Below are 55,733 nucleotides of genomic sequence, written 5' to 3'. Positions count from 1 at the left end.
TTGGCGGCCACTTCCCCGTCGGACGACGGAAGGTCGAGCAGCACGACCTGGGCGCCGCGCTCGTGCAGGGCCCTGGCGGTGGCGTTACCGAGTCCGGATGCTCCGCCGGTGACGACAGCGACGGCTCCATCGATCTTCACAAAGTTCTCCTCGAATAGGTTTGCGGCAGTATGGGGAAGGGGGTTGTCAGGGGACGCGCAGGATCAGGGCGTCGCCCTGTCCGCCGCCGCCGCAGAGGGCGACGGCGCCGATGCCGCCGCCGCGGCGCTGCAACTCGAGCGCGAGGTGCAGGGTGATGCGGGCGCCGGACATGCCGATCGGATGACCGAGGGCGATGGCACCGCCGTTGACGTTGACCCGGTCGGGGTCGACGCCGAGTTCGCGGGTGGAGGCGATCCCGACCGCGGCGAACGCCTCGTTGATCTCGATCAGATCCAACTCGGCAGGCGCGATACCGGCTGCATCACACGCTTTCGCGATGGCACCGGACGGCTGGAACTGCAGACCCGAATCCGGGCCGGCGACCATGCCGTGCTCGCCGATCTCCGCCAGCCAGGTCAGCCCTTCGGCCTCGGCGCGTTCCTTGCTCATCACCACCACCGCGCAGGCGCCGTCGTTGATCGTCGACGCGTTCCCCGCGGTGACCGTGCCACCGTCCCGGAACGCGCCACGCAACCGCGCCAGGGTTTCGGCGGTGGTGTCGGGGCGGATGCCCTCGTCGCGGCGCAGCCAGGTGCTCTCACCGCGGCGGGCGGGGATCTCGACGGGCACGACCTCGTCGTCGAAGATTCCGTTGTCCCAGGCCTTGGCCGCCAACTGGTGCGAGCGGGCCGCGAACGCGTCCTGGTCCTCGCGGGCGATGACGTCCCTGTCGTTGCCGGCCTCGGTGAGCAGCCCCATCGGCTGATCGGTGAACGCGTCGTGCAACCCGTCGAGGGCCATGTGGTCGACGAGGGTGACGTCGCCGTACTTGAAACCGCCGCGTGAACCGGGCAGCAGGTGCGGTGCCTGGCTCATCGACTCCATGCCGCCGGCGACGATCACGTCGAATGCGCCGGACCGGATGAACTGGTCGGCGAGGATGATCGACTCGACCCCCGACAGGCACACCTTGTTGATGTTCAGTGACGGGGTGCTCATCGGAATGCCGGCCTTCGCGGCGGCCTGCCGGGCGGGCATCTGCCCGGCGCCGGCGGTGAGGACCTGCCCCATGATGACGTACTGCACCCGGTCCGGGGCCACACCGGCCTTGCCGAGCGCCGCCTCGATGGCAATTCCGCCGAGGTCGGCGCCGGAGAACCTGGCGAGGGAACCCTGCAGGCGGCCGATCGGGGTGCGGGCGCCTGCGACGATCACAGAGGTGGGCATGAGTGGAGGAGCCTTTCTCGAAGGTGGGTACGTCAGTTCGCGGCGAGGGTGCGGCTGATGACCAGGCGCTGAATCTGGTTGGTGCCCTCGAAGATCTGCGTGATCTTCGCTTCCCGCATGTACCGCTCTACGCGGAAGTCGCGGGTGTAGCCGTAGCCGCCGAGCACCTGGACGGCGTCGGTGGTGACCTTCATGGCGGCGTCGGTCGCGACGAGCTTGGCGACGGACGCGTTGCGGGAGTACGGCAGGCCGGCGTCGCGGCGGCGGGCCGCGTCGATGTAGGTGGCGCGCGCGGAGTCGACGGCGGCGGCCATGTCGGCCAGCAGGAAACCGAGTCCCTGGTGGTCGATGATCTTCTTGCCGAACGCAGTCCGTTCCTGGGCGTAGGCGACGGCCTCGTCGAGGGCTGCCTGCGCGAGACCGACAGCGACCGCGGCGATGCCCAGCCGGCCGGAATCGAGTGCGCTGAACGCGATCTGCAGCCCCTGGCCCTCCGCGCCGATGCGTCGTTCCGCGGGCACGAAGGCGTCGTCGTAGTGCGCGGACGTCGTGGGCACGGCGTGCAGGCCCATCTTCTCCTCGGGCTTGCCGAACGTCAGACCTTCGGTGTCCTTGGGGACCAGGAAGCAGGAGATTCCCTTCGATCCCTCACCGGTGCGGGCGAAGAGGTTGTAGAAATCGGCGATGCCGCCGTGGGTGATCCACGCCTTCGCGCCGTTGACGACGTACCCGCCGTCGGTTGCGGAGGCCTTGCAGGTCAGTGCGGCGGCGTCGGATCCGGCCTGCGGCTCGGACAGGCTGTAGGCGCCGATGGTGTTGCCGCCGAGCATCTCCGGGAGCCATTGCTGCTTCTGCTCGTCCGTGCCGAACGCCATCAGCGGGTGGCAGGCGAGGCTGTGGACGCTGACCGCGACCGCGACCGATGCCCAGCGGGCGGCGATCTCCTCGAGCACCTGCAGGTACACCTCGTACGGCTGCGCGCCGCCGCCCCACTCCTCCGGGTACGGCAGGCTCAGCAGTCCGGCTTCGCCGAGGGTGGCGAACACGCCTTCGGGGTAGGTCTCCGCCTTCTCGTGCTCGTCGACGATCGGCGTCAGGACCTTGTCGGCGACGTCACGCGTGAGCTGGATCAGGTCACGGGCTTCGTCAGTAGGCAGCAAGCGATCGACGGCCACGGTTTCTCCTCGAGAAGGCTACGGAAAACAGTACTGGATTACGCCCCAGGGTACTGATTGCGAAATAGTACTGCAAGGCATCGCCCAGTACTATTTCTGTCATGGAGCAGCCCACCCGAACCGGTTTCGCCACCCGACGGCGCACCCAGCTCTTCGACGCCCTCGTCGACCTGATCCTGGTCGAGGGGTTCGCCCACCTCACGCTCGACGAGATCGCGAACCGGCTGCGCTGTTCGAAGTCGACGCTGTACACCCTCGCCGGCAGCAAAGAACAGCTGGTCCGGGCCGCCACCGTGCACTTCTTCCGCCGCGCGACCGACGACGTCGAGTCGCACATCGAGCCGATCACCGGGGCCCGCGAGCGGATCACCGCCTACCTGTCGGCCGTCGGCACCGCCCTCTCGGCCGCATCCGACCAGTTCATGGCCGACCTCGACGCCTTCCCGCCGGCACGCGAGGTGTACGAACGGAACACCCAGTTCGCGGCCGGTCGAGTCCAGGAGCTGATCACCGAAGGCGTCGCCGGCGGGGACTTCCGCGACGTGCATGCCGCCTTCGCCGCCGACCTCGCCGCCACCATGATGGTCCGCATCCAGCAGCGCGGGGTCCGCGACAGCACCGGACTCGACGACGCACACGCCTACGCCGAACTCGCCGCCATCCTCACGGGCGGCATCAGCGCCTGAACCGTGTCACCGAGTTCGTGCGCCGAGTAGTTCCGCCGTTCTCCGCAACCGCATCAGCACCTGCAGATCGAGAGCTTTGTCGGGGTCGCGCCAGTCCGGGCCGAGGAGGCGGTCGATCGCGTCGAGACGCTGGTAGAGGGTGTTGACGTGCACGCCGAGACTCGACGCGGTCGCCGAATGGTGACGGCCGTGAGCCAGATACTCCGACAGTGTTTCCAGCAGTGGCACTCCGCGTTTGGCCTGCTCCGCCATCAGCGGGCCCAGTTGAGCTTCGGTCAGTTCGTCGAGGTGCTCGCGCGCCATGTGGCTCAGCAGGATCCGGTAGATGCCCAGACCGCGCGCGGACGAGACCTCACCCGCGCGTCCCAATGTGTCGAGCACATCGACGGTCTGCTGGGCTTCGACGTAGGCACGCGCGAGTGCCTTCGCACCACGCGCGGGCTCCGCGATACCGATCGTCGCGTCGAGCCGTCCGGCGGTGAACACCGCCTGGACGGAGGCAGAATCCTTGGCGGGCACGACCGCCAGCGCGCGGGAGCCATGTTCCGCTGCAACGGTTCCCGAGGGGAAGGGTAATGTCCCGAGAGCGGTGCGGACCGTGTCCTGGCCCGTGGCGATCGCCACGGCGACGCAGTACGTCGTGTCGGGGTTGAGTCCGGCCAACCGCAATTGGCGGCGCTCGTCCTGTGCGGTGGCGGCGGGATGGGTCAGCAGATCGACGAGAAACGCATCCCGTGCGCGGCGCGTCGCCTCCCCCGCGGCACGTTCCTCGGCGAGAGACAGCGCGATCGCGGGTGCCGCGCGTTCGAGCAGGAGACGAGTGGTCGGCTGCCTGGCTCCCACGGACAGGAGCGCGCCGAGCATCTCGCCGGCAGCCGCGACACGCTGCGCGATCACCTCGCCGCGTTCGGCGTGGTCCTTCCCGCCCGCGCGCAGCTCACGGACCGCCGCCGACACATCATCGGCATGCGGCATCAGGTCCACGGGCAACTCGGTTTCATCCTGTACGAAATAGGCCGGTTGCCGGGAGAGCTGGGCGACCTCCTGCACCAGACGCTGCACCCCGGCGCCGAGCAGCACCACCTGAGTCAGCGTCCGATCCCATTGCAGTATCTGTTCGAGCTCGGTTGTGCGCTGCGATAATTCGGCGTTCACCGATTCGAGCCGTGCGACGGTGTCTCGTTCGCGTTCCAACGAGCGAACGTTCTCGATCGCGATCGCCGCATGGGCTGCCAGCGCCGACAGCAGCGCGATCTCGGATTCGGTGAAGGCCCGTTCCTGACGCTTGCACGCGAACAGTGCGCCGATGACGCGATCGGCGACGCGCAGGGGCACCCCGAGCAGGCCGCGCATGTTCTCCGACCGCGCTGCGCTGTCGGCTCCGGTGATGTGCCGGAACGCCGGTTCGCTCTGGTAGTCGGGCGTCCACTCCGGCGCGGACCTGCGGACGATCAGGCCCACGAGTCCTTCGTCCAGGGACAACCGGATTCCGACGAGGTTCGGGGTCAGGGCCCCGCTGGTGACCTCGATGACGAATTCCTCGTCGTACACCGATCCCATGTAGGCGAGATCCACTCCGAGCAGTTGCCTCGCCTGATCGACCACTTCCTGCAGCAACACCCGGTCGTAGCGAACCGTCGTCAATCGGGCGGCGATGTCGTTGAGCGCCGCCAACTCCCTACTGCGCTGTTGGCGCTGATCGAGCTGCGCCCGGAGCCGAAGTGCGGCGTTGGCTTCGCGTTCGACCGTGGCCCTGCCGGACGCGTCGGATTCCTCGATCAACGTGCGCCGGAGGGCATCGAGTTCGTCGATGGGTGCGTCGTCGAGCAGCAGTTCCATCCAGCCGCGATCGGCAGTACTCACTGGTGTCTCCATCCATGGATTCCTGGATTTGATAGATGGAATCTACATTGGCCGAGATCCAGATCACAGCTAGATTCGAGACATCACCTTCTCGCCCGCAAAGGACCGGTTTTCGCCATGTTGATCGATGCACTGTTGGCATCCCTTCCCGCGGATCGCGTCGTGCGCGACCCCGACGTCGTCGCGAAGTACCAGCACGACGAAGCCGAGTGGGCGCCGTACGCCGCTCCGCTCGCTGTCGTCAGGCCCCGAACGGCCCTCGAAGTCCAGGCTGTCGTGGGCGCGTGCCTCGACCACGACACCGCCGTCGTCACGCGGGGTGCCGGGACCGGTCTGTCCGGTGGCGCGAACGCGACCGACGGGTGTGTCGTCCTCGCGCTCGAGGGCATGAACGCGATCAAGGAGATCGATCCGCTCGAGCGGTATGCCGTCGTCGAGCCCGGCGTGGTGAACGATCATCTCCGCGCCGCGTGCGCCGAACACGGGCTCTGGTATCCGCCGGATCCGGCCAGCTCACCGTGGTCGACGATCGGAGGGAACGTCGCCACCAACGCGGGCGGACTGTGCTGCGTCAAGTACGGCGTCACCCGTGACTACGTGCTCGGCATGCAGATCGTCACCGGCACCGGCGACCTCGTGTGCCTCGGACGCAAGACCGCCAAGGGCGTGGCCGGTTACGATCTGGCGGGTCTGATGGTCGGGTCCGAGGGGACGCTCGGCGTCATCACCGAAATCACCGTCAAGTTGCGCCCACTCCAGGACCCGCAGCGCACGGTGGCCGGCTATTTCGACTCCATCGTCGACGCGGGCCGGGCCGTCAGCGCGGTGGCCGCGGTGGGACTGACCCCGTCGGCGCTCGAACTGGTGGACAAACAGTGCCTCATCGCCGTCGACGCCTGGAAGAAGATGGGCCTGTCGGTGGAGGCGAACGTCGTTCTGCTCGGCCGCATCGACACCGCGGGAGTCGTCGGCGACCAGGAAGCGGAGAAGATGCTGTCGTGCTTCGAGGAAGCCGGAGCCACCTGGTCTGCCGTCTCCACCGACCAGGAGGAAGCCGACGCGTTGTTCGCTGCGCGTCGTCTGGCCTACCCCGCGATGGAGCGACTCGGACCGGTCCTCACCGAAGACGTGTGCGTACCGAAACGGGCTGTCCCCGAGATGCTTGCGCGCATCGAACAGATCGGCATCGCCCACGAGACCACCATCGCCAACATCGCACACGCCGGCGACGGAAACCTGCACCCGCTCCTGATCACACCCCGCGACGACGAGGCGGCCCGCGTCCGCGCGCAGGCCGCGTTCACGGACATCATCGACGCGGCACTGGAACTCGGCGGCACGGTCACCGGCGAGCACGGTGTCGGTCTGCTGAAGATGGACGGCCTCGCCCAGGAACTCGATCCGGTCGTCCTGGGCATGCATCGATCGGTGAAGAACGCCCTCGACCCACACGGAATCCTGAATCCAGGAAAGATCTTCTCGTAACCTGCTTTTCGCGCGAACCCCCGACGCGCACGGCTTGCTGTCGAGCCGTGACGCGCGGCGGTCCGGAATGCTCACGGTAGCTGCGGCCGAGGCCGATTCTCTCCATTCATCCAGTCGCCGCATGGGTGATTTCTCCATAGTTTCGAAGCGATCCGGCTCATACAGTGGTCCACATCACGTCGCCCCCGTCGGGCGCCCAATCTTCAGGAAGCCGAGTCATTCATGTCGTCTGTACTGCAGCAACCCGAGATCGAGGCGAGGGTGGTCCGGAAGGTCGCCCGGCGGCTCATTCCGTTCCTCGGCCTGGCCTACTTCGTCAACTATCTCGACCGGACCAATATCGGGCTGGCGAAGCTGACGATGAGCGAGGAACTCGGACTCACCGAGACCATGTTCGGTCTGGCCTCCGGGCTCTTCTTCATCGGATACCTCCTGTTCGAAGTGCCGAGCAATCTCGCATTGCACAGGTTCGGGGCGCGCCGGTGGATCGCCCGGATCATGCTCACGTGGGGAATCATCGCGGCGGCGATGGCCTTCGTGCCCAATGCCGGCTCGCTGTACGCGCTGCGCATGCTGTTGGGTATCGCCGAGGCGGGATTCTTCCCGGGTGTTCTGCTCTACCTGACGCTGTGGTTTCCCCGGGCCTATCGGGTCCGGCTGATGGGCCTGTTCCTTCTCGCGCTCCCGGTGTCGTCGGCGCTCGGCGCCCCGCTGTCGAGCGCCATCATTCAATACTGGGACGGGCTGTTCGGACTGTCCGGGTGGCGGGTCATGTTCCTGCTCGAGGGGATCCCCGCCGTCGCGCTCGCGGTGGTCACCTGGTTCTACCTGACGGACCGGCCCTCGCAGGCCAAGTGGCTGGACGAGGACGAAAAGGCGTGGCTCACACACGAACTCGAATCCGAGGCATCCGAATCCGGCTCTCACATGTCGGTGCGCCGGGCGCTGACGGACTCCCGCGTGTGGATGCTGGGGCTCGTCTACTTCGGAATTACCTACGGGTTGTACTCGCTCAGCTTCTTCCTGCCCAGCATCGTCGCCGGTTTCAAGAAGACATTCGACACCGACTTCTCGCTGGTCACCACCGGGTTGATCGTCGCGGTCCCGTTCGCGGCCGGTGCTGTCGCAATGGTGTTGTGGAGCAGGCACTCCGACCGGACCGGGGAGCGGATCTGGCACGTCGCCATCCCCACCCTGATCGGAGCCGTCTCCATTCCGATCGCCCTGTACATGCAGTCGCCGCTCACGACGATGATCGCGGTGACCGTCAACGCGGTCGGTGTGTTCTGTGCCCTGCCGGTGTTCTGGTACCTGCCCAGCACGTTCCTCACCGGCGCGGGCGCCGCTGCAGGCATCGCCGTCGTCAACTCGGTGGGCAACACGAGCGGTTTCGGGGCTCCGTACGTCACGGGATGGCTGTTCGACGCCACCGGCAACTCACGCGCAGGCCTGTGGGTCGTCGGGGCGGTCATGCTCGTCGCCGTGGTGCTGGTTCTCGTGCTCAGATCGCGGGTAAGTCCCACTCGCAGTGCCGAAGACGTCGGCGGGGAGGTCGTCGCGGCACACCACTGATCGGAGAACAGGCGCTGCCGGGCGGTCGACGGCAGCGCCTTCGTCATTGCTCCTCGGCGATCCGCTCGAGCAGCGGCCGGGTGCGGTAGGGGATGGCATCGCGCATCGCGACGGACACGGTGGTGCGCTCGATCCCGGGCACGGCGAGGATGAGGCCGGCGACCCGATACAGATCGTCGGCATCGACGGCGACCACGCCGATGTGCAGGTCCGCCGCCCCGGAGATGCCGACGACCTCCACGACCTCGGCGATGTCCCGCAGGTGTTCGATGACGTCCTCGAGGCGATGCTGATCGACCACCGCGGTGACGAACGCCTGCAGGGGGTATCCCAGATCGCGGGGTGACACGCAGCGGTCGACCGGTGCGAGCACTCGTTGCTCCTCCCAGCGAGACATCCGTGCTTGCACGGTATTCCGTGCCATCCCCAGCAGCGAGGCCAGCTGCACCCCGGTGGCGCGTGGGGCGTCGCACAGGGCGAGCAGTAGCCGGGCGTCGGTCCGATCGAGTTTCGTCATGTAGCGCAGTATGCCAGAGATCGAAGCCCGAGCCTTGAGCATTCTGCTTATTTGGAGTGACAACACTTGCGCATGATGAATCCTGATGATTGTGTGAATGCAACATTCTGACCGACACGGTCACTCGCGGGTGGCGAGCTCTCCCGGTACATCACTTTCGGAGGTTTTCGTGTTCGACAATGACGATGTGGTGCAGCTGGTCACCGAAACCGGTGCGCGAGTGGAGCATCCGGACTACACCCGGTACGTAGACGATGTCGACATCACCGCGGTGCGTGCGCTGTACGAAGACCTGGTCGTGGTGCGGCGCATCGATGCGGAGGCGACCGCGCTGCAGCGTCAGGGCGAACTGGGGCTGTGGGCTCCGCTGCTGGGGCAGGAAGCCGCGCAGGTCGGGTCGGCGCGCGCCCTCCGTCCGGACGACTTCGTGTTCGCCAGCTACCGCGAACACGGTGTCGCGTACTGCCGCGACGTCGACCCCCCCACATGCTCAGATTCTGGCGGGGTTCGACGCACTCGGGCTGGAACCCGTTCGAATACAACATGACGACCCCCGCGATCATCGTCGGCGCGCAGGCGCTGCACGCCACCGGGTACGCGATGGGAATGCAGTTCGACGGCTCCGACGGCGCCGCGATCACCTACTTCGGCGACGGCGCCACCAGTCAGGGCGATATCTCCGAGGCCTTCGGGTTCGCCGCGAGCTTCAACGCGCCCGTGGTGTTCTTCTGCCAGAACAATCAGTGGGCGATCTCCGAACCGGTCAGTCTGCAATCGCGGGTGAGTATCGCCGCGCGGGGCCGGGGCTTCGGGGTTCCCAGCGTGCGCGTCGACGGCAACGACGTCCTCGCCGTGATCGCCGTGACCCGGGCCGCGCTCGAACGGGCACGGGAAGGCAGCGGACCCACCCTGATCGAGGCGGTCACCTACCGGATGGGCCCGCACACTACGTCCGACGACCCGTCCCGGTACCGGCCGGCCGCGCTCGACGAGGAATGGAAACGCAAGGATCCCCTCGACCGCATCCGCGCCCTGCTCGAGTCGGCGGGCGCGATCGACGACGACTACCTCGCCGCCGTGCAGCAGCGCGCCGACGACACGGCAGCGGCGTTGCGCCGCGGGTGCCTCGAGACCGTCGAACCCGAGCCGATGTCCCTGTTCGACAACGTGTACGCCGAGCCTCATCCCCTCGTCGACGAAGAGCGGCGCCAGTTCGCCGCCTACCTCGACAGTTTCGAAGGAACCGACGCATGAGCACAGCCATCTCCGCGGCCGCCCCGACCACGCTCCCGCTCGGCAAGGCCCTGAACGCCGGCCTGCGCCGCGCCCTCGAGAACGACCCGAAGGTCGTGCTCATGGGAGAGGACATCGGCAAACTCGGCGGCGTCTTCCGCATCACCGACGGACTGCAGAAGGACTTCGGTCCCAACCGTGTCATCGACACTCCGCTCGCCGAATCCGGGATCATCGGCACCGCAGTCGGTCTCGCGATGCGCGGATACCGCCCGGTGTGCGAGATCCAGTTCGACGGGTTCATCTACCCCGGCTTCGACCAGATCGTCTCGCAGGTCGCCAAACTGCACTACCGCACGAGCGGCAACGTGAAGATGCCGATCACCATCCGCGTCCCGTACGGCGGCGGCATCGGTGCGATCGAGCATCACTCCGAGTCGCCGGAGGGATATTTCGCCGCGACCGCGGGTCTTCGCGTCGTCACCTGCAGCACCGCCGCCGACGCGCAGACGATGATTCAGCAGGCGATCGCGTCGGACGATCCGGTGCTGTTCTTCGAACCCAAGCGCCGCTACTGGGAGAAGGGGCAGATCGACCCGGCCGCCGAGACGGGTCCCCTGCACAAGGCCCGGGTGGTCGCTCCGGGCACCGACGCCACCGTCGTCGCCTACGGGCCGCTCGTGACGACGGCACTCCAAGCCGCGAAAGTCGCTGCGGACGAAGGTAGGTCGATCGAAGTGATCGATCTGCGGTCCATCTCCCCGCTCGACGTCGACACCGTCGCCGAGTCCGTGCAGCGCACCGGACGCCTGGTCGTTACCCACGAGGCACCCGTGTTCCTCGGGATCGGTGCCGAAATCGCGGCCCGCATCAGCGAGCGCTGCTTCTATCACCTCGAAGCGCCGGTGGCCCGCGTCGGCGGCTTCACCGTCCCGTATCCGCCGGCGAAACTCGAGGAGCACTTCCTGCCGGACGTCGACCGCATCCTCGACGCCGTCGACCGCACCTTCACCGCGTAGGAACCAGGAGTTTTCCATGCCCACTGTCAAGACATTCCTGCTGCCCGACCTCGGCGAGGGCCTCACCGACGCCGAACTGCTGACCTGGCTGGTGAGGGTCGGCGACACCGTGACGCTCAACCAGATCATCGCCGAGGTCGAGACGGCGAAGGCCTCCGTGGAGTTGCCCTCGCCCTACGCCGGAACGGTGGTCGCGTTGCACGCCGAGGAGGGGACAACCGTCGACGTCGGCAGCCCGTTCATCGACGTCGCGGTCGCCGGCGAGGACCCGGCGGACGCGCCCGAGCCGACCACTCCCGCGGCCCCGGCCGAGCGGACCCCGGTCCTGGTCGGCTACGGCGTGGCCGAGGATTCGTCCAGCAGGCGCCGGCAGCGGCGTCCGGCGGGAACCCGGGTCGATGTCACCCCGGCGCCGCGCACGTCGCGGCCGTTGGCCTCTCCCCCGGTGCGGTTCGCCGCGAAGCAACACGGAGTCGACCTCACCGAAGTGGACGCAACCGGGGTGCACGGTGAAGTCACCAGGGACGACCTCGAGCGCCACCGCACCGCCGCCTCGGTGACGACGTCGGCGGCGACGGTCCCACCGGACGCCGACGAGGAACGCATCCCGATCAAGGGCGTCCGCAAGCACACCGCCGCAGCAATGGTCCGCAGCGCATTCACCGCCCCGCACGTCACCGAGTTCGTCACGGTGGACGTCACCCCGACGATCGACCTCTTGGCTGAGCTGCGCGAAACGAAGCACTTCACCGACGTGCGCCTGACACCACTGACGTTGGTGGCCAAGGCATTGCTCGTGGCGCTGCGCACCAACCCGACCCTGAATTCGTCCTGGGACGAGGACGCTCAGGAGATCGTCGTCAAACGCTCCGTGAATCTCGGCATCGCGGCCGCCACCCCGCGGGGGCTGATGGTGCCGAACATCAAGAGCGCCCACACCCTCGGTCTGCGCGACCTCGCGATCGCCCTGTCGGATCTGACGACCACGGCGAAGGAGGGCAAGACCGGGCCCGCCGATCTGGCCGACGGCACGATCACGATCACCAATGTCGGCGTCTTCGGAATCGACGCGGGCACGCCCATCCTCAACCCCGGCGAGGCGGCGATCCTGTGCTTCGGGGCGATCCGCAGGCAGCCGTGGGAATACCGGGGCGAGATCGCGTTGCGGTCGGTCACCACACTGAGCCTGTCGTTCGACCATCGACTGGTCGACGGCGAGCAGGGATCGAGATTCCTCGCGGCCATCGGTCAGATTCTGTCGGACCCGTTGACGTTGATCGCACTGAGCTGAAACCCAGACCACTTCGACCTTCTGCTGCACGTCCCATGGCGTGCCCGACCGAGGGAGTTTTCCCATGTCCGACCAACCGGACGTCCTGATTCTCGGCGGTGGATCCGGCGGGTACGCCTGCGCCTTCCGCGCCGCGCAACTGGGCAAGACCGTCACTTTGATCGAAGAGGACAAGGTCGGCGGCACCTGCCTGCACCGAGGGTGTATCCCCACGAAGGCGCTCGTGCACGCCGCCGAGGTCGCCGACACCGTCACGCACGCGTCGGCCCTCGGGATCGGTGCGACGCTGGACGGAATCGACCTCGGCGGTGTCCATGCGTACAAGAACGCGACGGTCGAACGCCTGTACAAGGGCCTGCAGGGGCTGGTTCGCAGCCACAAGATCGAGGTGGTGCACGGCACCGGTCGCTACGGCGGGGGCCGCACCGTCCACGTCGGCGATCGCACGATCACCGGCGCGTCCCTGGTCCTCGCGACCGGCTCCCAGGTCCGGGGCCTGCCCGGACTCGAGATCGGCGGCCGAATCCTCACGAGCGACGAAGCATTGACGTTTCCGGAGCTGCCGAAGCGCGTCGTCGTACTCGGTGGCGGTGTCATCGGGGTCGAATTCGCCAGTATCTGGGCATCGTTGGGTGCGGACGTCACGATCGTCGAAGCGCTGCCCCGGCTCGTCGCCGCAGAGGACAAGTGGTCGTCGAAGCAACTCACCCGGGCCCTCCGCAAACGCGGCATCACGATCATGACCGCCACCCGATTCGCGAAAGCGGTCCAGGACGAGAGCACGGTCAGCGTCACGGTGGAGTCGGGCGACACGATCGAGGCGGACCTGTTGCTCGTCGCGGTCGGCCGCGGACCCCGGACCCCCGACATCGGGCTCACCGAGAACGGCGTCGTACTCGACTCCCGCGGTTTCGTCACGGTCGACGACTCCCTGCGCACTTCGCAGCCGGACGTGTACGCGGTCGGTGACATCGTCGCCGGACCGCAACTCGCGCATCGCGGATTCCAGCAGGGCATCTTCGTCGCGGAAACGATCGCCGGCCTGACTCCGACACCGATCGAGGACAGTGGCATCCCCCGGGTGACGTACTCCAAACCGGAGGTCGCGTCGGTCGGGCTCACCGAAGACCAGGCCCGCGAGCGGCACGGTGACGTCGCCACCGTCGTCTACGACCTCGCCGGCAACGGCAAGAGTCAGATCCTCGGAACCAGCGGCGGCGTCAAACTGGTGCGCGCCGGAGCCACGGAGGGACCGGTCGTCGGGATCCACATGGTGGGGGAACGCGTGGGCGAACTGATCGGTGAGGCCCAACTGATCGTCAACTGGGGCGCTTACCCCGACGACGTCGCCACCCTCGTTCATGCGCACCCCACTCAGGCCGAAGCGCTCGGCGAGGCACACCTCGCTCTCGCGGGAACACCATTGCACAGTCACAGCTGAGAATGTCTTGACAAATAGGAGTACTAGAACGTACTAGTTGTACGGAGTGGATCACCATGGCGTGGCCGCTGGAGAACCTCGATGTCCTCGCCTATCAGTGGAACGAGGTCGCGATTCCTTACTGGAAGGAGCTCGCGGCCTTCGCCCGGGATCACGACGTCAAGCTCGCTGTCGAAGCGTGCGGAGGTCAACTCGTGCACAACGCTTCGGCGATGCTCCGGCTGATCGACAGCGCGGGTGCCGACGTGGTGGGCGCGAACCTGGACCCGTGCCACCTGATGTGGATGGGCGCCGACATCCCCACCGTCATTCGCGCGATCGGAACGTCGATCTTCCACGTGCATGCGAAGGACATCCGCATCAACTCCTGGACCGCGCAGCGTGATGGACTCCTCGACACCGGGCCGCTGACCGATCCGCTGGGTCGGGCCTGGAACTACGTCACCCTCGGTGTCGGCCACCCGGCCGGTGCCACGTTCTGGGCGGACTTCGTCTACAACCTCCGCGCGGTCGGATACGACGGCACCCTCAACATCGAGCACGAGGACGCACTCGTCAATTCCCTCGAAGGCGTCGGCCGGGCGGCGACACTCCTGAAGCAGGTCGCCCTCGTCGAGGCACCCGACTGGACTCCGGCGAAAATCTGACGGTCGCTCAACGCGCCCGTCGCCGACTGAAGCCGTTCACAATCCTGCAGTCCAGAACGTCGCGAGCTTCTCGGCCGTGATCACGGTGCCGAAGTTCTGTGCGACGACGGACACCGAAGCGTCGTGGGCTGTTCGACTGTAGGTGGCAGCGCAGTCTTCGACGAGCGAAACCCAGTATTCGTGAAACAGCGCGCTCCGCAGACTCGACTCGACACACACCTCGGTGGCGACGCCGGTGAAGAGCAGGGAATCGATGCCGAGGGAACGCAGAGTGAGGTCGAGGTTGGTGCCGACGAATGCGCTGAACCGGTTCTTCGTGATCACCACGTCGCCGTCGTGCGGAGCGACGGCATAGTAGCCTGCTCCGGGTGTTCCTGTGCGGCAGGTAATTCCGGTGCGTGCCGCGTCCGGTCCCTCGCCCACACGGCCGAGCCACTGGGGTGTATCGGTGGCTTCGTCGTGCAGGGTGCGTACGAAGATCACCCGGACCCCGGCCGTGCGCGCGGACGCGACGAGGTGCTCCAGTCGCGGAGCCATCGCCACCGGGGCGGTCACGTCGAAACCCCTCTGTGCCAGCGACCCGTCGGGAGAGCAGAAATCGTTCTGCATGTCGATGACGATCAGTGCGCACCGGGCGGGGTCGTAGCGGAACGGGACCGAGCTCATTTCGTAATGTCCTTCCATGTCAGGGGTTGAACGGAAACCTTGTTCGGCGATGAGCCGCTACCAGATGACGACGGCGGCTCCCGTGGCCAGCAGCAATCCGGCCATCACCGGGACGACGAGGTGGCGGACCAGTTCGGCCACCGGTATCCGGCAGAATCCGGCGACCACCACCAGCGACGACCAGATCACGAGAGTTCCCCCGCCCGTCCACGTGGCGCCGTTCTGGGCGATGGCCGCCAAGGTCGCGGTGTCCATCCCGGACTGCGGCGCCAGCGCGGCAGCCAATCCGCCGGTGAGGGGTAGGCCGGCCCACCCCGAACCGTCGAGACCGACCGCCATCCCGATGAAGAGCATGCTGAGCGCGACGAATACGCCGTTGTCGGGGATGTACGGCTGCACGCGTTCCACGGTGTCGAAGAGGAAGGCCGGACCGGTGGTGTCGTCGTCGAGTCCGAGAATGGCGCCCGAATAATCGGGAATGCCGACGTACACGAAACCTGCGACGGGAAGGATGATTCCCATCGCCTTGAAGGCGTACGACAGACCGTCGATGAAGTGGGTGGCACAGAATTCGAGAGCCTCGGATCGTCGTGACGTGACGGTCACGAGGGCCATCAGGATGATTGCCGTGCCTCCCACCAGGGACGCGCCGCCACCGTCCTCCCAGGGGACGAGGTCGGTGAAACGACCGACCAACATGTAGGCCAGGACGGCGAGGAACGCGGCGGGCACGCCGATCGCCCATGCGCGGGTCAGTGACGGGCGATCCGTGATTCTCGTTCCGTCGTCCTCGAAGCCGGGCAGTTCCTCGTCGAGCACGTCCGTGACGGTGGGTGAGACCGCGACGTCCGGGCTCGGTGAGAAACCGGCAGACGTGCCACCGGGCGTACCACCGACACCACCGGGGGGATGCACGGTTCCGCCGATCGGGTCGGTGCCCGGAACTGCGTCCGTGCGCATCCTGCGGCGGACGGTCAGGAAGTAGGCGAGCACCGCCGCGGTGACACCGACGATCAATGAGATCACCAGGGCACGGTCGGCGATGTCATCGGCGGGAACTCCTGCGCCGCTCGCGGAAATCGACGGCGCAAGACCGATCACGTAGTCGGAGGCGATCGACATCCCCTGCCCGGAGATCGCGAGAATCACCGCGGCTCCGAGCGGTGGCAGACCCACCTTGATCGCGGCAGGAAGTAGGACCGCACCGATCAGGGCCAGTGCCGGGGTCGGCCAGAAGAACAACGAGAGAAGATAGGTGAAGACGAACAACACGATGTATGCGACGCGGCCATTGACCATCCACCGACTGATGGGGCGCACCATCACCTCATCGGAACCGATCGCCCGCATCGCCGCGAGCATCGAAGTCACCGCGGCGATGACGATGAAGATCTCGAACAGCGCGGTGCCGGAAGTGATGGTGGCCCGGAACACCGACATGATGGCATTCGGGACGCTGCCGCTGTACGCAAGTGCCGTGGCAAATGTCGCGAGTATCGCGGGGATCATGACGTTCTTGCGTAGCGCCATGGCCACGATGAGAGAAGCAAGGCCGACTAAGAACACGATCTGCGCAGCGCCCACGTGCGACTCCTTGTATCGAACTACTTGCGGCGAATACCTCGGAAGTGTTGCGGGCGAGGACGGCCGAGTAGCGACCTTTGTCGGGTCACGACGCGGGGCCGCAGCCCGGTTGTCGCATGATCGTGGCCTACCTTTGATGCGTCGTCAACGTCAAAGTGACTATGCGAGCGCCCATTCGATGTGCAAGGTGCGCAGAAAATGACAACCGTGTTTCGGCTTCGGCGGGTCGTGTGAACGACTACAGTATTCTGCGGCTTCCGTTGGCCGGGAACGGCGCCGGAGGCCGGTCTTCAAGACTGACCGCACGTGCAGGCGCACGACGAGCCGCCCGCGACCGAGGAAGAGGGGGGCGTCCCCGGCCACGAGCGGCGGACGGCCTCCCAGCCGAGGGGGACCGGTCAGGGGGCCTGGCTGCCCGGGGCCGTCGAGCCCGGGTGCAGCGTGGAATCCGGGTACCCGCCGATGTGCAGGGCTACTCGGTTCTCGGGGGAAAAGTTGGGAATCTCGAGAAAACTCTGCCCGAGTGGGTCGTAAAGTCGGCCATCGGATGGGGGCCGTCGGCGATATCCTTGGGTATCTCCTCGAGAGGCCAGCGGTGGTGCACTTCGACAGTGGCTCGGACCGGAAGAATCGATCCGGTCGATGACCGACGACGATCCCTTCGCGACGCAACGCGACGCGTCGGGTTCGGTCACGGCCGATCTGGCGGCTGCCGGATTCGAGGACGCACAAGAGATCGGCCGCGGCGGTTTCGGCGTCGTATACCGCTGCACCCAGGCGGCCCTCGACCGCACTGTGGCGGTCAAGGTCCTCACCGCCGACGTCGACGAGCAGAACCGGGAGCGTTTCGTCCGCGAGCAGCGCGCCGCGGGCAGGCTGACCGGGCACCCCAATGTCGTCAATGTCCTCCATGTGGGCGTCACCGACAACGGTCGGCCGTACATCGTCATGCCGTACCACGCCCAGGACTCACTCGACACGCGGATCCGCCGCCACGGACCTCTCCCGCTCGACGAAGCGCTGCGACTCGGGGTGAAGATGGCCGGTGCCCTCGAGACTGCCCACCGCCTCGGGATCCTTCACCGCGACGTCAAGCCTGGAAACATCCTGCTCACCGACTACGGCGAGCCGGCACTGTCAGATTTCGGCATCGCCCGTATCGCCGGCGGGTTCGAGACCACCGCCGGCGTCGTGACGGGTTCGCCGGCGTTCACTGCCCCCGAGGTGGTGACCGGCGAACCCCCGAGTGCCGCTGCCGACGTGTACGGCCTCGGCGCCACGTTGTTCGCTGCGATGACCGGTCACGCTGCCTTCGAACGCCGTAGCGGGGAGCAGGTGGTGGCCCAGTTCCTGAGGATTGCCGCCGAGCCCGGTCCGGACCCACGGAAGCACGGCATTCCCGAGGACGTCAGCACGATCATCGAACGTGCCATGTCCGGCACCTCGGAGGGCCGACCCTCCGCCACGGAACTCGGTCAGCAACTCCGAGCATCTCAACGCCTCCATGGTTTTCCCGTCGACGAGATGGCACTGCACGCCGAAGCGGGAGCCGTGCAGCCAAAGGAGGACGTGAGGGTGCCGCCGCCTCACCAACTCGTCTCCCATGCACACGAATTCTTTCGCGAAGTGACAAGTTTCGTCGGACGCCGCAATGAAGTAGCCGCAGTCAAGGCGCGTCTGTCGGATTCCCGGATAGTGACCCTCACCGGATTTGGTGGGGTAGGGAAAACCCGGCTGGCGTGCCGCGTCGCCTCGGAAGTGCGCAGAACCTACACCGGCGGCGTCTGGTTTGTGGATCTCGCCGCGATCTCCACTCCAGACCTTGTCGTCAGCGCGATTGCCGAGGCGCTCGACATTCGAGACGGAATGAATGCGGACGGTAGTCACTACCTGTTCGAATTCCTCGGTGGAAGACATGCACTCATCGTTTTGGACAACTGCGAGCACTTGATCGAGGCGAGCGGAAGCGTCGCCGCCGAGATTGTTCGGCGGTCGGACCGTGTGGAGATCCTGGCAACCAGTCGGGAGCCTCTCGGTGTGCTGGGTGAGACCGTGTTCGAGGTACCCCCCATGCCGGTCCCCGACGAAGCTCAACTCGCCGACGGACAGAACGCCAAGAGCTTTCATTCCGAGGCGGTCGATCTTTTCGAGCAACGCGCTGCCTCCGTCGTCCCCGGATACACCCTCGACGACGTGAGCCGCCTGGAGGTTGCCCGCCTGTGCCAGCGGCTGGACGGCATCCCTCTGGCGATCGAACTCGCAGCGGTCCGGATCAGGTCCCTTCCCCTCGACCGCGTCCTGTCGCGCGAGGGCGCACTCTTCGAAATTCTGACGCGAGGAAACCGTGGCGGACCGGTACGGCATCAAACGCTGCGTGGCGCCATCGATTGGAGCTTCAATCTGTGCTCGCCGGAGGAACAAGCCCTGTGGGCGCGGCTGTCCGTCTTCGCGGGCGGGTTCGATTTCGATGCGGTCGAGAGCGTCTGCACCGATCCGGACATCGTTCCGGACGCGTTTGACCTGATCTCCAGTCTTGTCGAAAAGTCGGTCATTTCCACCGTTCAATCCGGATCCACCGTTCGATACAAACTGTTGGAAAGCATCAAGGACTACGCGGCCGAGAAACTTGCCGAGCACGGCGACGCGAATGCGTGGCGCAGGAATCATCGAGACTACTTCCTGCGTTTGGTCGAACGCAGCGAGAGCCAGTCACTGGGGTCAGGGCAGCTGGTATGGAACCGTCGTATGCGGCACGAGCGGGCGAATCTGCGGGCGGCGCTGGAGTACTGCCTGTCCACCCCCGGGGAGGCCCGAACCGGTCTTCGGATGGCGGGTGCGTTGTGGTTCTTCTGGAACGCGAGTGGCCTGCTGCGCGACGGGCGGTACTGGCTGACCCGGGCCTTGGAGGCCGACCGGGAGCCGAGCAGTGAGAGGGCGAAAGCGCTCTGGGTGATCGCGTGGAACGCCATGGTTCAGGGCGACAACCCGACCTCCAAGCAGTATTTGCTGGAATGCAGCGCAGTCGCGGAAGCGATCGGTGATCGAACCGCCCAGGCGTTTGCAGTTCAGTTCCGGGGTGCGGCGGAGATGCTCGGAAACGGAAATCTCGACGTCGCGCTGGAGTATCTGACTGCCGGCATGGCACTTCACGCAGAGTCAGGGGAAGTCAACTCCCTGACACTGCTGGGCGGCGCTCAGCTCGCTTTAGTGCACTGCCTGTCCGGAAACCTGGAACAATCCCTTGCCTGGGCGGACGACACCATCGCCTCAGGCAAGTCGCTGAAGGAGCACTTCTCGACGTCATGGGCGCTGTGGGCCCGCGGACTTGCCCTGTGGACCCAGCGCAAGTACCCGCAAGCTTCGGACTCGTTGAAAGAAGCGCTCGAACTGAAGCAGTCATTGAGCGACTGGTTGGGCGTGAGTACATGCACCGAGATTCTGGCGTGGATCGCGATCGAGGAAGCAAACCCCGTCCGATCCGCCCGCCTGCTCGGTATCGGGCGCACACTGTGCGGCGAGATGGGGAGCACTCCACTCTTCGGAAACGACACGTTGATCCGTACGCGGACTTCTTACGAACAACGCACCCGTCAGCTGCTGGGTGACTCTGCGTTCGAGAAAGAATCCCGGGCCGGTGAGCGTCTCGAACACCTCGCGTCGATCGAATTCGCGTTGCAAAAGCGCACGTCCAAGCCGGCGCCGGCCACTCCTGCAGCGAAGGTGAAACTCACACCTCGTGAAAAAGAAGTGGGAAAGCTGGTGGCCGAGGGACTGACGAACAAGGAGATCGCGGAAAGGTTGGTTATCTCGCCCCGTACCGCAGAAGGACATGTAGATCGCATCCTCACGAAGACCGGGCATCGATCCCGCGCGCAGCTTGCCGCCTGGATCGCCCGCGAGGAGAGCATCGAGTCCCGAAATCCGTAGTTCGGGCAGTGCCCCCGCTGCGTTGGGTGCGGACCCGGGCTGAACTCATCGAGGGCTTCGCTGGTCCCCGCGGGTACCTGCGTAGGAAATGCGGGTAGTGAAGCACGTAGATCTTCGCCGTCCCACTCGCCGCGCAATTGCGAGTCTTATCGGCATGAACAGCACACACCAACACCACATCAAGACACACACCACCAGCACCTCCTGGAAGCGGTTCGCCACCGTCGGAGTCGCCGCCGCCGCACTCGCCATCATCCCCGCCGGCGTCGCGGCCGCATCCACCAGCACGCCGACGCCCATCCCCCTCGCAGCCGTCGCCAGCCACGACATCCCCCGCGATCACGACAACACCATGCAGCAGCGCCGGCACGACCGTCAACGCCACCAGAGGCAGGACCGCCGCGCCGAAATCACCATCGGCAACGAGATCCTCGACGGCTGGGGCAGCAGCACCCCGAGGTAGACGGTCGCACCGTCGAACGCTCCCCTGAGGGCCGAACCAACGTCACCGCTCCCTGGTCCCGTCAGAAGCGGCGCCAATCCAACGAAAACCCTTCTCGACCAACAACCAACACAGCAAGGAAACCCTTCATGTCTTTCACAACCGACGTCACCATCCGGCCGTTCACAGTCCAGTTCCCCGACTCCGAACTCGAGGCACTGCGTGAGCGCATCGAGACCACCCGCTGGCCCGAAACGGAAACCGTCGCAGATCAGTCGCAGGGCACACCGCTCGCGACGAGCAAGGCACTGGCGCAGTACTGGGCCTCGGAATACGACTGGCGCAAGGTCGAGGCGAAGCTGAATGCTCTGCCGCAGTACATCACTGAGATCGACGGGTTGGACATTCATTTCATTCACGTCCGCTCGAAGCACGAGGATGCGTTGCCGCTCGTCGTCACACATGGGTGGCCCGGTTCGATCGTCGAGCAGCTGAAGATCATCGACCCCCTGACCAATCCCACCGCCCATGGTGGTGACGCGTCGGATGCTTTCCATCTGGTGATTCCGTCGATGCCCGGTTACGGATTTTCGGGCAAGCCCACGACGACCGGCTGGGGCCCCGACCGCATCGCACGTGCCTGGGTAGAGCTGATGAAGCGCCTCGGGTACAACCGGTACGTGGCACAGGGCGGGGACTGGGGTGCGATCGTGACAGAGGCGATGGCGGTGCAGGGGCCGCCGGAACTGCTCGGCATTCACACCAACATGGCCAAGGTGGTTCCACCCGAGATCGACCAGGCGCTCCTCACCGGGCATCCCGTGCCCGCCGATCTGTCCGACGACGAACAGGCTGCGTGCGACCAGCTCGCATTCTTCTATCAGCACATCGGCTACGCCGTGGAGATGGGGTCGCGGCCGGGGACACTGATCGGATTGGCGGATTCGCCCGTCGGTCTGGCCGCGTTCATGATCGACCACGACCCGGCGAGTTTGGCGCTGATCTCGCGGGTCTTCGCGGGACAGCCTGAAGGTCTGACGCGAGACGACATCCTCGACAACATCACCCTGTTCTGGCTGACGAACACGGCGTTGTCGGCGGCTCGTCTCTACTGGGAGAACAATGCCCCGTTCTTCGCCGCGGGTAGCGTCTCCATCCCGGTTGCCGTGAGCGTCTTTCCCGACGAGCTCTATCAGGCACCGCGCAGTTGGGCAGAGAAGGCCTACCCCAACCTCATCCACTTCAACAAGCTCGACAAGGGCGGGCACTTCGCCGCCTGGGAGCAGCCCCAGCATTTGGTAAACGAGCTCCGCGTGGGCTTGCGGTCGCTTCGATAACGACCAGGACGTGTGTGCCAGCGCACGAGCTGAGAGCGACCGGGTGGCTCATTCCGAGCCACTCGGTTCGCCTTCGGTTGTGCAGCCAACCCCGTGTTCACCATTCTCGTCGACTTCGCAGCGGTGCGGCGCGGCGATATCCTGGGGTACATCGTCGAGAGGTGAGCAGTGTGGCATTCGTTTGGCAGTGCCTCGAGCGGGATGAATCGATGTAGTCGATGACGGACGTCGATCCGTTCGCGACGCAACGCGACGTGTCCGGTTCGGTCACGGCGGAGTTGGCGGCGGCCGGATTCGAGGATGCCCAGGAGATCGGCCGCGGCGGTTTCGGCGTCGTGTACCGGTGCACGCAGGCTGCGCTCGACCGCACCGTGGCGGTCAAGGTCCTCACCGCCGACCTCGACGAGGAGAATCGGGCACGGTTCCTGCGTGAGCAGCGTGCGGCCGGCCGGCTGACCGGTCACCCCAATATCGTCAATGTTTTCCACGCCGGTGTCACCGATAACGGTCGGCCCTTCATCGTGATGCCGTACCACGCCGGGGGGTCGCTCGACGAGCGGATCCGGCGCCACGGGCCGCTCCCGCTCGACGAAGCGTTGCGACTCGGGGTGAAGATTGCCGGCACCCTCGAAACTGCCCACCGGCTCGGGATCCTGCATCGCGATGTCAAGCCCGGGAACATCCTGTTCACCGACTACGGCGAGCCTGCGCTGACGGATTTCGGCATCGCTCACATCGCCGGCGGGTTCGAAACCACGGCCGGCGTCGTGACGGGTTCGCCGGCGTTCACCGCCCCCGAGGTCGTGGCCGGGGAGCCTCCGAGTCCCGCCGCCGATGTGTACGGCCTCGGCGCCACCCTGTTCGCGGCGATCACTGGTCATGCGGCGTTCGAACGCCGCAGCGGTGAGCAGGTGGTGGCACAGTTCCTGAGGATCACGTCCGAGCCGGTGCCGAACCCGCGCGAACACGGCATTTCCGAGGGGGTCAGCGCTGTCATCGAACATGCCATGTCCGCAGAGGTAGGCGCTCGCCCCTCCGCAGTGGAACTGGGTCGGCAACTCCGCGAGTCCCAACTGCAGCACGGCTTCCCGGTCGACGAGATGGCAATGCATGCGGAACCGGGGGCAGCGCATGGCGTAGAGCCAGTCCGGCCGTCGTGGTCGCCGGCGGATTCGGGCCGAACGGGTGGACTTCCGCTGGAGCTGACCAGTTTCGTCGACCGCCGCACGGAACTCGCCGAGGCGACGAACTTGCTCTCGACGTCGCGGCTGGTGACGTTGACCGGAATCGGCGGGGTGGGAAAGACCCGGCTTGCTCTGCGTGCAGCCGCCAAAGCGAAACGAAACTTCTCAGACGGTGTGACACTGGTGGAACTGGCTGAGCTGCTGGACGATTCGCTGGTCGCGGGGGTCGTAGCGGCCGCACTGGGATTGCGTGACCAGTCTGCGCGACCTTCACACGAGGTGCTCGTCGAGTTCCTTGCCCCGCGTGAAGTGTTGCTCGTGCTGGACAACTGCGAGCAGGTGGTGGACGCGGCCGCGAAACTCGCCGAAATCCTGCTGCGCACGTGCCCTCGGCTGCGAATTCTCGCGACGAGTCGCGAACCGCTCGGAATCGGTGGGGAAACAGCCCTTCTTATTCCCCCGTTGCCCGTCCCGGATCCCGATCACCTGCCGAAAGGACTGCCCCGCAACGATGCGGTCACCCTCTTCGCGGAACGCGGCGCCGCCGTAGTCCCCGGATTCGAGCTCACCGAGGAGAACAAGGTCACCATCGCCCGAATCTGTCAGCGGCTGGACGGGCTGCCGCTACCGATCGAACTGGCGGCGGCCCGGCTACGCGCGATGACACCCGATCAGATCCTGCAGCGTCTCACCGATCGTTACCTACTCCTCACTCGCGGCAGCAGGGACGCGCCTTCCCGGCAGCAGACGTTGCGGATGTGCATCGACTGGAGTTACGACCTGTGCACACCTGCGGAACAACGGATGTGGGCGCAGCTCTCGGTTTTCGCGGGCAGTTTCGAACTCGAGGCCGCGGAACAGGTCTGCGATGGCGACGACGCAGACGACCTCCTCGACACCGTGACGTTTCTCGTCGACAAGTCGATCCTGACGAGAGAAGAGTCGGGTTCCGCGGTGCGGTTCCGAATGCTCGAGACCGTGCGCGCCTACGGGCGGGAAAAGATGCAGGAGAGGGGCGACTACACCGCGCTTCGCCGTCGACACCGCGACTGGTGTGAGCGGCTGGCGGTCGAGGCGGAAACCGAATGGATCAGTTCCCGGCAGCTCGCGTTGATCGCCAGACTGACTCGGGAACAACCGAATCTCCGTGAGGCGCTGGATTTTTGCATGTCCGACAGTCCCGCAACGGGACTGCGGATCGCTGCCGCACTGTACCCGTTCTGGCTGTCCCGGGGATTGTTCAGCGAGGGTCGGCGATGGCTCGGTCGCCTCCTCGCTCGATCGCCGGCAGAGCCTACCGGCGATCGCGTCAAGGCGCTCTACGCCGGCAGTATGCTGGCCGGAGTGCAGGGCGACATTTCCGTGTCGGACGCGCTGGCGGAGCAAGCGCAGGCGGTTGCCGCTCAGTCGAGCGACCCGCTGGTGCGTGCGCACGCCGACCACGCGGCCGGCTACGCGGCACTGTTCGCCGGGCGCCTTTCCGACGCCCGCGCACATCTCGAGAAGGCTGTCCGAGGGTTCACGGCACGCAACGACCTCTACGAGGTCGCCGCAGTCGTGGGTCTCGGCATGACGCACGACCTCGTGAACGACACGGAACGAGCCGTCGAATGCCATGAGCGCGTCCTCGCGATCACCGAGGCGCAGGGCGAATCGGTGTATCGGTCGTATTCGCTGTGGGCGCTGGCTGTCGCGGTGTGGCGGCTCGGGGAGAGCGCACGGGCGTCGCAGCTCCTCGGGCAGGCTCTCCAGATCGACCGTCGCGTGAACGACCGGCTCAGCGCCAGTGTGTGCCTGCAGGCGCTCGCGTGGCTCGCCGCGGAGGAACACAATATGGAACGAGCGGTCGTATTGATGGGCGCCGCAGACGAGTGCATCCGATCGGTGGGCAGTTCGACGGTGTTGGTGCCCGGCATGAGCGTGTACCAGGACGAGTGCGAACGCCGGACCCGAGAGGCGATGAGTGAGCAGGCCTTCGCCGCGGCCCGCAGAAAGGGTGCGGCGCTCGGCTTCGACGCAGCAGTCGCCTACGCGCTGGGCGAGCAGGTTTCGCCGTCTCCGACGTCCGCCGGTCCGTCGCCCACACCGACGAAGCGGGAGCGTGAGGTTGCCGCCCTCATCGCCGAGGGGCTGACCAACAAGGAGATCGCCGCGCGGCTGGTGATATCGCCCCGCACCGCACAGGGGCACGTGGAACATCTCCTGACGAAGCTGGGATTCAACTCACGCGCACAAATTGCGGCATGGGTAGTGGAATCGCAGGTGGAGGGGTGATCAGGGCGACCGGGCCACGCGGCAGGCGAGCGGCCCCGGTTGCCGTCAAAAGGACGGTACGCAGGAGACCGCGATCTGACCGGCGACTCGTACCGGTTCGCGTCTCAGGCGGGGACGAGTTCGGCGATCAGCGCTTCGACTCGCGCCTTGATCTCGTCGCGGATCGGACGAACCGCGTCGACGCCCTTGCCTGCCGGATCGTCGAGCGCCCAGTCCCGATAGCTGACCCCAGGGAAGACGGGGCAGGCGTCGCCGCAGCCCATCGTGATCACCACGTCGGAGGTTTCGACGGCCCCGGCGGTGAGGATCTTCGGGGATTGGCCGGAGATGTCGATCCCGATCTCGGCCATGGCCTCGACCGCTGCCGGGTTGACGGTCGCGGCCGGCGCGGACCCGGCTGAGCGGACCTCGATCCGATCACCGGCGAGGTGGGCCAGGAACCCGGCGGCCATCTGGGAGCGTCCGGCGTTGTGGACGCAGACGAACAACACACTGGGCCTGGTCATGACAGCGAACCTTCCGTAGCGGACGCGCGGAACCGGGAACGGAGCGCGAGCGACACGTAGACCAGCCCCACGAGGACGGGGACCTCGATCAGCGGTCCGACGACACCGGCCAGCGCCTGGCCCGACGCCGCACCATAGGTGGCGATGGCGACGGCGATGGCGAGTTCGAAGTTGTTGCCCGCGGCGGTGAACGCGAGAGTGGTGGTGCGCTGGTAACCCAGGCCCATGACGGCGCCGAGCGCGTAGCCGCCGCCCCACATGATCGCGAAGTACGCCAGCAGCGGGACCGCGATCCGGACGACGTCCCACGGCTGGGACGTGATCCGGTCACCCTGCAGCGCGAAGAGGATCACGATCGTGAACAGCAATCCGTACAGCGCCCACGGCCCGATCCGGGGAAGGAACGTGCTCTCGTACCAGGTGCGGCCTCTGGCCTTCTCGCCGAAGCGACGGGTGAGGTAGCCGGCGAGCAGCGGGATGCCCAGGAAGATGAGCACCGACTTCGCGATCTGCCACGGTGAGGTGTCGATGGTGGTCTGCTCGAGGCCGAGCCAGCCGGGTAGCACGGACAGGTAGAACCAGCCGAGCACGGCGAACATGATGACCTGGAACACCGAGTTGATCGCGACCAGGACGGCGGCCGCCTCGCGGTCACCGCACGCGAGGTCGTTCCAGATGATGACCATGGCGATGCAGCGGGCCAGGCCGACGATGATCAGACCGGTGCGGTACTCCGGCAGATCCGGCAGGAGCAACCAGGCGAGGGCGAACATCAGTGCCGGACCGAGCACCCAGTTCAGTACCAACGATCCGATGAGCAGTCTGCGGTCGCCGGTGACGGTGTCGAGTCGGTCGTAGCGGACCTTCGCGAGCACCGGGTACATCATGACCAGCAGGCCGAGGGCGATCGGCAACGAGATGCCGTCGATCTCGACGGCGCTCAAGGCGTCCCCGAGTCCGGGGATCATCCGGCCGAGGAGCAGTCCGGCGACCATGGCGACGCCGATCCACACCGGCAGGAACCGGTCCAGGGTGGAAAGCTTCCCGACGACGGCCGGGTGTTCGGTCGTGATTGGCCCGCTCATGCCTGCGCCTCGGCGCACGTCGGGGACGGTACGGCGGTGCCGCTCTCGGTCAGAAGCACAGCAGACAATTGCTGCAGCGCCGACGGGATCACCCAGTAGTACACCCAGGTGCCGCGACGCTCGCAGCCCAGCAGGCCGGCTGCGCGGAGCACCTTCAGGTGATGCGAGATCGTCGGCTGCGACAGGTCGAACGACTCGGAGATATCGCACACGCAGGCTTCGCCGCCGGCGTGGCTGGCGATCAGGCTCAGCAGGCGCAGGCGCACCGGATCGCCGAGGGCCTTGAACATCCGGGCCAGATCCCCGGCCCAGTCCTCGGTCAATGGTTCACGCGCGAGCGGCGAGCAACACGCACCACCGTCCGACAACTTCTGATTCGACATGCGTCGATATTGACAGATGTCGAATCACAGTGCAACGCACCGGACGGCCAGGGTGCGGATCAGGCCGAGCGCCGCGTACTACTCGGCACGTCCGGACGGGAAGTGCACCGACCCGTCATTCCCGATGCAACCACCCTGGACGGGGCCGCTGCCGAAGAAGACGCCGTTGAGTTGCCCGCTTTGTCCGGGAGCGTTCGATCCGACTCCGGCACCGCCGACGCCGATCGCCCCGCACTGGTAACTGTTGTTGTCGGCGGGGGTGTTGGGGTCGGCGTGGACGTGGAGCTGCGAGCCGGGTGTGTTCGGGTCCCCATGAAATGCCGGTGCCGCCGCTACGACGCCCGAACCGAGCGCAAAAAAGGCGGCGATCGCGGCCGAGGTAATCGCCGTACGCAATGCGAACGTGTTCATCTGATGTCACCTTTGATTCGATTGTCGCCCGGCGTCTCACCGGCCGATGATTCTCGGGTTACACATGATTTCGGATATCCGTTTTCCCGATGAAACAATTATGGTCCGAGCGGTTGGCGGAAATCACCCCTTCGCGCGCTTATCGATGTTTCACGCGCGATGCCCGCACCAGCCCTCGCCACGGCCGACGCAGCCCTGGTCGTGAAACGTGATCCTGTCGCCGCGCCGAAACTGCTTGACCCCGAATGGTTCACGTGTCAGTTCCGGACAACCGCTAGCGTTGGAGTGCCCGACACCCGCACGTCCGAAGGGGAGACTGCCACGAATGGCCGGTGACGAGATTTCGGAAGGCAACGATGCGCACCCGACCGCGACGCCACAGTTGCGCCGGCGGCTGGGGGTGTTCGACTCGGTGATGATCGGCCTCGGGTCGATGATCGGGGCCGGAATCTTCGCCGCGCTGGGGCCTGCCGCGGCCGCCGCCGGAGGCGCCCTGCTCGTCGGGTTGGCCGTGGCCGCGGTGATCGCGTACTGCAATGCGCATTCCTCGGCCCGGCTCGCCGCGCTGTACCCGCAATCCGGTGGCACCTATGTCTACGGCCGTGAAACGCCTGGGACCGTTCTTCGGGTATCTCGCGGGCTGGGGATTCGTGGTCGGCAAGACAGCCTCGTGTGCCGCGATGGCCCTGACCGTCGGCGCCTACGCCTGGCCCGGGCGTGAGCATCTCGTCGCGGTGATCGCCGTCGCCGTCATCACGGCGGTGAACTACCTGGGTGTGCAGAAGTCTGCCCTGGTCACCCGGGTCATCGTGTTCACGGTCCTCGCGGTCCTCGCTGTGGTCGTCGTCGTGTGCCTTACCGGTTCCGATACCGGCTTCGACGGGCTCGAGATCACCTCCGGCCACGGCGCGACCGGGGTTCTGCAGGCCGCCGGTCTCCTGTTCTTCGCGTTCGCCGGGTACGCCCGGATCGCCACGCTCGGCGAGGAGGTGAAGGACCCGGCCCGGACCATCTCCCGGGCGATCCCCATTGCTCTGGCGATCACGCTCGTCGTGTACCTGTGCGTCGCGATCGCCGTCCTGACGGCGCTCGGCGCCGACGCACTCGCTGCCGCGACGGATCCGCTCGCGCAGGCCGTTGCCGCTGCGGGGTTCGGGGGCCTCGAGCCGGTGGTCCGGGTGGCCGCGGTGATCGCCGCGCTCGGCTCGCTGCTCGCCCTGATCCTCGGGGTGTCACGGACCACGTTCGCGATGGCACGGGACGGCCACCTGCCACGTCTGCTCGACGCCGTCCACCCCCGGTTCGCGGTGCCCTACCGGGCCGAGTTGGCCGTCGGTGCGGTGGTGGCGCTCCTCGCCGCGACAGCGGATCTGCGCGGCGTCATCGGGTTCTCCTCGTTCGCGGTGCTGGTCTACTACCTGATCGCCAACGCATCGGCCTGCACCTTGTCCGCGAAACCGTGGTCGCGGCTGATTGCCGTCGTCGGCGCCGTCGGGTGCCTCGTTCTCGCCGCGTTCCTCCCCCTGGCCTCGGTGATCTCGGGTGTGATCGTCCTCGGGCTGGGGGCTGTGATCTACGGGATCCGCACTTCCCTCCGTACCTGACCGTCGAGGGTGTGTGCCGCTACCCCGCAGAGCATTTCGACCCTTTGTTCGCGGTGGCCAATTGACGTCCCGCGTGGGAGTCTTCAACGACAATCCCTGCGCCGGGAGAAGGTGAGAATGTTAGTCCTGGTCCGGCACTCCCATGCAGGCGAGAAGAAGCTGTGGCACGGCCCCGACGCCGAGCGACCGCTGAGCCCACTCGGGCACGAGCAGGCCCACGGTTTCGTCGCTGCGCTGGGCGGCATCGAGATCGCGAGTCTGTTCTCGAGTCCCACCACCCGCTGTCGCCAGACCCTGTTTCCACTCGCCGAGGCGCGCGGTCTGCCTGTCCACGATCACCCGCTGCTGGCACCGGACGCGTCCCCCGACGAACTGTTTTCCGCGCTCCACGAGCCCGACGCCGACCGGGCAATCTTCTGCACGCACGGGGAGATCCTCAACGCGCTGGCCGAGTTCGCGCGGTCGCGAGGGATACCGGACGTCCCGCCCTCGGGCGCGACCGCGAAAGGGGGCGCGTGGTTCGTCGACTGCGGTGCAGGTCCGTCCCCGACGCTGCGGTACCTCGCTCCGATTCCGGCGGGCTGACCTCGACTTCTAGGCCGACGCGAGCCGGGCGGCGTCCTCCCGGGCCTGCCGCGCCTTCTGCAGTTCCAGGCCGTACAGCAGGCCGAACGTGAAACCGTTCTCGCCGGGTGTCGCGCCGGCGCGGGCACCGAGAGTCCGGAGCGTCTCCGCGGCGACGACGCTGTCCTGGTGCTCGCCGAGGACCGTCTGCATCTTCTTGAACCGTGCCGCCTTCTTCTTCGCCGTCTTCTTTCCCAGAATCGGTGCGGCGAGTTCGGCGGCGTACCGGGCCCGTTTGGCGGCCTTCCGCGCGCGGTGCAGGGCCGCATCGTCGTCGTCGGCAGCTGCGGTGGCGACGCGTGTGAGCGCCTTGCGTTCGGCTTTCCGTACGCACTTGTCGATCACCCGGGGATCGTCGCCGGCCTCGGCGGTCAGCGGTGGAGTGGTGCGCCACTGCGCCAGGGTGGCCAGCAGCGCACGGTAGCGGTCACCGTCGAGCGCTGCCATCACCTCTGTTCTCTGACGGAGTTGCTCGGCGAGCAGATCGTTCTCGATGCGCGCGGCAACCGGCCCCATCACGAGTTCCGGAGGCAGGGCGGCGAGCGCATCCGCGAACCGTGCGCGTTGCACCTGCCGATCCCGCACCTCCCCGAGCAAACCGGCGTACCAGGACAGTTCCGCGTCGAGTTCTGCCCGCGCGACCGGTTCGAACAGGCGCGTGAATACCCGCAACGTGCTGCGGAAACGTCGGATCCCCACGCGGGTGGGGTGGACCGGGTCCAGCCCGCGCCGCAACCACACGTCGCCGGCGACGATCGCCTGAACCTGAGCATCCAGATAGTCGACGAGCGCCGCTTCCACGGTCGTTCGGGTCGTGTCCCCGCCGTCGACGGCGAGGTGCGCGACGGTGAGCACACGGCTGAGCTTCGACGGATACGGGGACGGCTGCGCACCGCGGCGGGTGAGGCGCTTACCGATCTTCCCGAGCAGTTTCTCGTCCCCGGCGTCGCCGAGTTCGACCTCCACCTCCCGCCACTCACTCAGGACAGCGCGATCGCCGGCGACGGCGCCGCGCACCCGGTCGTCCGCCACTTCCGCCAGCAGACGGTCGTCCCGGTCGAGGAGTCGCTGCGTGCGTCTCACGGTTTTCAGCGTCGCCACCGGATGCACAGGTTTACCCCGTGCGACACCCGCAATCATGGTCGCCAAATCGTCAGGAACCGCGTCACTCTCCCCTGGAGGCATCCGAATCTCGGTGCGTGCTTTGTCGGCGGGGACCTTCAACTGCCATCCCACATCGGCGTCCCCGGTCCGGCGGCGGAACGTGATCTTCTGACGGAGCAGATCGCGGTCATCCGTGTCGTAGTAGACGCTGTTCAGATTCACCGTGCCCTGCTCGATCCGTCCACCGGCAGGCAACACGTCCTCGAGATCCGGCAGAACGAACTCGAGCCCCACCTCGTACTTGTCTTCCCGCTCCCGCTGCGTCGACACCATGGATCCAGTCTGCACCCACGACGGCAGGGCCGACCTCCGACGCGCGCTCGGCACGGAGTGCAGTTAATCTGTCAGCGGTGCAATTGTCGATCGCACCTCGTCGCCGGAGCCGAGGCGTTGCGAAAATCTGTCCGCAACCGAACCTTTCACACGATCCATCGGGCCGTGCCCGCATTCCCAGTGCCCTGACTGTGCTCGGTCTTCGAGATGGGATGGCTCCACATGAGCAAACCGAACAGGCGTCACGACCTCGCACACCCCGCAGCAGACCTCGGCTGGATAACGCGGGCTCAGTGTCGAGAAGGAGACCCGGATCAGCTCTTCGTCACAGGCGCCGCGCAACGCAAAGCCGCCGCCCTCTGCAGGCACTGCCCGGTGCTGATGGAATGCGGTGCGTACGCACTCGACAATCGAGTCGAATTCGGCATCTGGGGTGGGATGACGGAACGGCAGCGCCGGGCACTGCTCGCGACGCACCCCGAGGTCCGCTGGTCCGAGCTCTTCACGAACCCTCCACCTGTCGGGTGGGGAATGATCGAACCATGACCGGACAACCCGTGATGTACGTGATCGACGGCGCGCGCATCCACACGCTCGACGACGTCTTCACGGTGGTCGGAGAAGCGGTACGCGGTGAAGGCGGGTACTTCGGCCGCAACCTGGATGCGTTCGCCGACTGCCTCACCGGTGGATACGGCACGCCTGATGACGGTGGTTTCCTCTTCGTATGGGAGAACAGCGACAGATCCCGCGAGGCCCTCGGGTACGAAGAGACTGCGCGTCAGCTCGAGCAGCGTCTCGCGCAGTGCCACCCGACGAACCGGGAGAGGGTGCGTGCCGATCTCGAGCGCGCGCTGAGGGAGGACGGGCCCACGGCCTTCGACTGGGTTGTCGGCATCTTCGAGTTCCGGGATGTGCGGATCGACCTTCGGTAGGCGTAGCTCTCACTCGGCCAGGTAGAGAGCCACCCGGAAGTATCGTGAATCGCGACGGAAGGTCGGTGTGGTGACGCCGTACCGCTCGATGAACTCGTGCTGTTCGACGAACCGAAGGTCACCGGACGTGCCGGGCACCGAGTACTGCCGATTCGGCATGCGCCACGTGCCCGTGTCGGGTACGTCCCACATGTGTACGTTGTCGGGCAACAGTTTCCAGCCCTGGTCGGTGTGCAGTTCGAGGTTCGCGACGACCTCGATGGTCGCGACCACTCCGCTCACGGACAGCACGGGCTGAGGGGAGAACCCCGGGTACCTGTCGACGTAGAAGACTCCTCGGCCGACACCGTTCTTCCGACTCTCGACCTCCTCTGCCAGTGATCGAAGCTCGGCGGGAAGCTGCTGCTCGTCGAGCCACGAGAGGGCGGTGGTCACGGTGTCACCCGGGTGCCAGACGGAGTCTGCGGCGACAGGCTCGTCGTCGACGAAGACCGTGAGCGTCCGGGGTGAGGCATGGTCAGGGGTGCGTCGTGGTCGTTCGTCGAGCATCGTCAGACCCCGCGCAGTAGGCGGACCGATGGGCGACGCCATCGGGTGCGGGGTTACCGTGCAGCAGACGATACGCGCCCTGCCGCATCGGTTCGACCGCCGCTGCCGCACTGAACGCGGCAGCGGCGCCGACGGAGGGCCGTCCGATCGATGCGAATCAGTACGGCAAAGACGAGCAGCTGGGTCGGTCGACGATGGCCTGACCTTCGCAGAGCATGGCCTGCTCGTCGTCGTCGAAACGGTCGCGCCGATCCCGGTCGCGGGCATCGCGGTCCGACTGTGAGGCCACCGCGACATCAGTGCCGGACGAGGCGGGCATGGCGTGCGCGATTCCGGCTGCGCCGGTGAGAGAGAACGCGACCGCGGCGAACATCAGGCCGGCGCGAATGGCAGTGTGGCGAAACATGCGGTGTCCTTGGTGGTGTGTGGTCGAGTATTCCTTGGCCACAACAACACTGCCTTCCGGGCAAGCGGTTCGACAGACACCCTAGGGTGCTCGTTGCCCACCCCTGTGCGCTCACGCGCCCGTGAGTACTTGTTAACCCCCCACGGTTAATAAGTACTCACAGGCGCGTCAGCGCATGACGAAGGGATTGCCGGATGGGGCTCCGGTGTTGATCCAGACGCTCTTGGTGTGCAGGTATTCGTCCAGTGCTCCGATAACCGTTCTCCCGGCCGAGACCGGAGTCTTTGACGCCGCCGAAGGGCGCCATGAAGCTCACTGCCCGGTAGGTGTTGACCCAGACCGTTCCGGATTGGATCGCCTCGGCCATGCGGAAGGCCCGGGCGATGTCACTCGTCCACACTCCGGCACCGAGGCCGAACCGGACGTCGTAGGCGATACGAACCGCGTCGTGCTCGTCGTCGAACGGGATGACCGCGAGTACCGGGCCGAACACTTCTTCCTGTGCGAGGCGGTGGCTGTTGTCGACGCCGGTGAAGATCGTGGGTTCGACGAACCAGCCGTTGCCGCACTCCGGTCGTTGCGCCGCCAAGCCGCCGAGCACTGCCCGGGCTCCGTCCTGCTTGGCGACGTCGAGGTATTCGAGAACCTTCGCGAACTGCGGCCGGGTGGTGATCGGCCCGACCTGCGTGTGCGGATCGAGGGGGTCACCCATCCGCGCGGTGCGAGCGAGGTCGACGACCTTGTCGACGAAGCTGTCGTGAATCGATCGCTGCACCAGGAGCCTGGATCCGGCGATGCAGGTTTGGCCGGTGGCGGCGAAGATTCCCGACACGACCCCGTTGACGGCAGAGTCCAGGTCTGCGTCGTCGAACACGATATTCGGTGACTTGCCGCCGAGTTCGAGACTGACGTGCTTGAAGCTTCGGGCGGCCTGCTCGTTGATCCGGCGCCCGGTGAGGTCGGACCCGGTGAAGCTGACCTTCGTGACCAGTGGATGGTCGACGAGGGGGCTGCCGACCTCGTCGCCGAATCCGGTGACCACGTTGACCACTCCCGGCGGCAGGCCCGCTTCTTCGAGAAGTTTCACCAGTTCGAGGGTGGATACGGAAGTGAACTCGGACGGTTTGATCACCACCGTGCATCCGGCCGCCAGGGCAGGCGCCAGTTTCCACGCCAGGAGCATCAGCGGCGAATTCCACGGGGTGATGACGGCGACGACCCCGATGGGCTCGCGCCTGGTGTAGGCGAAGTAGCCCTTCTTGTCGAGGGGAGCACGGTGCCCTCGATCTTGTCGGCCAGCCCCCCGTAGTAGTAGAACCACTGCGGGACGTAGTCGACCTGCCCACGCATCTCGGAAAGCAGTTTTCCGTTGTCCTGCACTTCGATTCGGGCGAGCCGATCGGCGTCCTCGGCGATGCGGTCACCGATGTCGCGCAATACCCGCCCGCGGTCGGTCGCGGTCGTGCTCGACCACGGGCCTTCGGTGAACGCGCGGTGGGCGGCCCGAACGGCCTCGTCGACATCGTTGTCGTTTCCCCGCGCGATCTCTGCCCACGGCTTACCGGTGTACGGGTTGTCGCTGGTGATCCAGCGATCGTCCCGGGGGTGCCGCTGTGTGCCGTCGATGTGGAGCGGATATCGCTGCATCGCTGCCTCGCTCTCGTCAGAAGGGGGAGAACCCGAATTCGGCCCGGAAGATGTTCTTGACGTGGATGCCGTCGCGCGGGGGTAGCACACGCGGGGCTTCTGCACTCGAGATGAGTACCTGCGCGAACGTCGTTCCGCGACGAGCGCGGACGTGGTCGCCGATCTGCGCGTACCCGTCGTGCGAGTCGATCCTCAATGTCGTCTCGATTCCGAATCCCTGTGCCACTGAGCAAAGGTCGGTTCCGAGACTGGAGTGACTCGGCTGCATCCCGGTCTCGCCGAAGTGGCCGTTGTCGAGTACCACGATGGTGAGATTGGGCGGAGCCTGGACGGCGATCGTCCCGAGTGCGCCGATTCCCATCAGTTGTTCGCCGTCGCCGGTGATCACTACGACGGATTCGTCGGGCTGCGCCAGCGCGAGACCGAGTCCGAGCGGTGTTGCGGCGCCCATGGCACCCCACAGATAGAAGTTGCGCGGCCTGGCGCCGGCGGCACACACGTCGTAGGAGGGCGACCCCAGCCCGGTGACCATGAGCGCGTCGGGTACCTCGGACAGCAGGTCTGCCACGAAGAGGCGTCGATCGATCCTGGATGTAGTATCGGCACTCATCACATGTTCTCCCACTTCTTGCGTCCGATCAGGCTCTGGCCCAGGAGGACTGCGACGCGCTCACCGGCCAGGAACGCGGAGTCGAAGGCCGCCGCGACCACATCTGCGACTTCGTCGGGATGATCTGCGCGGTGAACGGTGATCCCCATGATTTCCAGAGCCGCCTGAGTGGCTTGTCCCATCGGGCTTTGCCACGGGTTGAACTCGGCGTACTCCCCCCGCATGGTGACCAGCGTCAGAAACGGGAACTTGCACATCTCCAACAGCGAGAACATGTTGACGCAGTTACCCACTCCGCTGCTCTGCATGAGCAGAACCGACCGTTGGCCGCCGAGCCATGCTCCGCTGACGACCGCGACACCTTCTTCCTCGGTGGTCAGCACGACATCTCGGATGTCGGGGTCCTGTTGTGCCTCACGGATGGCGTGGGAATGTCCGGCATCGGGGACGTAGGCAATCTGTTTGACGTCTCCGGACTTCAGGATCTCGAAGATCTCCTTCTGCCATACCGGAGTCTCTTTCTCGACGGTCTGCATGGTGGCTCCTTCTTGGGGAAGTCGGTGTCGCCAATATTCTGATGTGTGATGGACGGCGTTGGAAAATGCTATTTCGTGATGGAACCATGCCGATCGGGCATGCGACCGTGGAACGTGAAGGCATGACAGGCGTCAACTCGGGTCGCGACGAGAAAAATGGCCTCGAGCTCGGCCGATGCCGATAAGGCTCACCCTCGGGTGGGCTCGGACCGACCCGCTGCGGTGCCGTCTAAAGCGAATGTAAGGAAAGCGGCCCATCCCTTCCCTCTCGCTGTGGTGGCGACCACATTGGTGTCAGTGGCTATGAATCATCACAGCAGTCGAGGAAGGAACATCATGCGACACACGACTTCGAACCCAACGTCGTCGACCGGCGAGAGGCGGGTTGTTGCGAACGTGGTTCGCGGCTGCATCGGCAACCTCGTGGAGTGGTACGACTGGTTCGTCTATGCAGCGTTCAGCGTGTTCTTCGCGGCGTCCTTCTTCCCGCAGAGCAGCACGACTGCCCAGCTTCTCTCCACGGCACTGGTTTTCGCCGTCGGATTCCTGATGCGCCCGATCGGTGGCTACATCTTGGGTCGATACGCGGACAGGTACGGGCGCAAGAACGCTCTGACGTTGTCGGTGCTGATGATGGCCGCAGGATCGTTGATCATCGCTGCGACACCGAGTTTCGAGGCGATCGGAATGCTCGCCCCGGCGTTGCTGGTGATGGCGCGGCTGATCCAGGGACTCTCCGTGGGAGGCGAATTCGCTTCCAGCGCGACGTACCTGTCCGAGGTCGCGACGCCCGGCCGACGCGGCTTCTACTCGAGCTTCCAGTACGTGTCGATCATTCTGGGTCAGCTCGCCGCGCTCGGCGTCCAGATCATTCTGCTGCAGCTTCTGACCATCGACCAGATGCAGGCCTGGGGTTGGCGTATTCCGTTCGTGATCGGCGCGATCGCCGCCGTGACCGTGATGCTCTTCCGTCGTGGGATGGACGAGTCGGACCAGTACAAGGAGGAAGCGGCCCAGATTGCTGCCGAGAAGGCATCCGGCACGAAGCCGTCGGCCAAGCGCGGCACCCTCCGCCTGCTGCTGCAGTACCCGAAGCAGCTCGCGATGGTGTTCGGCCTCGCTATCGGCGGCACCGTCGCGTTCTACACGTACACCACGTACCTGCAGAAGTACATGATCAACACCTCGGGGATCGCCCCGGAAACGGTGGCGTGGATCAACTTCGCCGCACTGTTCATCTACATGCTGCTGCAGCCCGTGGCCGGACTGATCTCCGACCGCATCGGTCGCCGCAAGGTCATGCTGTTCTTCGGTGTCGGCTCGACCGTGCTGACCGTCCCGATCCTGACCGTTCTCGGCAACACCACCAACGCGTTCGTCGCGTTCGGCCTGATGATGACCGGACTGGTCATCGTGACCGCCTACAGCGCGCTGAGCGCGATCGTCAAGGCGGAGCTGTTCCCGACGAAGGTCCGCGCGCTCGGTGTCGGGTTGCCGCACGCGATCACCGCCGCCCTGTTCAGTGGCACGGCCGAGCCTCTCGCGCTCGCTCTCAAGCAGGCCGGACATGAATCGGCGTTCTTCTACTACGTCGTCGGTTGCTCGGCGCTGACCCTGGTTGCCGCGCTGTTCATGGCCAAGGGCAAGGGCGGCACCACCCTCGATCCCGAGACGGAGAATCACGCCCGCGACGGACGCGAGGAAGACCGCGACGACCGCCGACTCGAGCGTGTCTGATCCCTCGTCCTCCGGCAATGTTCCCCCGGCGCACCGCGGCCGGGGGACAATGCCGGTTATGCGCATCGCGGTGGTCGAAGACGACGACGGCGTCGGCAACGCACTCGTTGCGGGACTGACCCGGCAGGCACACCAGCCCGTGCGGATGAAGTTCGGGTCGGAACTGCTGCTGCACCACGGCGAGGTGGACTTCGTCCTGCTCGATCTGGGGTTACCGGACCGCGACGGGCTCGAGGTGTTGCGTCAGCTCCGCCAGGTCAGTGCCGTCCCCGTCATCATCCTGACCGCCCGCGACGACGAACGTTCGGTGGTGCGCGGCCTGCGTGGCGGCGCCGACGACTACCTCGTCAAGCCCGCGCGTATGTCCGAGCTTTTCGCTCGCATCGAAGTGGTGCGCCGGCGAAGTATGGCCGTCGAAGGCGGCGCACCACGGGAAGTGGTCACCGGCGACGTCCGCGTCGACCTCGATTCCCGCACCGTCACCGTGGCGGGCACCGAGGTCGACCTGACGTCGAAGGAATTCGCCCTCCTCGAGATCCTGCTCGAGAACCCGGGGGCTGCGGTCAGCCGTCAGCAACTGATGGACCGGGTGTGGGGTGACGCGTTCGTGGCGGTCTCGCGTTCGCTCGACGTCCACATCGGCACACTGCGCGCCAAGCTGGACCGACCCGGATTGATCAGCACCATCCGTGGTTTCGGCTACCGGTGGGTGTGCTGACCTCGGGGTCGAAACGACATGCGCCGACGGCTACTGCTGATTCTCGCGATACTCGGATCCTGCGCGGTCGCGAGTTTCGCGATTCCCCTCGCGCTCGCGACTGCGGACGCGCGGACGCAGGAGTTCACACTCGGCCGCGAGGGCGACATCCAACGGTTCGCCGTCCTCGCCGAGGAGTACGTCAGGACCGGCGACCCGGCGCGGATCGCCGGCGAGGTCGAGGCGTACGACGACGTGTACGGCGAGGGCGTTCTGGTGGTCTCCACGCGTGGTGTCCCGACCCTCGGGGTAGGCCTCGACGGCGACGAACCCGGGATCGAGGCGGCGATTCGCAGCGGACTGCGCAACGAGCGGGTCTCCACCGTCGACCGGTTGTTCCCATGGAGCGACGACGAGGCGCTGTTCGTCAAGCCGGTGGGGTCGGGCGCTCAGGTGAACGGCACCATCGTGCTGCGCGCCTCGACCGCCGAGGCTCGCTCCGACATCCTCCGGCAATGGGCCGTGATCGCGGCCGGCGCGGTGCTGGCTCTGGCCGCGTTCGGCGTCCTCGCGATCGTCTTGAGCCGGTGGGTGCTCGGACCGCTCGCGAACTTGTCCAAGGGGATCGTGCAACTCATCCGCCGCATGCCCGACACGGGGATGCCGCAGACGTCCGCGCCGCCGCAATCGGTGCTGCCGGCCACGGCGGCAGGCGGGCCTCCCGAGGTGCGCCGGCTCGCGCATTCGTTCGACGTGATGTCTTCGGCGGTGCTGCGGGCAGCGGACGCGCAACAGCGCCTGATTGCCGACACCGCCCATCAACTGCGGAACCCGCTTGCGGCGTTGCAATTTCGCCTCGACCTTCTCGACGACGGTGTGCCGGACAGTGCGCGCGAGGATTATCACAGCGTGACCGAGGAGGCCAAACGCTTGCAGACCATTCTCGACAGCCTTCTCTCGCTCGCCTCGGCCGAGACACCGCGATTCGGGGCGGATCGATCCGAGGCGGCCTGCGACGCACTGTCGGTGGTGGCCGACCGGGTCGACTTCTGGTCGGTGACGGCCCGCGAACGTGGTGCACGTCTGGTCACCGTCGCGTCCCCCGACGTCGACCGTGTTCCGGTCGCGATCGCCGAGAACGATCTGTCCCAGGTGCTCGATGTGCTGATCGACAACGCATCCCGGTACGCAGGCCCGCACCCCACCATCGAGATCGGCGTCGTCGTGGAGCAGTCACCGGGCCGCTCTCCGGTGTGCGTGTGGGTGGCAGACGACGGTCCGGGAGTCCCGGAAGAGCTGCGCGACAAGCTCACCGACCGCTTCTTCCGGGCCAGCGACCAGGCCGGAACGGGACTCGGCCTGTCCATCGTCGAGGTCGTCACCGCGGCCTACGGCGGTCGTCTCGTCATCGACGAGGCCCCCGCCGGCGGTCTGCGCGTACGCTTGTGGCTCGAACCGCACGTGGAGAAGCTGGACGATGATTAGCCGGCGACAGTTCATCGGCGGTGTGGCCGCAGCGGTCGCACTGTCGGGATGCGCTCGTGCCCAGCCCACGGGGACGTACGAAATCGCGTCCGGGGAGCGCGACGGATTCCAGTCCGAGTTCGCCGAGTTGCTTGCGGACGTTCCGCCCCCCTCGGGTGGGGATCTCCGGTTGACGGTGCGCTACACCACCGGTTCCCTGGAGAACCTGTCGCTGCTGGCCTCCGGTGAGGTACTCATCGGGCTGACGCTGGCCGACTCCGCTGTCGAGTCGGCCACTCCGATGCTGGCCATCGGCCGGGTGTACGAAAACTATCTCCAGTGCGCGGTGCCCGCGCGCTCGCCCTTTCACTCGATGAAAGATCTTCGCGGCCAGACTATTAGTCTCGGCTCTCCCGGCTCCGGAACCGCACAAACCGGAAGGCGGGTCCTCGAGGCGAGCGGACTGACCGTCGACGACGTGACGGTGCGCCCGGTGTCACTCACCACCGTCCTCGACTCCCTGCGCGACGGTACGGTCGCCGCCGCACTGTGGGCCGGTGGCGTACCCACCCCGGCGGCGATGCCTCGGCCCGGGCACGGTCCGGACGGCGGGATCCGGCTACTCGACCTGTCTGCCGAGTACGTCGAGATGCGCAGGATCTACGGGCCCATGTACGAACCGGTTTCGGTCCCCGCCCGGACGTACGGTGACACTGCCGAGACCGCGACGGTGGGGGTTCCCAGCCTGCTCGTCGCGTCGCCGCAGCTGCCCGACGCCGTGGCCGGTGCCCTCGTCGACCTTCTCATCGATCGAGCCCAGGACCTGATCCCCCCCGATACTGTCGGCGCGCAGTTCCTCGACGCCCGATCACTGATCCAGACAGCCGGCGTCCCTCGCCATCCGGGGGCTGTCGAGGCGTACCGCCGTCACCACGGTTAGAAGGTGGCCGGGTACGGCCGGCAACCTCAAGTACGTGTAAAACCTGCCCCCACCCGATTGACGATGGCGCGTACATAGAGGCAAAATGGCCGTACATTTCGAGGAAGGCTGGCTCCATGGCATCGCAGACCGCCCTACCGCTCGCGGGGATCACAGTCGTGAGCATCGAACAAGCAGTTGCTGCACCCTTCGCGACCCGGCAACTGGCCGACCTCGGTGCCCGCGTCATCAAAGTGGAACGTCCCGACGCCGGCGACTTCGCGCGGCGTTACGACGAGACCGTGCACGGCGAATCGAGCTACTTCGTCTGGCTCAACCGTTCCAAGGAGTCGCTGACGCTGGACCTGAAGTCCGACGAGGGCCGCGGCATCCTCGAAAAGCTGTTGTCCACAGCGGATGTCTTCGTGCAGAACCTTGCGCCCGGCGCCGCATCCCGGATGAACCTCGACGCCCCGTCTCTCCAGCAGCGGTATCCCGCGCTGATTCCGTGCGACGTGTCCGGCTACGGCAACACCGGTCCCTGGTCCGATCGCAAGGCCTACGACATGCTGGTCCAGGGCGAATCCGGCCTGATGTCGCTCACCGGCCCCGACGAGTGCCCTTCCAAGGTCGGTGTGTCGATCGCCGACATCGCGGCCGGCATGTACGCCTACAGCGGGATCCTGTCCGCGCTGTACACGCGCGCAACCACCGGTACCGCCCGCGCGGTGGAGGTCGCTCTTTTCGAGGCGCTCGGCGAATGGATGGGATCGCCCGCCTACTACACCGAATGCGTTGGCACGCAGCCGAACCGGGTCGGATCGGAACACGCGACGATCGCCCCGTACGGCCCGTTCCCCACCGCTGACGGCACTGTCCTGCTGTCGATCCAGAACGACCGCGAATGGTCCGCGTTCTGCTCGGAGGTGCTCGGCGACGAGTCGATCGCCACCGACCCACGTTTCTGCCGCAACTCCGCGCGGGTGGCGCACCGTGAGGAATGCAACGCTCTGATCTCCGCGCGGACGCGTCTGCTCGACACGGACGACGCCCTAGCGCTACTCGACAAGGTGTCGATCGCCAACGGACGGCTGGGCTCCGTCTCGGATTTTCTGTCCCACCCGTCCCTGGCCGGACGTGACCGCTGGCGTGAGGTGGACACCCCGGGTGGTCCGGTGCGAGCGCTGCTGCCGCCGGCGAACCTCAGCGGTGTGGAACCACGATTCGATCCGGTTCCCGCTCTGGGTGCGCACACCGATGCCATTCTGGGGGAACTCGGTTACAGCGATGCGGCGATCTCCGAACTGCGTACTGCCGACTCGATCTGAGGCTCGGCAGTGCCCCACGCAGTGGCGTCCGATGGAACTCGAATCGCGTACCAGGTCAGCGGCGAAGGACCGCCGCTGCTGCTGCTCGCCGGTCAGGCCAACAACCACCACTGGTGGGATCGTGTTCGCGCGGACTTCGACACGCACTTCCGCGCCATCACAGTGGACTACCGCGGCACCGGAGCAAGCGACAAGCCCGAGACCGCCTACAGCACAATACTGTTCGCCGACGACGTGATCAGCGTGCTGGACTCCCTCGGCGTCGGGAGGGCGCACGTCTACGGCACGTCGATGGGAGGCCGGGTGGCGCAATGGGTCGCCGTGCGTCACCCGGAGCGTGCCCGCGCCCTGATCCTCGGCTGCACCTCACCAGGCGGAACGCACGCGGTGGAGCGCAGCCGGGAAGTCCGCGCGAGCCTGGCGCAATCCGACCCCGACCGGTCGCGCCGCGCCCTGCTGGAGTTGATGTACACGCCTGAGTGGCTCAGTCGAAATCCCGGACCCTACAACACCCTCGGGGACCCGGGCATGCCCGCGCGGGCCAAGCTCGCCCACTTGCGGGCCAGCAACGGTCATGACGCGTGGGATGCGCTGCCGTCGATCAGTGCACCGACCCTCGTCCTGCACGGGACCGACGACCTTCTGTCCCCGGCCGACAACGCACCCCTGCTCGCCGAACGGATCCCGAACTCCCGCGTGCACTTGCTCCCGGGCGCACGGCACGCGTACTTCGAAGAGGAGCGCACTGCCGCGGGCGCCGCGGCGATCGGCTTCCTCGCCGAAAGGTAAGCCTGCGTCCGCGAGTGGGGTCGAGGCGCGTTAGTTACCGGACCCGGGCATGGCGATGCCGACCTTCGCCGCTGACATGCCCTCCTGGCTCATGGCAGCCGGCTTTCTCGTCTGTTTGACCATTGCTATTCTTCGTTGTGATCGATGTCGCTCTTGCATATCGCCTGCTGATGGTGCGGGACGGCGAGTAGCTCGGGAAGGTGGTCGTCCGGTGGACGTCAAGCAGTTGACCGCACTCGTTGCGGTGGCGGACGCCGGGAGCGTGACCCGCGCAGCCGGGCTACTCCACTTGGTTCAGCCGGCGGTGACACGCCAAATTCACACGCTCGAACAGGAACTGGGTGTTCCCCTGTTCGAACGCAGCCGTGCGGGAATGGAATTGACGGACTCCGGCCGGCTCATGCTCGAGCGCGCCCGGAGGGTGCTGTCCGAACTCGAGCGGGCGCGCGCCGAGATCCGCCCGAATCCGGGAGTGCTGCAAGGGATCGTGACGGTCGGGCTTCTTTCCTCCACCTCCGAACTGCTCGCCGAACGACTCGTCGCGGCCGTGTTGCAGAAACATCCGGCGGTCCGGTTGCGAATAGTGTCCGGGTACGCCGGACACGTGCGGCAGTGGCTCGATGCCGGTGACATCGACCTCGGCCTGCTCTACAACCTGAAATCCACGTCTTCGCTCAACGTGCGAGCATTGCTCGCCGAAAACCTGTGGGCGGTTGCCCCGGCCGACGGCGGGCTCGACACCGGAGGACCGGTCACCCTCGAGGAAGTGGCGACCCACCCGGTCGTGATGCCCAGTGCGCCCCACGGAATTCGGACGTTGGTAGCGGAGGCGTGCGCGAGACTCGACATCGGTCTGAACATCGTCGTCGAGACCAACGAGGTGAGCATCCAGAAGAGACTCGTGCGAGCCGGTCACGGCTGGACGATCCTGCCGGGCATCGCCGTTGCCGGTGATGTCGCCGGCGGCGTTCTCAGTGCGGCGCCGCTCCATTCCCCGGCGGTCGAACGCACCGTCGTGCTCGCGTTACCGAGCGCCCCCCGGATCCCGCCTGCCGTGCACGCGGTGGCCGATCTGCTCGTCCGCCAGATGCGCGACGCCGTCGAGCACGGTGAGTGGCCGTCCGCTCACTGGAAGCCGGACAACTAGTCGCGCGCGAATCAGAGCCCTCCGCGCGATACGAGTTGCGAGACGATGACGTTGCGTTGGATCTCGTTGGTGCCCTCGCCGACGATCATCAACGGGGCGTCCCGGAAGTACCGCTCGACGTCGTACTCGGTGGAATAGCCGTAGCCGCCGTGGATGCGCACCGCGTTCAGGGCGATGTCCATCGCCACCTCGGACGCGTACAGCTTCGCCATCCCGGCCTCCATGTCGCACCGGTCACCGCTGTCGTACTGCTCGGCCGCGTGCCAGGTCAGCTGCCGGGCCGCGGTCAGCTTGGTCGCCATGTCCGCCAGGTAGTTGCCGATCGACTGATGCTTCCAGATCGGCTTGCCGAAGCTCTCCCGCTGCTGCGCGTACGCCAAAGAGTCCTCGAGCGCCGCCGTCGCCACACCCAGGGCCCGGCAGGCCACCTGGATGCGGCCGGTCTCGAGGCCCTTCATCATCTGCGCGAACCCCTTGCCCGGGGTGCCACCCAGGACCGCGTCCGACGAGATCCGGTAGTTGTCGAACGACAGCTCACACGTCTCGACGCCCTTGTAGCCGAGCTTGGGCAGATCCCGCGACACCGTCAGGCCGGGACCGTGCTCGACCAGGACGATCGAAATCCCCTTGTGCTTGGGGGACGCGGCCGGATCGGTCTTGCACAGCAGCGCGATCAGCCCGGACCGGCGGGCGTTGGAGATCCACGTCTTCGACCCGGAGATCACCAGATCGTCGCCGTCGATCTTGGCGTTGGTGGACATCGCCTGCAGATCCGACCCGCCGCCGGGCTCGGTCAGCGCCATCGTGGCCCGGATCTCGCCGGTCGCCAACTTCGGCAGATACTGCCGCTTCTGCTCCTCGGTGCCGTACAGCGACAGCAGCTTCGCCACGACGGTGTGCCCACCCATCGCCCCGGCCAGGCTCATCCACCCGCGGGCCAGTTCCTGGGTCACCTGCGCGTAACAGGGCATCGACACCGGAGATCCGCCGTACTCCTCCGGGACCGCCAGACCGTAGATCCCGATCTGCTTCATCTGCTCGATCCACTTCTCGGGGTACTCGTTGGCGTGCTCCACCGCCTGCACCGTCGGCTTCACGTCGCGGTCGACGAAGGCGCGCACCGTCTCGACCAGGTACGCCTCTTCCTCGTTCAGCTTGCCCATCACTCCACCTCGCACTCGCACAACATTTGTACGGCCATATTCTCCAATTTGTACTTCCGAGTCAAGCCTTCGCGTTGACATCGGCGCGCATTCGGTGCCACGATCTAGTCCTGATCGGTACCATCTCTGCTGGTCGAGCGCGCAGAATCCGATGAGAGGCATCGACCGATCTAATGGCCGTATGTACAGACCCTTCACATACCGAAGGGACGGAAGTGGTCCGAGCGGTCACCACGACCTCGCGTCGAGCGAACACCGTTTCTCACGAAAGAGGCGAGCAGGATGTCTCAGCACAGGATCGAACTCCAGCCGATCGCGCCCTCCGCGTCGGACTGGGATTGGCGGATGCACGCGCGTTGCCGGTCCATGGACACAGAGCTCTTCTTCCCGTGCGAGGGCGAAGGGCAGGGTGCACGCATTCGGCGAGAACGAGCCGCAAAGCATGTCTGCGAGCCCTGCCCGGTGCTGACCGAGTGCCGAAATCACGCATTGATCACCGGTGAGCAATTCGGCGTCTGGGGCGGCACGACGGAGAAGGACCGCCGGTATCTTCGACCACCCCGACTCGGTCGATTCCGTTCATGACGGCGAAATGCCCGCGGAGTCAACGCTGGTGCGCGCGCAGGGCGGTGCGGAGGCCCGTTCGACGTCCGGTGGCTCCGTCGGTGGGCGTGGTGGATGCTGTGCGGAATTTCAGTTCGGACGCGGTCTCGGGAGCATCGTCGGCGGTGGCGGACAGAAACCGGTCCGGGAGGGCCAACTTGTGGATGGTGCGCAGGGTCAAAAGATATTGCTTGGCAAGCGAACCCGTGGTGTAGGGCAGATCGTACTTCTCGCACAGTGCGCGGACCCGTGTCGCGATTTCCGGGTAGCGGTTGCTGGGGAGGTCGGGGAACAGGTGGTGCTCGATCTGGTAGCAGAGGTTGCCGCTGAGGAAGGCCAGCACCGCGCCGGCTCGGAAGTTGGCGGTGCCGAGCATCTGACGTAGATACCATTCCGCCCGGGTCTCGTTTTCCAGTTCGGCGGGGGTGAACTTCTCTGCGCCGTCCGGGAAGTGTCCGCAGAAGATCACGACGTAGGCCCACAGGTTTCGCAGTAGGTTGGCGGCGAGGTTCGCCTTCAGCGTCCGTCGCCACCGCCGCCCGCCGAGGGCGGGAAAGAGTACGTAATCCTTGCCGGTCTGCCGGGCTATCTTGCCGATCAGTGCTCGGGTGTGGCCGGACTTCTCGGCGGCGGTGCCTGCGCGCTCCTGTTCGGAATACAGCCCGTGCAGGGCGATACCCCATTCGAACGTGGCCGCCAGCAACAGGTTCCGCAGCGGTTGCAGAAGGTTGTCCGGTTTCCACGGCTGGTCGCGGGTGATGCGGATGACGCCGAATCCGAGGTCGTCGTCCATCCCGATCACGTTGCTGAACACGTGGTGGCGATAGTTGTGGGAGTACTGCCACTGGGACGACAGGCCCGCCATGTCCCACTCCCAGGTGCTGGAGTGGATTTCCGGGTCGTTCATCCAGTCCCACTGGCCGTGGGACACGTTGTGCCCGATCTCCATGTTCTCCACACTCTTGGCCACGGCGAGAGCCGTGGTCCCGAGTGCCCATCCGACGCGCGTCCGGCTTGCGTGAATCACCAGCCGCGCAGCGGCATCCAGCCCGCGCTGGAAGGCGATTGTGCGGCGGATGTAGGTGGCATCGCGCTCACCGAGTGAATCGGTGATATCCCGCCTGATCGCGTCGAGTTCGGTGCTGAGCGCCTCGACGTCCTCCGCTGAGAGGTGCGCATATTCCTGGATGTCGGATATCGCCATGGTCTACTCCAGATTCCGGACCCACCCCGGACCGGCTGTGCGTCAGTAGTAGTGGCGTCGGCCCGCGACCGCATGCCCGGCCATGCCCATGACCTCGAGCACCACTCCGATGATGATGAGCGCTATCCCGATGTAAAGGAGTACCGGGACGTTGAGGACCAAGCCGACTATGGCGAGGATGATTCCGAGAATGATCATGATGGGGCCTGATTTCGGGACGGGGGTCGAGGTTTGGACTGGTGTGGAGGGTCAGCGGGTGAATATTTTCTTGATCTTCTGCCCTGCCTGCTTGATCTGGTCGCCGGCTTGCTTGGCTTTGCCCTTGGCTTCCTGCGCGCGTCCCTCGGCTTCCATGCGCTCGTTTCCGAGCGCCTTCCCGACGGTCTTCTTGGCGGAGCCTTCGGCGGTTTCAGCTTTGTGGCGAAGCTTTTTCCCGATACTCATGGCGGTGTTTCTCGTTTCTCGGTTGCGCGGCGGGCGCGGACCAATGGTCGTTCGTCAGCGGGGTGTGTGTCACCGCTGGAGTTCAACACGCTTGCGACTCCGACGATCTCGGACGATCATGACGGCCTCCTGTGCGGCCCACGTTGCACCACTAAGTCAACGCCGGATTTCCTCGCATGTCAACACTGTAGATCTACGGTTTAGGCCTACAGTTAGAAGGGAGGGAAGGTGCCGTGATGGCGAAGATGCCCGAGCGTCGATCGATCCACTCCGACGGTGGCCCGATCACCCGTGAGCGGATACTCGCGTGCGCGCTCGAGATCATCGACCGTGACGGCATCGACGGGCTGTCCATGCGCCGCCTCGGTAAAGCACTCGGCCGCGACCCGATGACCCTGTACCGCCACGCGCCGAACAAGGCCGCGTTGCTCGACGGGGTCGCCGAGCGTGTCCTCGAAGAACTCGAGGTCGACACCGACGACGGCGACTGGGCCACGCAGCTGCGGGAGGTCGCGCGGGGCTTTCGCCGATTGGCCCTCACCCATCCTCAGGTGGTCCCGCTACTGGTCACGAGGCCGCTGTCCACGCCGCTCGGGCTCAGGCCGCTCGGCACCCTGCGTCCGCTCGAGGACATCCTGACCCTGCTCACCAAGGCGGGGTTCACCGACGCCGATGCCTTGCACGTCTATCGGGCATTGTTCGGCTTCCTCTACGGCCACGTCCTCAATGAACTGCAGGAGCTCGTCGAGCGTCCCGACGAGTCCGACGACCTTCTGCGCCTCGGCCTTCACCGCCTGCCGATCGGCGAGTTCCCAATGATCCGGGGCCTGGCACCGGTTCTGGCGTCTTACGACGGGGCCGCCGAACTCGAACGCGGCGTCGACATCCTCCTCGCGGGCCTGACCGCCACGTTGACGCAGCCCGAATCTCCTCCGTCCCGGTGATGTGAGCGAAACCTGACACAGGTTGTCAGGGTCTCGGTGCGAGCATGGTTGCACCGTTCGGCGCCGATGGTGGACGTGGACCGGACCCCGGATCGACATCGACGCAGACAAGGACCTCCATGCGCGAAACACGAGAAGAGCTCGACGAGCTCCAAACCCTCCTCGACGCCTCCCTGTCCCGCTCCACCGCACATCTGCGTTCGATCATCAACACCGGGAGCACCCTGACCGCGGAGCAGCTCACCCAGGTCGTCACCGGCATGTGCACCCTCGCCCTGTCCACCGTCACAGCCAAGGGCGAACCGCGCATCAGCGGTGTGGACGGGCACTTCCTGCACGGGAAGTGGCACTTCGGCACGGCGCGGGGCGCCGCCAAGGCCCGCCACCTCGCCGCCCGGCCCGCCGTCAGTGCTGCGCACCTGCGCGGTGAGGACCTGGGTGTGTTCACGCACGGCACGGTGGAGATCCTCAACCCCGAGGAGGGCGAGCCGGCCGCGGACTGGCCGGACCTGCTCGCCTACTTCAAGGGCTTCTACGGCGAAGACTTCTTCGACTGGGATAACGACGTTGTCTACTACCGGCTGCATCCGCAGTGGATGACCGTCTACGCCGCCGACATCGCCAAGCTCACTGCGGCGTCCCGATCCTGATCGGCGCTGTCGTCGCGGCACTGGGTGACGCGGTACCGTCGCCCGCGTGGCTCTCATCCATCACGCTCAGCTGTCCCCGTCCAAGGCCGAGATGCTCGGTGACTGGGTTCCGCGCCAGCCCTGGATCGGGTCCGCCGACGCGTCGTCCGTCGAGGTCGTCGGTGCGTACCGCTTCGACGATCCGGCCGGGGAGGTCGGCATCGAAACCCACCTGGTCCGGACGGCGGACGGGCGGGTCGTGCAGGTGCCGGTGACCTATCGCGGTGCCCCGATGGCCGGTGCGGAGGCGTCGTTGATCACCACGATGCAACATTCCGTGCTGGGTGAGCGCTGGGTCTACGACGCGTGCGCCGACCCGGTGTACGCCGGTGCGCTCGCGACGGCGATCCTGACGGGAGGGACCGAGGCGGAACTCCAGTTCGCCACACCCGGCGAGCGCCGAGAGGTGACCACCAGAGTGTCGGGTTCCGGCTCGGTGGGCTCGCCGGTACCGGTCATCGATGCTGTGACCTGTGTGAATGAGGGAACGGCCACCGTCATCACGACGGACCAGATCGGCGTGCGGGTGTTCCGCGTGATCGATCCGGATCGGGTTGCGCCCGTCGGCTCGCACACCCTCGAGGGCACCTGGCCGGGCCGAGGTGCGCCGGCGCTGCTCGCGATCGCGCATCCGACGGCTGACGACGAAGTGTGACGCCGGAGCGGCGGAATATCTCCGAGGACGGTACTGTTGAATCCGTCGACGGTGTCGGACATACCCCGGGTACCAAATTAAAATTGTCGCCGAGAGCGACCACTTGCCGAGAGGCGATATGACGGCACCGTCGCAGAAGCCGCCGGCACCATTTGGTGCCGGCGGTTTTCGTTCTGCGGTGGACCTACTGTTCTTTCTTCAGGCGGGCGGCCAGCATGGCCTTGCCCAGATCGCCACCCTTTCGGCTGACGGCCTGGGCGCGGCGGAAGAAGTCGGCCAACTCGGCGTCGCCGTCCATGTCGGCATCCGAGATGTAGCCCTCGAGACGCAGCGCGTTGCTCAGTGACGCTTCGACGAACCAAATCAGGTTGTAGTCCTTGTCCCGAACACCGGTCACCGAGCGTGCATCTTGTTCACTCATCAGTGCGTCCTTCCCGAGAAACGGCCGACTGTCTTGTGGTTCCTGCCTACCCGTGTGGTTGCGTCGTAAACGTGAGGCGCGCCGGGCTCAGGCGAATACCCAGTTCATGAGGACGACGTAGAGCCCGGTTCCGAGGACGATCGAGAGCACCGCATTCTTGCGCCACAGGTGCACCGCGGCCGTCGCCCCCACCGCGATCAGTTCGGGGATCCCGTGCGACGGGGCGGTGACGGACACGCTCTTCAGGGAGTACGCCACCAGGATCAGCATGATCCCGGCGGGCAGGTAGACACCGAGGTAGCCGACGAGTGCGGACGAGCGCAACGGCATGACGATCGCGAAGGGGACGGCGCGCAGGGCGAACGTGACGATCGCCATGATCGCGATGGCCGCGAGGACGTAACCGGGGTCAGGCATCGGTGCGCACCTTTCGCCGGGTGACGAGGTAGCGGATGACGAGCAGGCCCACGAAGGCGCCCATCGCTATCGGCAGCATGTGTTCGGGGTCGACCAGTCGCGCGATCAGCGCACACATCACGGCCATCGAGGGAACCGCGAAACCGCGCTGGGCCCGGATGGCTTCGATGGACAACACGACGAACAGCGCGGTCAGTGCGAAGTCGAGGCCGACGATGTTCTCCGGGATCCATTGCGCCGCGGTCGCTCCGAGCATCGCTCCACCGATCCAGTACGCGTGGAGATACACCTGCGAGTACACGATGACCCGCCCGGACATCGACTTCCGGTCGCCGGTGACCGTCATGGCGTAGGCCTCGTCGGTCAGCGCGAACATGCTGTAGAAGCGGGCAAGGCGGCCCTTCACCCTGTCGAGGGGAAAGCTCAAGGCGTAGAACACGTGCCGGAAGTTCACCAGCAACGCGGTCAGCGCGATGTACGGGAGCGGCGTCATCGCGGCCACCATGCCGACCGCGATGAATTCGAGGGAACCGGCGTAGATCAGCGACGTGAAGACCATCGCCCACCACGGGTTGAGCCCCTGCTGGACGACGAGCACCCCGAGGGCGATCCCCAGCGGGACCAGCCCGATTCCGACGGGGAGGGACGCCTGCAGGGCGCGACGCCACTCCGGGGACTGCCGGGGGTCGGGGTCGACGACGGCGGTCGTCGAGAGGGTAACTGGATCGATCACCACGCAAATCTATAGCAACTATCCAGGTGTACGATTGCGGGAGAATGCCCATTCGGCGCACTCTGCGCAATAATAGTTCAATGGACGATATCGATCACGCAATTCTCGACCACCTGCGGAACGACTCCAGTCTGACCAACACGGAATTGGCGGATCTCGTGGGTCTCACTCCCTCCCCGTGCCTGCGCCGGGTCAAGAAGCTCGAGGCGGACGGAGTCATCACCGGCTACCGCGCCATCGTCAGCCAGGAAGCGCTCGATCGGGGTTTCCAGGTGATCGTCACCGCCGAGATCGGGGTGAACGACCAGGCGACCATCGAGCAGTTCGAGTCGCGGGTCGCCGCCTTCGACGAGGTGATCGAATGCCGGAGGCTGTTCGGGATCCCCGACTACTTCATCCGGGTGGCGGTCCGCGACCTCGCGACGTACGAGAACTTCATGGCTACCAAACTCAGCGGGCTCCCCGCGGTCTCGCGGGTCACCTCGTTGATCACGATGAAGACCATCAAGAGCGCCGACTGAGTCAGCGGTGCACCGCGACCTCTCGGTAGAACTCGAGGTGTTTCTGCGCGACGTCGTCCCATCGATGTGAGCGAGCGAAGGCGCGCCCCGCGTCGAGGGAGGAGCCGTCGGCAGGTTCGGTCAGGGCGCGTGCCATCTCCTCGTGGGTGGACGCGTACCGGACTGTCCCGCGAAAGACCTCCCGGAGGACCGGCAGGTCACGTGCGACGACGGGAACGCCTGCCGCCAGGGCTTCCATCGCGGCCAGCCCGAATCCTTCCTTGGTGGAGAGGAAGGCGAACGAGCGCGCCTGGGCCACCAGCGAGGGGAGTTCGGCGTCGTCGATCGTTCCGAGGATGGTCGGCGTGACACCCAGCTCTGCGGCCCGTCGGTCGAACTCGGCCCGGTACCCCCGGTAGTCGAACAGGGTCTCGCCGCCGGCGAACACCAGCCGCAGTTCGGGTCGCTCCTTCACGAGCAGTGCGTACGCCTCCACCAGGTCGATGCTGCCCTTGCGCGGTTCGATACCACCGACCGCCAACACGTAGTCGCCCAATTCGCCGGCCCACCTGCGGCGGCGGTCGGCGTCCTCGCGGGCTTCCTCGAATCGGGCGGCGTCCACACCGTTCGGAATGACGGCGCACTCGAGACCCCACCCGGCGGAGACCTCCGCGGCGACGGCAGCGGACACGCAGATCCGCGCGTACGGATCCACGATGGCGCGCTCGTGGCAGGCGGCGAGCGCGGGCGTCGTGAACTGGTCGAGATGGTGGATGGTTCGCGCGCACCGTCCCACGGCGTTGGCACTGATGCAGTCCTGCGCGTGGACGATGTCGTAGGCCTCCGGTGTGAAGGCGGCGCGCATCGTCTCGATGGATCGGAGGATCCGCTCACCGACGGTCTCGTCGTCGACGTGTGCGAACGGCACCACCTGTACAGCGACAGTCGGGTCGACCGGACGGAAGAAGGCGGCGTCGCCGTGCCTGCCCAGGGTCCAGACCGTCACGTCCGCGCCCTGCCGGGCGAGGGCCTCCGCCAACGCCAGGGTGTGCACGACTCCCCCGCGCGGTTTGGTCGAATAGGTCAGTAGCGCGATCCGCACGTCAGTGTTCTCCTCGGTCCAGCAGTCTCCGGTAGGTGTCGATGCGGCGTTCCTCCAGGTGCCGCAGCACCTTCCTGGCCCGGTTGACCTCGTAGTCGACGTCGAGTTCGGCGACGGCGAGCCCGCCCTTCGTCCCCGTCCGCGCGAGCACGTCGCCGCCCGGGCCCACCACCTTGGCCTGACCGAGGAATCGCAGTCCACCCTGGATTCCGGTCTGGTTGGACGACACGAGGACCACCTGGTTCTCGGCGGCCCGGGCCGAGTCGTAGAGATCGAACAGGCGTGATTGCCGGTCCTGGGTCATGCGCGCCGCCCGGTCCGTGATGCTGGCCGGCCACGCGGACAACGCGGCGATGATCCGCGCGCCGTCGAGCGCGAGGGTGCGGGCGGATTCCGGGAACGTCTTGTCGTAGTCGATCAGCATCCCGATGCGGCCCACCGGTGTGTCGAAGGCGGTGAAGGAGTCACCCGCGGCGTACGCCAGGGATTCCCCGGCCGGTTGATGCACCTTGCGGTGACTGCCCAGCACCCCGTCGCCGGTCACGCAGGCGGCGGCGTTGTAGCGCACCCCGTCGCACAGTTCCGTATACCCGAGGCAGACCGTCATGCGGCCCGCCATCTTCGCGACGGCCTTCAGCTCCGGGCTGTCCGCGGCGAGCGCGGGCGGGAGTTCCTCCGTGTCCGGCCGCCGGAGATCCGAGATGTAGCCGCCGAGGCAGGCGTCGGGCAGGACCAGCAGGTCCACGCCGTCGTTCGCGGCACTCTCGATCAGCGCCTGCAACTTCAGGAGCGCGCGATCGATGTCGCGGCCGAAGTGCCCCGCCAACGCTGCCAACCGTGTCGTCACCATAGGCGTCAGGCTAGTGTCGCCGTCGCCGGCAACACACCCGCTTCGAGTTCGATGCGATCCGCCAGATACTCCGCGTCCCGCGCCACTCCCGCGAACCGTCCCGAACCCCACGTGTGCTGCCACGGAAGGCCGAGGAAGTACAGCCCGGGCACAGCGGTGACGCCGCGGTTGTGGGTGGGATGGCCCTCACCGTCGAAGACGCCCGCGTGGAGCCACCGGTAGTCGGTCCGGAAACCGATGGACCACACCACCGACGTGATGCCCGACGTCGGCAGTTCCAACTCGGTGACCTCACGTTCGGGACGCCAGACCGGCACGTACCGTTCCTCGCGCGGCGCATCGATTCCTGCGCGGTCGATGTAGGCGTCGATGGAATCCTTGATGCTCTCACTCACGGCGTCCGCGGCATCCAGCGACGACTCGAGGGTGGGCGCGAACCGCAGGGTTCCGTCGACGACGTCGAGCAGCCGCCCGTACAGACGCATTCCCGCGAGTGCGAAGGCACGGAGGTCGATGTCCCGGCCACCGTCCCGGCCCGTGACGTAGTGGTTGGTGTTCTCCCGCTTGCCCAGACCACCTGGGTGATCGGCGATGGAAACGTCGTAGGTACCCATGTCGTGCAGCCAGGCCACGCAGTCCCGGCCGCGATAGAACCGCGCGACCCGCGGCGCACCACCGGTGACGAGGTGGACGGTGCGACCCGCGAGGTGAAGATCCTCCGCGATCTGGGCGCCGGACTGGCCGTTGCCCACGACGAGAACCTCGCCCGCGGGCAGCGCGCCGGCGCTCCGGTACTGCGACGAGTGCAATTGCGTGATGTCGGCGGGAAGCCGTTCGGCGAACCGGGGAACGACCGGAGTGTGGTATCCGCCGACCGCGACCACGACGTGGTCGGCGTGCATCGGGCCTTCCGTCGTGTCCACGTCGAACCCTCCGGAACCCGACTGCCGCACCGCGACCACCGCGACCCCTTCGCGCACAGGAGGATCGAAGGTGTCGGCGTACCCGCGCACGAACTGGTAGGTCTGCTCGCGGTTCATGAACCCGTCGGGATCGCCGCCCGAGTAGGTGTATCCAGGAAGGGTGCACTGCCAGTTCGGAGTGACGAGAGTGAAGCTGTCCCAGCGACTGTCGCGCCACTCGTGGGCGATCGACTCTCGTTCGAGCACCACGTGGTCGATTCCAAGCTGCACCAGATGCCAGCTGATCGACAGGCCCGCCTGGCCGCCGCCGATCACGACGACTGTGTGTTGTTCGGTCATCACGACTCTCCGGGGAGTGAAGCCGGGTTCATCTCGAGGACCCGGACGAGGGATTGGGGGTCGAGGGTGCGGCCGGCGCGTTCGAGTTCCTGCATCTGCTCGGACGCGGACGTGCAGTACATCCCGAACTTGGCACGGACTCGCTCGCTGGCCTCGGTGAGCGCCGTCGTGGTGCGTGTGAGGAATTCGGCGACCGTGTAGTCCTCACCGGCCACCAGGTG

At 66.3% G+C, this 55,733-nt stretch carries 53 protein-coding genes and 3 pseudogenes (2 of these 56 running past the window's edge); 28 read left to right on the top strand and 28 right to left on the bottom strand.

Annotation, left to right across the window (positions count from 1 at the left end; translation table 11 throughout):
• The 3 genes in view from PSR88_RS17270 to PSR88_RS17260 are tightly spaced (at most 46 nt apart) and all read right to left on the bottom strand, a layout consistent with a single transcriptional unit that may run on beyond the window.
• Positions 1–140 carry the start of an SDR family NAD(P)-dependent oxidoreductase gene (locus tag PSR88_RS17270; RefSeq protein WP_005257808.1) on the bottom strand. 622 nt of this gene lie to the left of the window's left edge, so the window shows 140 of its 762 coding nt (coding positions 1–140); the start codon lies at positions 138–140; the stop codon falls past the left edge of the window.
• A gap of 46 nt (positions 141–186) precedes the next feature.
• Positions 187–1,368: an acetyl-CoA C-acetyltransferase gene (locus PSR88_RS17265; RefSeq protein WP_016881870.1), complete on the bottom strand. Its 1,182-nt coding sequence runs from the start codon at positions 1,366–1,368 to the stop codon at positions 187–189.
• 32 nt (positions 1,369–1,400) lie between these two features.
• Positions 1,401–2,543 (bottom strand): acyl-CoA dehydrogenase family protein, encoded by a 1,143-nt coding sequence (locus PSR88_RS17260; protein ID WP_016881871.1) that lies wholly within the window; start codon positions 2,541–2,543, stop codon positions 1,401–1,403.
• Positions 2,544–2,644: 101 nt separating this feature from the next.
• On the opposite strand from PSR88_RS17260, the gene PSR88_RS17255 reads away from it, so the two are divergent.
• On the top strand, positions 2,645–3,229 hold the full coding sequence (locus PSR88_RS17255; RefSeq protein ID WP_016881872.1) for a TetR/AcrR family transcriptional regulator: 585 nt from the start codon (positions 2,645–2,647) through the stop codon (positions 3,227–3,229).
• Between the two features lie 6 nt (positions 3,230–3,235).
• Here the strand turns inward: PSR88_RS17255 and PSR88_RS17250 are convergent, their stop codons facing one another.
• Positions 3,236–5,104: a helix-turn-helix domain-containing protein gene (locus PSR88_RS17250; RefSeq protein ID WP_016881873.1), complete on the bottom strand. Its 1,869-nt coding sequence runs from the start codon at positions 5,102–5,104 to the stop codon at positions 3,236–3,238.
• A gap of 105 nt (positions 5,105–5,209) precedes the next feature.
• Between PSR88_RS17250 and PSR88_RS17245 the strand changes: the two genes are divergently transcribed.
• Complete coding sequence (locus PSR88_RS17245; protein ID WP_016881874.1) at positions 5,210–6,577, top strand: FAD-binding oxidoreductase; 1,368 nt, start codon at positions 5,210–5,212, stop codon at positions 6,575–6,577.
• Between the two features lie 222 nt (positions 6,578–6,799).
• Positions 6,800–8,149 carry an MFS transporter gene (locus PSR88_RS17240; protein WP_016881875.1) on the top strand — a complete coding sequence of 450 codons (1,350 nt, stop codon included), beginning with the start codon at positions 6,800–6,802 and terminating at the stop codon, positions 8,147–8,149.
• A gap of 43 nt (positions 8,150–8,192) precedes the next feature.
• On the opposite strand, the gene PSR88_RS17235 is transcribed toward PSR88_RS17240, so the two are convergent.
• Positions 8,193–8,666: an Lrp/AsnC family transcriptional regulator gene (locus tag PSR88_RS17235; protein ID WP_016881876.1), complete on the bottom strand. Its 474-nt coding sequence runs from the start codon at positions 8,664–8,666 to the stop codon at positions 8,193–8,195.
• 169 nt (positions 8,667–8,835) lie between these two features.
• On the opposite strand from PSR88_RS17235, the pseudogene pdhA reads away from it, so the two are divergent.
• The 5 genes and pseudogenes from pdhA to PSR88_RS17210 all read left to right on the top strand — a co-directional run bounded on the left by pdhA (position 8,836) and on the right by PSR88_RS17210 (position 14,297).
• Positions 8,836–9,920, top strand: a pseudogene (gene pdhA / locus PSR88_RS17230) (pyruvate dehydrogenase (acetyl-transferring) E1 component subunit alpha).
• Positions 9,917–10,918, top strand: a complete 1,002-nt coding sequence (locus PSR88_RS17225) for an alpha-ketoacid dehydrogenase subunit beta (protein WP_016881877.1) — start codon at positions 9,917–9,919, stop codon at positions 10,916–10,918. Before pdhA ends, PSR88_RS17225 begins: the two are co-directional and overlap by 4 nt.
• Before the next feature lie 16 nt (positions 10,919–10,934).
• Entirely contained in the window at positions 10,935–12,209 is a 1,275-nt protein-coding gene (locus PSR88_RS17220) for a dihydrolipoamide acetyltransferase family protein (protein ID WP_016881878.1), read from the top strand.
• Positions 12,210–12,273: 64 nt separating this feature from the next.
• Positions 12,274–13,650 (top strand): dihydrolipoyl dehydrogenase, encoded by a 1,377-nt coding sequence (lpdA, locus tag PSR88_RS17215; RefSeq protein ID WP_016881879.1) that lies wholly within the window; start codon positions 12,274–12,276, stop codon positions 13,648–13,650.
• Positions 13,651–13,706: 56 nt separating this feature from the next.
• Complete coding sequence (locus tag PSR88_RS17210) at positions 13,707–14,297, top strand: sugar phosphate isomerase/epimerase family protein (protein ID WP_016881880.1); 591 nt, start codon at positions 13,707–13,709, stop codon at positions 14,295–14,297.
• Positions 14,298–14,333: 36 nt separating this feature from the next.
• Here the strand turns inward: PSR88_RS17210 and PSR88_RS17205 are convergent, their stop codons facing one another.
• Both PSR88_RS17205 and PSR88_RS17200 read right to left on the bottom strand, forming a co-directional pair.
• The gene (locus PSR88_RS17205) at positions 14,334–14,963 is read right to left on the bottom strand and encodes a cysteine hydrolase family protein (RefSeq protein WP_016881881.1); all 630 of its coding nucleotides are present in this window, start codon (positions 14,961–14,963) and stop codon (positions 14,334–14,336) included.
• A gap of 57 nt (positions 14,964–15,020) precedes the next feature.
• Positions 15,021–16,547, bottom strand: coding sequence for a hypothetical protein (locus tag PSR88_RS17200; RefSeq protein WP_016881882.1), 1,527 nt, complete (start codon positions 16,545–16,547; stop codon positions 15,021–15,023).
• Between the two features lie 642 nt (positions 16,548–17,189).
• Here PSR88_RS17200 and PSR88_RS17195 point away from each other — a divergent pair.
• The 4 genes from PSR88_RS17195 (at position 17,190) to PSR88_RS17180 (ending at position 25,711) form a co-directional block, all read left to right on the top strand.
• Complete coding sequence (locus PSR88_RS17195; RefSeq protein ID WP_016881884.1) at positions 17,190–20,474, top strand: protein kinase domain-containing protein; 3,285 nt, start codon at positions 17,190–17,192, stop codon at positions 20,472–20,474.
• Positions 20,475–20,628: 154 nt separating this feature from the next.
• Positions 20,629–20,937 carry a hypothetical protein gene (locus tag PSR88_RS17190; RefSeq protein ID WP_016881885.1) on the top strand — a complete coding sequence of 103 codons (309 nt, stop codon included), beginning with the start codon at positions 20,629–20,631 and terminating at the stop codon, positions 20,935–20,937.
• Positions 20,938–21,065: 128 nt separating this feature from the next.
• Positions 21,066–22,253, top strand: coding sequence for an epoxide hydrolase family protein (locus PSR88_RS17185; RefSeq protein WP_016881886.1), 1,188 nt, complete (start codon positions 21,066–21,068; stop codon positions 22,251–22,253).
• 218 nt (positions 22,254–22,471) lie between these two features.
• Entirely contained in the window at positions 22,472–25,711 is a 3,240-nt protein-coding gene (locus PSR88_RS17180) for a protein kinase domain-containing protein (protein WP_016881887.1), read from the top strand.
• A 104-nt stretch (positions 25,712–25,815) separates the two neighbouring features.
• On the opposite strand, the gene PSR88_RS17175 is transcribed toward PSR88_RS17180, so the two are convergent.
• From PSR88_RS17175 to PSR88_RS17160, 4 genes are all read right to left on the bottom strand, one after another.
• Positions 25,816–26,217, bottom strand: coding sequence for an arsenate reductase ArsC (locus PSR88_RS17175; protein WP_016881888.1), 402 nt, complete (start codon positions 26,215–26,217; stop codon positions 25,816–25,818).
• Positions 26,214–27,302 (bottom strand): ACR3 family arsenite efflux transporter, encoded by a 1,089-nt coding sequence (gene arsB / locus PSR88_RS17170; RefSeq protein WP_016881889.1) that lies wholly within the window; start codon positions 27,300–27,302, stop codon positions 26,214–26,216. Before arsB ends, PSR88_RS17175 begins: the two co-directional genes overlap by 4 nt.
• Positions 27,299–27,685, bottom strand: coding sequence for an ArsR/SmtB family transcription factor (locus PSR88_RS17165; RefSeq protein WP_016881890.1), 387 nt, complete (start codon positions 27,683–27,685; stop codon positions 27,299–27,301). The genes arsB and PSR88_RS17165 overlap by 4 nt, the downstream gene beginning before the upstream one ends.
• A 78-nt stretch (positions 27,686–27,763) precedes the next feature.
• Complete coding sequence (locus PSR88_RS17160) at positions 27,764–28,096, bottom strand: hypothetical protein (RefSeq protein WP_009476327.1); 333 nt, start codon at positions 28,094–28,096, stop codon at positions 27,764–27,766.
• Positions 28,097–28,421: 325 nt separating this feature from the next.
• Here PSR88_RS17160 and PSR88_RS17155 point away from each other — a divergent pair.
• Positions 28,422–29,700: pseudogene (locus PSR88_RS17155) on the top strand (APC family permease).
• Between the two features lie 117 nt (positions 29,701–29,817).
• On the top strand, positions 29,818–30,285 hold the full coding sequence (locus PSR88_RS17150; protein ID WP_016881892.1) for a SixA phosphatase family protein: 468 nt from the start codon (positions 29,818–29,820) through the stop codon (positions 30,283–30,285).
• 9 nt (positions 30,286–30,294) lie between these two features.
• Here PSR88_RS17150 and PSR88_RS17145 read toward each other — a convergent pair whose 3' ends face one another.
• Positions 30,295–31,761 (bottom strand): CYTH and CHAD domain-containing protein, encoded by a 1,467-nt coding sequence (locus PSR88_RS17145; protein WP_016881893.1) that lies wholly within the window; start codon positions 31,759–31,761, stop codon positions 30,295–30,297.
• A 222-nt stretch (positions 31,762–31,983) separates the two neighbouring features.
• Here PSR88_RS17145 and PSR88_RS17140 point away from each other — a divergent pair, with 222 nt between their 5' ends.
• Complete coding sequence (locus tag PSR88_RS17140) at positions 31,984–32,307, top strand: WhiB family transcriptional regulator (RefSeq protein WP_011596006.1); 324 nt, start codon at positions 31,984–31,986, stop codon at positions 32,305–32,307.
• Positions 32,304–32,696: a barstar family protein gene (locus tag PSR88_RS17135; RefSeq protein ID WP_016881894.1), complete on the top strand. Its 393-nt coding sequence runs from the start codon at positions 32,304–32,306 to the stop codon at positions 32,694–32,696. The genes PSR88_RS17140 and PSR88_RS17135 overlap by 4 nt, the downstream gene beginning before the upstream one ends.
• 9 nt (positions 32,697–32,705) lie before the next feature.
• Here PSR88_RS17135 and PSR88_RS17130 read toward each other — a convergent pair whose 3' ends face one another.
• The 5 genes and pseudogenes from PSR88_RS17130 to PSR88_RS17110 all read right to left on the bottom strand — a co-directional run bounded on the left by PSR88_RS17130 (position 32,706) and on the right by PSR88_RS17110 (position 36,444).
• Entirely contained in the window at positions 32,706–33,287 is a 582-nt protein-coding gene (locus PSR88_RS17130; protein ID WP_016881895.1) for a hypothetical protein, read from the bottom strand.
• A gap of 115 nt (positions 33,288–33,402) precedes the next feature.
• Positions 33,403–33,651, bottom strand: coding sequence for a hypothetical protein (locus PSR88_RS17125; RefSeq protein WP_009476319.1), 249 nt, complete (start codon positions 33,649–33,651; stop codon positions 33,403–33,405).
• Positions 33,652–33,808: 157 nt separating this feature from the next.
• Positions 33,809–35,298, bottom strand: a pseudogene (locus tag PSR88_RS17120) (aldehyde dehydrogenase).
• A gap of 16 nt (positions 35,299–35,314) precedes the next feature.
• Positions 35,315–35,908, bottom strand: a complete 594-nt coding sequence (locus PSR88_RS17115; protein ID WP_029538921.1) for a thiamine pyrophosphate-dependent enzyme — start codon at positions 35,906–35,908, stop codon at positions 35,315–35,317.
• Complete coding sequence (locus tag PSR88_RS17110; protein ID WP_016881897.1) at positions 35,908–36,444, bottom strand: thiamine pyrophosphate-binding protein; 537 nt, start codon at positions 36,442–36,444, stop codon at positions 35,908–35,910. Before PSR88_RS17110 ends, PSR88_RS17115 begins: the two co-directional genes overlap by 1 nt.
• A 336-nt stretch (positions 36,445–36,780) precedes the next feature.
• Here PSR88_RS17110 and PSR88_RS17105 point away from each other — a divergent pair, with 336 nt between their 5' ends.
• From PSR88_RS17105 to PSR88_RS17075, 7 genes are all read left to right on the top strand, one after another.
• Entirely contained in the window at positions 36,781–38,181 is a 1,401-nt protein-coding gene (locus PSR88_RS17105) for an MFS transporter (RefSeq protein WP_011595999.1), read from the top strand.
• Positions 38,182–38,239: 58 nt separating this feature from the next.
• Positions 38,240–38,899: a response regulator transcription factor gene (locus tag PSR88_RS17100; protein ID WP_009476313.1), complete on the top strand. Its 660-nt coding sequence runs from the start codon at positions 38,240–38,242 to the stop codon at positions 38,897–38,899.
• An 18-nt stretch (positions 38,900–38,917) separates the two neighbouring features.
• Positions 38,918–40,363, top strand: coding sequence for a sensor histidine kinase (locus PSR88_RS17095; protein WP_016881898.1), 1,446 nt, complete (start codon positions 38,918–38,920; stop codon positions 40,361–40,363).
• Entirely contained in the window at positions 40,356–41,282 is a 927-nt protein-coding gene (locus tag PSR88_RS17090; protein WP_029538924.1) for a TAXI family TRAP transporter solute-binding subunit, read from the top strand. The genes PSR88_RS17095 and PSR88_RS17090 overlap by 8 nt, the downstream gene beginning before the upstream one ends.
• A 116-nt stretch (positions 41,283–41,398) precedes the next feature.
• Positions 41,399–42,589: a CaiB/BaiF CoA transferase family protein gene (locus PSR88_RS17085; RefSeq protein WP_016881900.1), complete on the top strand. Its 1,191-nt coding sequence runs from the start codon at positions 41,399–41,401 to the stop codon at positions 42,587–42,589.
• 9 nt (positions 42,590–42,598) lie between these two features.
• A complete protein-coding gene (locus PSR88_RS17080) occupies positions 42,599–43,378 on the top strand; it encodes an alpha/beta fold hydrolase (protein WP_029538926.1) in 780 nt (259 codons plus the stop codon).
• A 211-nt stretch (positions 43,379–43,589) separates the two neighbouring features.
• The gene (locus PSR88_RS17075; protein ID WP_016881903.1) at positions 43,590–44,525 is read left to right on the top strand and encodes a LysR substrate-binding domain-containing protein; all 936 of its coding nucleotides are present in this window, start codon (positions 43,590–43,592) and stop codon (positions 44,523–44,525) included.
• Between the two features lie 11 nt (positions 44,526–44,536).
• On the opposite strand, the gene PSR88_RS17070 is transcribed toward PSR88_RS17075, so the two are convergent.
• Complete coding sequence (locus PSR88_RS17070) at positions 44,537–45,688, bottom strand: acyl-CoA dehydrogenase family protein (RefSeq protein ID WP_016882257.1); 1,152 nt, start codon at positions 45,686–45,688, stop codon at positions 44,537–44,539.
• A gap of 282 nt (positions 45,689–45,970) precedes the next feature.
• On the opposite strand from PSR88_RS17070, the gene PSR88_RS17065 reads away from it, so the two are divergent.
• Positions 45,971–46,273: a WhiB family transcriptional regulator gene (locus tag PSR88_RS17065; RefSeq protein WP_011595991.1), complete on the top strand. Its 303-nt coding sequence runs from the start codon at positions 45,971–45,973 to the stop codon at positions 46,271–46,273.
• A gap of 19 nt (positions 46,274–46,292) precedes the next feature.
• Here PSR88_RS17065 and PSR88_RS17060 read toward each other — a convergent pair whose 3' ends face one another.
• The 3 genes from PSR88_RS17060 to PSR88_RS17050 are packed head-to-tail and all read right to left on the bottom strand — an operon-like array spanning position 46,293 to position 47,939.
• Positions 46,293–47,495 (bottom strand): fatty acid desaturase family protein, encoded by a 1,203-nt coding sequence (locus PSR88_RS17060; protein ID WP_016881905.1) that lies wholly within the window; start codon positions 47,493–47,495, stop codon positions 46,293–46,295.
• 42 nt (positions 47,496–47,537) lie between these two features.
• Positions 47,538–47,693, bottom strand: coding sequence for a DUF6131 family protein (locus tag PSR88_RS17055; RefSeq protein WP_016881906.1), 156 nt, complete (start codon positions 47,691–47,693; stop codon positions 47,538–47,540).
• Positions 47,694–47,744: 51 nt separating this feature from the next.
• Entirely contained in the window at positions 47,745–47,939 is a 195-nt protein-coding gene (locus PSR88_RS17050; RefSeq protein ID WP_011595989.1) for a CsbD family protein, read from the bottom strand.
• A 236-nt stretch (positions 47,940–48,175) separates the two neighbouring features.
• On the opposite strand from PSR88_RS17050, the gene PSR88_RS17045 reads away from it, so the two are divergent.
• The 3 genes from PSR88_RS17045 to PSR88_RS17035 all read left to right on the top strand — a co-directional run bounded on the left by PSR88_RS17045 (position 48,176) and on the right by PSR88_RS17035 (position 50,227).
• A complete protein-coding gene (locus PSR88_RS17045) occupies positions 48,176–48,883 on the top strand; it encodes a TetR/AcrR family transcriptional regulator C-terminal domain-containing protein (protein ID WP_016881907.1) in 708 nt (235 codons plus the stop codon).
• A 119-nt stretch (positions 48,884–49,002) separates the two neighbouring features.
• The gene (locus PSR88_RS17040; protein WP_011595987.1) at positions 49,003–49,533 is read left to right on the top strand and encodes a pyridoxamine 5'-phosphate oxidase family protein; all 531 of its coding nucleotides are present in this window, start codon (positions 49,003–49,005) and stop codon (positions 49,531–49,533) included.
• A gap of 46 nt (positions 49,534–49,579) precedes the next feature.
• Positions 49,580–50,227, top strand: a complete 648-nt coding sequence (locus PSR88_RS17035; RefSeq protein ID WP_016881908.1) for a CG0192-related protein — start codon at positions 49,580–49,582, stop codon at positions 50,225–50,227.
• Between the two features lie 184 nt (positions 50,228–50,411).
• Here PSR88_RS17035 and PSR88_RS17030 read toward each other — a convergent pair whose 3' ends face one another.
• From PSR88_RS17030 to PSR88_RS17020, 3 genes are all read right to left on the bottom strand, one after another.
• A complete protein-coding gene (locus tag PSR88_RS17030; protein WP_005254663.1) occupies positions 50,412–50,648 on the bottom strand; it encodes a hypothetical protein in 237 nt (78 codons plus the stop codon).
• 87 nt (positions 50,649–50,735) lie between these two features.
• Positions 50,736–51,065, bottom strand: a complete 330-nt coding sequence (locus PSR88_RS17025) for a branched-chain amino acid transporter permease (RefSeq protein ID WP_016881909.1) — start codon at positions 51,063–51,065, stop codon at positions 50,736–50,738.
• Positions 51,058–51,801, bottom strand: a complete 744-nt coding sequence (locus tag PSR88_RS17020; RefSeq protein ID WP_011595985.1) for an AzlC family ABC transporter permease — start codon at positions 51,799–51,801, stop codon at positions 51,058–51,060. The genes PSR88_RS17025 and PSR88_RS17020 overlap by 8 nt, the downstream gene beginning before the upstream one ends.
• 77 nt (positions 51,802–51,878) lie before the next feature.
• Between PSR88_RS17020 and PSR88_RS17015 the strand changes: the two genes are divergently transcribed.
• A complete protein-coding gene (locus tag PSR88_RS17015) occupies positions 51,879–52,319 on the top strand; it encodes an Lrp/AsnC family transcriptional regulator (protein WP_005254660.1) in 441 nt (146 codons plus the stop codon).
• Between the two features lies 1 nt (position 52,320).
• On the opposite strand, the gene PSR88_RS17010 is transcribed toward PSR88_RS17015, so the two are convergent.
• The 4 genes in view from PSR88_RS17010 to PSR88_RS16995 are tightly spaced (at most 5 nt apart) and all read right to left on the bottom strand, a layout consistent with a single transcriptional unit that may run on beyond the window.
• Complete coding sequence (locus tag PSR88_RS17010; RefSeq protein WP_016881910.1) at positions 52,321–53,400, bottom strand: MSMEG_0565 family glycosyltransferase; 1,080 nt, start codon at positions 53,398–53,400, stop codon at positions 52,321–52,323.
• 1 nt (position 53,401) lies between these two features.
• Positions 53,402–54,250, bottom strand: coding sequence for a carbon-nitrogen hydrolase family protein (locus tag PSR88_RS17005; RefSeq protein WP_011595982.1), 849 nt, complete (start codon positions 54,248–54,250; stop codon positions 53,402–53,404).
• Positions 54,251–54,255: 5 nt separating this feature from the next.
• Positions 54,256–55,512 carry an MSMEG_0569 family flavin-dependent oxidoreductase gene (locus PSR88_RS17000; RefSeq protein ID WP_016881911.1) on the bottom strand — a complete coding sequence of 419 codons (1,257 nt, stop codon included), beginning with the start codon at positions 55,510–55,512 and terminating at the stop codon, positions 54,256–54,258.
• On the bottom strand, positions 55,512–55,733 hold the 3' portion of the coding sequence (locus PSR88_RS16995; RefSeq protein ID WP_009476291.1) for an MSMEG_0570 family nitrogen starvation response protein. The gene runs 81 nt beyond the window's last position; the window shows 222 of its 303 coding nt (coding positions 82–303); its start codon lies off the right edge, out of view — the gene reads right to left on this strand; its stop codon occupies positions 55,512–55,514. The genes PSR88_RS17000 and PSR88_RS16995 overlap by 1 nt, the downstream gene beginning before the upstream one ends.

It is taken from the genome of Rhodococcus sp. DK176 (genome assembly GCF_038447315.2).
In the GTDB taxonomy this organism is placed as follows: Bacteria; Actinomycetota; Actinomycetes; order Mycobacteriales; family Mycobacteriaceae; genus Rhodococcus_F; species Rhodococcus_F jostii_A.
This window is presented reverse-complemented; position numbering and strand designations above follow the sequence as displayed.

What these genes read in the sequence shown, in the direction of transcription:
- PSR88_RS17265 (WP_016881870.1), bottom strand. Translation starts at nt 1,368, where the DNA reads ATGCCCACCTCTGTGATCGTCGCAGGCGCCCGCACCCCGATCGGCCGC.
- PSR88_RS17255 (WP_016881872.1), top strand. Translation starts at nt 2,645, where the DNA reads ATGGAGCAGCCCACCCGAACCGGTTTCGCCACCCGACGGCGCACCCAG.
- PSR88_RS17250 (WP_016881873.1), bottom strand. Translation starts at nt 5,104, where the DNA reads ATGGAGACACCAGTGAGTACTGCCGATCGCGGCTGGATGGAACTGCTG.
- PSR88_RS17245 (WP_016881874.1), top strand. Translation starts at nt 5,210, where the DNA reads ATGTTGATCGATGCACTGTTGGCATCCCTTCCCGCGGATCGCGTCGTG.
- PSR88_RS17240 (WP_016881875.1), top strand. Translation starts at nt 6,800, where the DNA reads ATGTCGTCTGTACTGCAGCAACCCGAGATCGAGGCGAGGGTGGTCCGG.
- PSR88_RS17235 (WP_016881876.1), bottom strand. Translation starts at nt 8,666, where the DNA reads ATGACGAAACTCGATCGGACCGACGCCCGGCTACTGCTCGCCCTGTGC.
- PSR88_RS17225 (WP_016881877.1), top strand. Translation starts at nt 9,917, where the DNA reads ATGAGCACAGCCATCTCCGCGGCCGCCCCGACCACGCTCCCGCTCGGC.
- PSR88_RS17220 (WP_016881878.1), top strand. Translation starts at nt 10,935, where the DNA reads ATGCCCACTGTCAAGACATTCCTGCTGCCCGACCTCGGCGAGGGCCTC.
- lpdA (WP_016881879.1), top strand. Translation starts at nt 12,274, where the DNA reads ATGTCCGACCAACCGGACGTCCTGATTCTCGGCGGTGGATCCGGCGGG.
- PSR88_RS17210 (WP_016881880.1), top strand. Translation starts at nt 13,707, where the DNA reads ATGGCGTGGCCGCTGGAGAACCTCGATGTCCTCGCCTATCAGTGGAAC.
- PSR88_RS17205 (WP_016881881.1), bottom strand. Translation starts at nt 14,963, where the DNA reads ATGAGCTCGGTCCCGTTCCGCTACGACCCCGCCCGGTGCGCACTGATC.
- PSR88_RS17195 (WP_016881884.1), top strand. Translation starts at nt 17,190, where the DNA reads ATGACCGACGACGATCCCTTCGCGACGCAACGCGACGCGTCGGGTTCG.
- PSR88_RS17190 (WP_016881885.1), top strand. Translation starts at nt 20,629, where the DNA reads ATGAACAGCACACACCAACACCACATCAAGACACACACCACCAGCACC.
- PSR88_RS17185 (WP_016881886.1), top strand. Translation starts at nt 21,066, where the DNA reads ATGTCTTTCACAACCGACGTCACCATCCGGCCGTTCACAGTCCAGTTC.
- PSR88_RS17180 (WP_016881887.1), top strand. Translation starts at nt 22,472, where the DNA reads ATGACGGACGTCGATCCGTTCGCGACGCAACGCGACGTGTCCGGTTCG.
- PSR88_RS17175 (WP_016881888.1), bottom strand. Translation starts at nt 26,217, where the DNA reads ATGACCAGGCCCAGTGTGTTGTTCGTCTGCGTCCACAACGCCGGACGC.
- arsB (WP_016881889.1), bottom strand. Translation starts at nt 27,302, where the DNA reads ATGAGCGGGCCAATCACGACCGAACACCCGGCCGTCGTCGGGAAGCTT.
- PSR88_RS17165 (WP_016881890.1), bottom strand. Translation starts at nt 27,685, where the DNA reads ATGTCGAATCAGAAGTTGTCGGACGGTGGTGCGTGTTGCTCGCCGCTC.
- PSR88_RS17160 (WP_009476327.1), bottom strand. Translation starts at nt 28,096, where the DNA reads ATGAACACGTTCGCATTGCGTACGGCGATTACCTCGGCCGCGATCGCC.
- PSR88_RS17150 (WP_016881892.1), top strand. Translation starts at nt 29,818, where the DNA reads ATGTTAGTCCTGGTCCGGCACTCCCATGCAGGCGAGAAGAAGCTGTGG.
- PSR88_RS17145 (WP_016881893.1), bottom strand. Translation starts at nt 31,761, where the DNA reads ATGGTGTCGACGCAGCGGGAGCGGGAAGACAAGTACGAGGTGGGGCTC.
- PSR88_RS17140 (WP_011596006.1), top strand. Translation starts at nt 31,984, where the DNA reads ATGAGCAAACCGAACAGGCGTCACGACCTCGCACACCCCGCAGCAGAC.
- PSR88_RS17135 (WP_016881894.1), top strand. Translation starts at nt 32,304, where the DNA reads ATGACCGGACAACCCGTGATGTACGTGATCGACGGCGCGCGCATCCAC.
- PSR88_RS17130 (WP_016881895.1), bottom strand. Translation starts at nt 33,287, where the DNA reads ATGGCGTCGCCCATCGGTCCGCCTACTGCGCGGGGTCTGACGATGCTC.
- PSR88_RS17125 (WP_009476319.1), bottom strand. Translation starts at nt 33,651, where the DNA reads ATGTTTCGCCACACTGCCATTCGCGCCGGCCTGATGTTCGCCGCGGTC.
- PSR88_RS17115 (WP_029538921.1), bottom strand. Translation starts at nt 35,908, where the DNA reads ATGAGTGCCGATACTACATCCAGGATCGATCGACGCCTCTTCGTGGCA.
- PSR88_RS17110 (WP_016881897.1), bottom strand. Translation starts at nt 36,444, where the DNA reads ATGCAGACCGTCGAGAAAGAGACTCCGGTATGGCAGAAGGAGATCTTC.
- PSR88_RS17105 (WP_011595999.1), top strand. Translation starts at nt 36,781, where the DNA reads ATGCGACACACGACTTCGAACCCAACGTCGTCGACCGGCGAGAGGCGG.
- PSR88_RS17100 (WP_009476313.1), top strand. Translation starts at nt 38,240, where the DNA reads ATGCGCATCGCGGTGGTCGAAGACGACGACGGCGTCGGCAACGCACTC.
- PSR88_RS17095 (WP_016881898.1), top strand. Translation starts at nt 38,918, where the DNA reads ATGCGCCGACGGCTACTGCTGATTCTCGCGATACTCGGATCCTGCGCG.
- PSR88_RS17090 (WP_029538924.1), top strand. Translation starts at nt 40,356, where the DNA reads ATGATTAGCCGGCGACAGTTCATCGGCGGTGTGGCCGCAGCGGTCGCA.
- PSR88_RS17085 (WP_016881900.1), top strand. Translation starts at nt 41,399, where the DNA reads ATGGCATCGCAGACCGCCCTACCGCTCGCGGGGATCACAGTCGTGAGC.
- PSR88_RS17070 (WP_016882257.1), bottom strand. Translation starts at nt 45,688, where the DNA reads ATGGGCAAGCTGAACGAGGAAGAGGCGTACCTGGTCGAGACGGTGCGC.
- PSR88_RS17065 (WP_011595991.1), top strand. Translation starts at nt 45,971, where the DNA reads ATGTCTCAGCACAGGATCGAACTCCAGCCGATCGCGCCCTCCGCGTCG.
- PSR88_RS17060 (WP_016881905.1), bottom strand. Translation starts at nt 47,495, where the DNA reads ATGGCGATATCCGACATCCAGGAATATGCGCACCTCTCAGCGGAGGAC.
- PSR88_RS17055 (WP_016881906.1), bottom strand. Translation starts at nt 47,693, where the DNA reads ATGATCATTCTCGGAATCATCCTCGCCATAGTCGGCTTGGTCCTCAAC.
- PSR88_RS17050 (WP_011595989.1), bottom strand. Translation starts at nt 47,939, where the DNA reads ATGAGTATCGGGAAAAAGCTTCGCCACAAAGCTGAAACCGCCGAAGGC.
- PSR88_RS17045 (WP_016881907.1), top strand. Translation starts at nt 48,176, where the DNA reads ATGGCGAAGATGCCCGAGCGTCGATCGATCCACTCCGACGGTGGCCCG.
- PSR88_RS17040 (WP_011595987.1), top strand. Translation starts at nt 49,003, where the DNA reads ATGCGCGAAACACGAGAAGAGCTCGACGAGCTCCAAACCCTCCTCGAC.
- PSR88_RS17030 (WP_005254663.1), bottom strand. Translation starts at nt 50,648, where the DNA reads ATGAGTGAACAAGATGCACGCTCGGTGACCGGTGTTCGGGACAAGGAC.
- PSR88_RS17025 (WP_016881909.1), bottom strand. Translation starts at nt 51,065, where the DNA reads ATGCCTGACCCCGGTTACGTCCTCGCGGCCATCGCGATCATGGCGATC.
- PSR88_RS17015 (WP_005254660.1), top strand. Translation starts at nt 51,879, where the DNA reads ATGGACGATATCGATCACGCAATTCTCGACCACCTGCGGAACGACTCC.
- PSR88_RS17005 (WP_011595982.1), bottom strand. Translation starts at nt 54,250, where the DNA reads ATGGTGACGACACGGTTGGCAGCGTTGGCGGGGCACTTCGGCCGCGAC.
- PSR88_RS17000 (WP_016881911.1), bottom strand. Translation starts at nt 55,512, where the DNA reads ATGACCGAACAACACACAGTCGTCGTGATCGGCGGCGGCCAGGCGGGC.